At 63.7% G+C, this 57,079-nt stretch carries 50 protein-coding genes (1 of these 50 cut by a window edge); 19 read left to right on the forward strand and 31 right to left on the reverse strand.

Translation table 11 applies throughout. The annotated features are described in order from the left end of the window. Positions 1-130: 130 nt before the first annotated feature. Positions 131-1,033, reverse strand: coding sequence for an SDR family oxidoreductase (locus tag AC1RRJ_RS05700; protein WP_493120793.1), 903 nt, complete (start codon positions 1,031-1,033; stop codon positions 131-133). Between the two features lie 192 nt (positions 1,034-1,225). Here AC1RRJ_RS05700 and AC1RRJ_RS05705 point away from each other — a divergent pair, with 192 nt between their 5' ends. Continuing rightward, the gene (locus tag AC1RRJ_RS05705) at positions 1,226-2,590 is read left to right on the forward strand and encodes an OprO/OprP family phosphate-selective porin (RefSeq protein WP_493120794.1); all 1,365 of its coding nucleotides are present in this window, start codon (positions 1,226-1,228) and stop codon (positions 2,588-2,590) included. A 168-nt stretch (positions 2,591-2,758) separates the two neighbouring features. On the opposite strand, the gene map is transcribed toward AC1RRJ_RS05705, so the two are convergent. From map to AC1RRJ_RS05750, 9 genes are all read right to left on the reverse strand, one after another. Continuing rightward, on the reverse strand, positions 2,759-3,538 hold the full coding sequence (map, locus tag AC1RRJ_RS05710; protein WP_493120795.1) for a type I methionyl aminopeptidase: 780 nt from the start codon (positions 3,536-3,538) through the stop codon (positions 2,759-2,761). Between the two features lies 1 nt (position 3,539). Continuing rightward, positions 3,540-3,746 (reverse strand): ParD-like family protein, encoded by a 207-nt coding sequence (locus AC1RRJ_RS05715; protein ID WP_493120796.1) that lies wholly within the window; start codon positions 3,744-3,746, stop codon positions 3,540-3,542. A gap of 97 nt (positions 3,747-3,843) precedes the next feature. After that, positions 3,844-4,542, reverse strand: coding sequence for a phosphate regulon transcriptional regulator PhoB (gene phoB, locus AC1RRJ_RS05720; protein ID WP_493120797.1), 699 nt, complete (start codon positions 4,540-4,542; stop codon positions 3,844-3,846). Next, a complete protein-coding gene (gene phoU, locus AC1RRJ_RS05725; protein WP_493120798.1) occupies positions 4,542-5,261 on the reverse strand; it encodes a phosphate signaling complex protein PhoU in 720 nt (239 codons plus the stop codon). The genes phoB and phoU overlap by 1 nt, the downstream gene beginning before the upstream one ends. 25 nt (positions 5,262-5,286) lie before the next feature. Next, positions 5,287-6,069, reverse strand: coding sequence for a phosphate ABC transporter ATP-binding protein PstB (gene pstB / locus AC1RRJ_RS05730; RefSeq protein WP_493121776.1), 783 nt, complete (start codon positions 6,067-6,069; stop codon positions 5,287-5,289). A gap of 2 nt (positions 6,070-6,071) precedes the next feature. After that, positions 6,072-7,328, reverse strand: a complete 1,257-nt coding sequence (gene pstA, locus AC1RRJ_RS05735; protein WP_493120799.1) for a phosphate ABC transporter permease PstA — start codon at positions 7,326-7,328, stop codon at positions 6,072-6,074. Further along, on the reverse strand, positions 7,321-8,697 hold the full coding sequence (gene pstC / locus AC1RRJ_RS05740) for a phosphate ABC transporter permease subunit PstC (protein WP_493120800.1): 1,377 nt from the start codon (positions 8,695-8,697) through the stop codon (positions 7,321-7,323). The genes pstA and pstC overlap by 8 nt, the downstream gene beginning before the upstream one ends. A gap of 83 nt (positions 8,698-8,780) precedes the next feature. After that, complete coding sequence (locus tag AC1RRJ_RS05745; protein WP_493120801.1) at positions 8,781-9,842, reverse strand: substrate-binding domain-containing protein; 1,062 nt, start codon at positions 9,840-9,842, stop codon at positions 8,781-8,783. A 145-nt stretch (positions 9,843-9,987) separates the two neighbouring features. Further along, positions 9,988-11,364 (reverse strand): hypothetical protein, encoded by a 1,377-nt coding sequence (locus AC1RRJ_RS05750; RefSeq protein ID WP_493120802.1) that lies wholly within the window; start codon positions 11,362-11,364, stop codon positions 9,988-9,990. Between AC1RRJ_RS05750 and AC1RRJ_RS05755 the strand changes: the two genes are divergently transcribed. Further along, on the forward strand, positions 11,344-11,688 hold the full coding sequence (locus AC1RRJ_RS05755; RefSeq protein ID WP_493120803.1) for a putative quinol monooxygenase: 345 nt from the start codon (positions 11,344-11,346) through the stop codon (positions 11,686-11,688). The two genes, AC1RRJ_RS05750 and AC1RRJ_RS05755, sit on opposite strands and share 21 nt — an antisense overlap. Positions 11,689-11,839: 151 nt before the next feature. Here the strand turns inward: AC1RRJ_RS05755 and AC1RRJ_RS05760 are convergent, their stop codons facing one another. Together AC1RRJ_RS05760 and uvrA are read right to left on the reverse strand one after the other, a co-directional pair. After that, positions 11,840-12,523, reverse strand: a complete 684-nt coding sequence (locus AC1RRJ_RS05760) for a hypothetical protein (RefSeq protein ID WP_493120804.1) — start codon at positions 12,521-12,523, stop codon at positions 11,840-11,842. Positions 12,524-12,677: 154 nt separating this feature from the next. Beyond that, a complete protein-coding gene (gene uvrA, locus AC1RRJ_RS05765) occupies positions 12,678-15,572 on the reverse strand; it encodes an excinuclease ABC subunit UvrA (protein ID WP_493120805.1) in 2,895 nt (964 codons plus the stop codon). A gap of 134 nt (positions 15,573-15,706) precedes the next feature. On the opposite strand from uvrA, the gene AC1RRJ_RS05770 reads away from it, so the two are divergent. From AC1RRJ_RS05770 to AC1RRJ_RS05780, 3 genes are all read left to right on the forward strand, one after another. Next, complete coding sequence (locus AC1RRJ_RS05770) at positions 15,707-16,018, forward strand: hypothetical protein (protein ID WP_493120806.1); 312 nt, start codon at positions 15,707-15,709, stop codon at positions 16,016-16,018. Positions 16,019-16,035: 17 nt separating this feature from the next. Beyond that, a complete protein-coding gene (locus AC1RRJ_RS05775; protein WP_493120807.1) occupies positions 16,036-17,484 on the forward strand; it encodes a hypothetical protein in 1,449 nt (482 codons plus the stop codon). Between the two features lie 167 nt (positions 17,485-17,651). After that, complete coding sequence (locus tag AC1RRJ_RS05780; RefSeq protein WP_493120808.1) at positions 17,652-19,727, forward strand: M13 family metallopeptidase; 2,076 nt, start codon at positions 17,652-17,654, stop codon at positions 19,725-19,727. A 16-nt stretch (positions 19,728-19,743) separates the two neighbouring features. Here AC1RRJ_RS05780 and AC1RRJ_RS05785 read toward each other — a convergent pair whose 3' ends face one another. Then, on the reverse strand, positions 19,744-21,240 hold the full coding sequence (locus AC1RRJ_RS05785) for a BCCT family transporter (protein ID WP_493120809.1): 1,497 nt from the start codon (positions 21,238-21,240) through the stop codon (positions 19,744-19,746). Positions 21,241-21,409: 169 nt separating this feature from the next. Between AC1RRJ_RS05785 and AC1RRJ_RS05790 the strand changes: the two genes are divergently transcribed. Next, positions 21,410-21,847, forward strand: a complete 438-nt coding sequence (locus AC1RRJ_RS05790) for a hypothetical protein (protein WP_493120810.1) — start codon at positions 21,410-21,412, stop codon at positions 21,845-21,847. Positions 21,848-21,851: 4 nt separating this feature from the next. Here AC1RRJ_RS05790 and AC1RRJ_RS05795 read toward each other — a convergent pair whose 3' ends face one another. Beyond that, complete coding sequence (locus AC1RRJ_RS05795; RefSeq protein WP_493120811.1) at positions 21,852-22,301, reverse strand: hypothetical protein; 450 nt, start codon at positions 22,299-22,301, stop codon at positions 21,852-21,854. Between the two features lie 232 nt (positions 22,302-22,533). On the opposite strand from AC1RRJ_RS05795, the gene AC1RRJ_RS05800 reads away from it, so the two are divergent. Continuing rightward, positions 22,534-22,875: a UrcA family protein gene (locus tag AC1RRJ_RS05800; protein WP_493120812.1), complete on the forward strand. Its 342-nt coding sequence runs from the start codon at positions 22,534-22,536 to the stop codon at positions 22,873-22,875. Between the two features lie 31 nt (positions 22,876-22,906). Here the strand turns inward: AC1RRJ_RS05800 and AC1RRJ_RS05805 are convergent, their stop codons facing one another. The 5 genes from AC1RRJ_RS05805 to AC1RRJ_RS05825 all read right to left on the reverse strand — a co-directional run bounded on the left by AC1RRJ_RS05805 (position 22,907) and on the right by AC1RRJ_RS05825 (position 29,666). After that, on the reverse strand, positions 22,907-23,641 hold the full coding sequence (locus AC1RRJ_RS05805; protein WP_493120813.1) for a LytR/AlgR family response regulator transcription factor: 735 nt from the start codon (positions 23,639-23,641) through the stop codon (positions 22,907-22,909). A gap of 2 nt (positions 23,642-23,643) precedes the next feature. Then, on the reverse strand, positions 23,644-24,816 hold the full coding sequence (locus AC1RRJ_RS05810) for a sensor histidine kinase (protein ID WP_493120814.1): 1,173 nt from the start codon (positions 24,814-24,816) through the stop codon (positions 23,644-23,646). 92 nt (positions 24,817-24,908) lie between these two features. Then, on the reverse strand, positions 24,909-26,372 hold the full coding sequence (locus AC1RRJ_RS05815; protein ID WP_493120815.1) for an MATE family efflux transporter: 1,464 nt from the start codon (positions 26,370-26,372) through the stop codon (positions 24,909-24,911). 55 nt (positions 26,373-26,427) lie between these two features. After that, a complete protein-coding gene (locus AC1RRJ_RS05820; protein ID WP_493120816.1) occupies positions 26,428-26,877 on the reverse strand; it encodes a hypothetical protein in 450 nt (149 codons plus the stop codon). A gap of 35 nt (positions 26,878-26,912) precedes the next feature. After that, entirely contained in the window at positions 26,913-29,666 is a 2,754-nt protein-coding gene (locus AC1RRJ_RS05825) for a valine--tRNA ligase (RefSeq protein WP_493120817.1), read from the reverse strand. 172 nt (positions 29,667-29,838) lie between these two features. Between AC1RRJ_RS05825 and AC1RRJ_RS05830 the strand changes: the two genes are divergently transcribed. Next, positions 29,839-30,636, forward strand: coding sequence for a hypothetical protein (locus tag AC1RRJ_RS05830; RefSeq protein WP_493120818.1), 798 nt, complete (start codon positions 29,839-29,841; stop codon positions 30,634-30,636). Positions 30,637-30,696: 60 nt separating this feature from the next. Here AC1RRJ_RS05830 and AC1RRJ_RS05835 read toward each other — a convergent pair whose 3' ends face one another. The 3 genes from AC1RRJ_RS05835 to ypfJ all read right to left on the reverse strand — a co-directional run bounded on the left by AC1RRJ_RS05835 (position 30,697) and on the right by ypfJ (position 34,993). Further along, positions 30,697-32,766, reverse strand: coding sequence for a dipeptidyl-peptidase 5 (locus AC1RRJ_RS05835; RefSeq protein ID WP_493120819.1), 2,070 nt, complete (start codon positions 32,764-32,766; stop codon positions 30,697-30,699). 62 nt (positions 32,767-32,828) lie between these two features. After that, positions 32,829-34,112, reverse strand: coding sequence for a Xaa-Pro dipeptidase (locus AC1RRJ_RS05840; RefSeq protein ID WP_493120820.1), 1,284 nt, complete (start codon positions 34,110-34,112; stop codon positions 32,829-32,831). Next, positions 34,085-34,993: a KPN_02809 family neutral zinc metallopeptidase gene (ypfJ, locus tag AC1RRJ_RS05845; protein ID WP_493120821.1), complete on the reverse strand. Its 909-nt coding sequence runs from the start codon at positions 34,991-34,993 to the stop codon at positions 34,085-34,087. Before ypfJ ends, AC1RRJ_RS05840 begins: the two co-directional genes overlap by 28 nt. Positions 34,994-35,144: 151 nt before the next feature. On the opposite strand from ypfJ, the gene AC1RRJ_RS05850 reads away from it, so the two are divergent. The 4 genes from AC1RRJ_RS05850 to AC1RRJ_RS05865 all read left to right on the forward strand — a co-directional run bounded on the left by AC1RRJ_RS05850 (position 35,145) and on the right by AC1RRJ_RS05865 (position 39,189). Then, a complete protein-coding gene (locus AC1RRJ_RS05850; protein WP_493120822.1) occupies positions 35,145-36,299 on the forward strand; it encodes a patatin-like phospholipase family protein in 1,155 nt (384 codons plus the stop codon). A gap of 31 nt (positions 36,300-36,330) precedes the next feature. Then, positions 36,331-37,116 (forward strand): 3-hydroxybutyrate dehydrogenase, encoded by a 786-nt coding sequence (locus AC1RRJ_RS05855; RefSeq protein WP_493120823.1) that lies wholly within the window; start codon positions 36,331-36,333, stop codon positions 37,114-37,116. Between the two features lie 93 nt (positions 37,117-37,209). Further along, a complete protein-coding gene (locus AC1RRJ_RS05860; protein ID WP_493120824.1) occupies positions 37,210-37,857 on the forward strand; it encodes a DUF4893 domain-containing protein in 648 nt (215 codons plus the stop codon). Between the two features lie 21 nt (positions 37,858-37,878). Next, positions 37,879-39,189 (forward strand): amidohydrolase, encoded by a 1,311-nt coding sequence (locus tag AC1RRJ_RS05865; protein ID WP_493120825.1) that lies wholly within the window; start codon positions 37,879-37,881, stop codon positions 39,187-39,189. A 3-nt stretch (positions 39,190-39,192) separates the two neighbouring features. On the opposite strand, the gene AC1RRJ_RS05870 is transcribed toward AC1RRJ_RS05865, so the two are convergent. Further along, entirely contained in the window at positions 39,193-40,068 is an 876-nt protein-coding gene (locus AC1RRJ_RS05870) for an alpha/beta hydrolase family protein (RefSeq protein WP_493120826.1), read from the reverse strand. A 22-nt stretch (positions 40,069-40,090) separates the two neighbouring features. Beyond that, on the reverse strand, positions 40,091-40,855 hold the full coding sequence (locus tag AC1RRJ_RS05875; RefSeq protein ID WP_493120827.1) for a crotonase/enoyl-CoA hydratase family protein: 765 nt from the start codon (positions 40,853-40,855) through the stop codon (positions 40,091-40,093). Positions 40,856-41,121: 266 nt separating this feature from the next. On the opposite strand from AC1RRJ_RS05875, the gene AC1RRJ_RS05880 reads away from it, so the two are divergent. Both AC1RRJ_RS05880 and AC1RRJ_RS05885 read left to right on the forward strand, forming a co-directional pair. Then, positions 41,122-41,304 (forward strand): DUF465 domain-containing protein, encoded by a 183-nt coding sequence (locus AC1RRJ_RS05880; protein ID WP_493120828.1) that lies wholly within the window; start codon positions 41,122-41,124, stop codon positions 41,302-41,304. A gap of 73 nt (positions 41,305-41,377) precedes the next feature. Then, on the forward strand, positions 41,378-42,367 hold the full coding sequence (locus AC1RRJ_RS05885; protein ID WP_493120829.1) for a TerC family protein: 990 nt from the start codon (positions 41,378-41,380) through the stop codon (positions 42,365-42,367). A gap of 43 nt (positions 42,368-42,410) precedes the next feature. On the opposite strand, the gene AC1RRJ_RS05890 is transcribed toward AC1RRJ_RS05885, so the two are convergent. Continuing rightward, complete coding sequence (locus tag AC1RRJ_RS05890; protein WP_493120830.1) at positions 42,411-42,710, reverse strand: WYL domain-containing protein; 300 nt, start codon at positions 42,708-42,710, stop codon at positions 42,411-42,413. Between the two features lie 246 nt (positions 42,711-42,956). Further along, entirely contained in the window at positions 42,957-44,549 is a 1,593-nt protein-coding gene (locus AC1RRJ_RS05895; RefSeq protein WP_493120831.1) for an isocitrate lyase, read from the reverse strand. Between the two features lie 157 nt (positions 44,550-44,706). Here AC1RRJ_RS05895 and AC1RRJ_RS05900 point away from each other — a divergent pair, with 157 nt between their 5' ends. Beyond that, positions 44,707-46,098, forward strand: coding sequence for a helix-turn-helix domain-containing protein (locus AC1RRJ_RS05900; RefSeq protein WP_493120832.1), 1,392 nt, complete (start codon positions 44,707-44,709; stop codon positions 46,096-46,098). Between the two features lie 53 nt (positions 46,099-46,151). Here AC1RRJ_RS05900 and AC1RRJ_RS05905 read toward each other — a convergent pair whose 3' ends face one another. The 3 genes from AC1RRJ_RS05905 to AC1RRJ_RS05915 are packed head-to-tail and all read right to left on the reverse strand — an operon-like array spanning position 46,152 to position 49,776. Further along, the gene (locus tag AC1RRJ_RS05905) at positions 46,152-47,981 is read right to left on the reverse strand and encodes a DUF885 domain-containing protein (RefSeq protein ID WP_493120833.1); all 1,830 of its coding nucleotides are present in this window, start codon (positions 47,979-47,981) and stop codon (positions 46,152-46,154) included. Positions 47,982-48,026: 45 nt separating this feature from the next. Continuing rightward, the gene (locus tag AC1RRJ_RS05910; protein WP_493120834.1) at positions 48,027-48,734 is read right to left on the reverse strand and encodes a helix-turn-helix domain-containing protein; all 708 of its coding nucleotides are present in this window, start codon (positions 48,732-48,734) and stop codon (positions 48,027-48,029) included. 4 nt (positions 48,735-48,738) lie between these two features. After that, positions 48,739-49,776, reverse strand: a complete 1,038-nt coding sequence (locus tag AC1RRJ_RS05915) for a mannose-1-phosphate guanylyltransferase (RefSeq protein ID WP_493120835.1) — start codon at positions 49,774-49,776, stop codon at positions 48,739-48,741. 129 nt (positions 49,777-49,905) lie between these two features. Between AC1RRJ_RS05915 and AC1RRJ_RS05920 the strand changes: the two genes are divergently transcribed. From AC1RRJ_RS05920 to AC1RRJ_RS05935, 4 genes are read left to right on the forward strand one after another with little or no spacing between them, the layout of a single operon-like run. Beyond that, complete coding sequence (locus AC1RRJ_RS05920; protein ID WP_493120836.1) at positions 49,906-51,294, forward strand: TIGR03013 family XrtA/PEP-CTERM system glycosyltransferase; 1,389 nt, start codon at positions 49,906-49,908, stop codon at positions 51,292-51,294. A 3-nt stretch (positions 51,295-51,297) separates the two neighbouring features. After that, the gene (gene prsK / locus AC1RRJ_RS05925) at positions 51,298-53,415 is read left to right on the forward strand and encodes an XrtA/PEP-CTERM system histidine kinase PrsK (protein ID WP_493120837.1); all 2,118 of its coding nucleotides are present in this window, start codon (positions 51,298-51,300) and stop codon (positions 53,413-53,415) included. Beyond that, positions 53,412-54,788, forward strand: coding sequence for a PEP-CTERM-box response regulator transcription factor (gene prsR / locus AC1RRJ_RS05930; RefSeq protein ID WP_493120838.1), 1,377 nt, complete (start codon positions 53,412-53,414; stop codon positions 54,786-54,788). The genes prsK and prsR overlap by 4 nt, the downstream gene beginning before the upstream one ends. After that, complete coding sequence (locus tag AC1RRJ_RS05935) at positions 54,789-56,633, forward strand: tetratricopeptide repeat protein (protein WP_493120839.1); 1,845 nt, start codon at positions 54,789-54,791, stop codon at positions 56,631-56,633. A gap of 6 nt (positions 56,634-56,639) precedes the next feature. On the opposite strand, the gene AC1RRJ_RS05940 is transcribed toward AC1RRJ_RS05935, so the two are convergent. Together AC1RRJ_RS05940 and AC1RRJ_RS05945 are read right to left on the reverse strand one after the other, a co-directional pair. Next, positions 56,640-56,987: a GntR family transcriptional regulator gene (locus AC1RRJ_RS05940; RefSeq protein ID WP_493120840.1), complete on the reverse strand. Its 348-nt coding sequence runs from the start codon at positions 56,985-56,987 to the stop codon at positions 56,640-56,642. Positions 56,988-57,058: 71 nt separating this feature from the next. Next, positions 57,059-57,079, reverse strand: partial view of a nitroreductase family protein gene (locus AC1RRJ_RS05945; RefSeq protein ID WP_493120841.1) — the final stretch only. It continues 561 nt past the right edge of the window; only the last 21 of its 582 coding nucleotides appear in the window; the start codon falls outside the window, past its right edge; the stop codon is at positions 57,059-57,061.

Below are 57,079 nucleotides of genomic sequence, written 5' to 3' on the forward strand. Positions count from 1 at the left end.
GGGGGGGGGGGGGCCCCCCCGCCACAGTTCCCTCATTTCGTCATGCCGGGCCCGACCCGGCCCGCCTCTTCCTTCGGGAAAGGGCAGGTCCCGGATCAAGCCCGGGGTGACGTGGTAAGGGCGATAGCTGTCAACCCAGCGCCTGCAGCGCCTTCATCACGGCCATCGACTGCTCGCTGCCCGACTGGGGAACGGTTTCGCCCGCGCGGTCGATGATCTTGTCCCAAGCCGCCGCGACGCCTTCGGGGGTGCGCTCACCCTCGGGCAGCGCGACGCCGGGGGTCATGGTGACATAGGCGGCATGATAGGCGCCAGCGCCTGCACCGATGATCATGTTGGTCGGCGCATCTTCGCTGACCAGATAGAGCGCGGCGGGGACGACATTCTCCGGCGTGAATTTTTCGAACAGTTCGGCGGGGAAAATATCTTCGGTCATCCGGGTGCCTGCGACCGGGGCGATCGTGTTGCAGCGGATGTTATATTTCGCGCCTTCGAGGTGGAGCGTCTTGGTCAGCCCCGCGAGACCGAGCTTCGCCGCGCCATAATTGGCCTGGCCGAAATTGCCGTAGAGGCCGGTCGAGGATGCGGTCATCAGCAGGCGGCCATAAGCCTGCTCGCGCATCGTATCCCACACCGCCTTGGTGACGTTGGCGCTGCCACTGACATGCACCTTCAGCACCAGATCGAAATCCTCGGGCGTCATCTTGGCGAAGCTCTTGTCGCGGAGGATACCGGCGTTGTTGATGACGATATGGACGCCGCCCCATTCTTCCTTCGCCTTGGCGATCATTTCGACCATCTGGTCATATTCGGTGACGCTGCCGCCGTTCGACATCGCCGTGCCGCCGAAGGCCTTGATCTCTTCGACCACCTGAAGTGCGGCGTCCGAATGACCGGTGCCGTCGCGCGATCCGCCGAGGTCGTTGACGACCACCTTGGCGCCGCGTCGCGCCAGTTCGAGCGCATAGGCGCGGCCAAGGCCGCCGCCCGCGCCGGTGACAATAGCAACGCGTCCGTCAAATTTGATCGTCATGATGATCTCCTGAAAAGTCGTCAGAAAAAGTTGCTCAAAAAAACCGGATTGTCCTTAGCCGTTCGGGGGCGGCTGGCAAGCATCGAGTGAAAAGCGACGATGAAACAAAAATGTCATCCAATTGACGTGCATCTGTCATCCTTCGGTCATAACAGCGCCTCCAGATTGTCACCTTTCGCAACGGAGCAACCCATGCGTCCCTTTCTGATCGCCGCCCTGCTGGGCACCACGATGTTCAGCCTGCCGGGCACGGCACATGCGCAGGCGATGACCGCCGACGAAGCCGCCGCGCTGCGCGCCGAACTCGCGGCGTTGAAGGCGCAAGTGCAGACGCTCGAAACCCGGCTTGATGCAGCGACGCTGGCGCCGCCCGTGGCAGCCTCCGCACCGACGGCGCCCGCCGCGCCTCCGGTCACCGCAAAGCCGGCGACTGAAATCAGCTGGAAGGGCGCTCCCGAAATCAAGACCGCCGACGGCTGGAGCTTCAAGCCGCGTGGCCGGGTGCAGATCGATGTTGCCAGCGTCGATACCCCGCCCGGGGTAACCGGCGCGCGCGGCGGCATGAAGACAGAGTTCCGCCGCGTCTATCTGGGCGTTGACGGCAAGATCCCCGGCGGCGTCTCCTATCGCGTCGAGGCCGATATCGCGAACAGCTCGGTCGAACTGACCGACGTTTATTTCACCTATGGCACCGGGCCGCTGTCGGTCACCGTCGGCCACATCAAGCCTTTCTGGTCGCTCGACGAGATGACGAGCGACCTGTTCACCAGCTTCATGGAGCGCGCGGCCTTTGCCCAGGCGTTCGGTTTCGAGCGCAAGCTGGGCCTGTCGGCGCAATATAAGCGCGGCAATATGCTGGTGCAGGCGGGGGTGTTCGGTGACAATGCCAACGACCTGCTCGACGACAGCAACAACAGCATCGGCGCCGATGGTCGCATCGTTTGGATGCCGAAGCTCGGCAACACCCAGCTTCATCTTGGCGGCTCGGTCCACTGGCGCGATTTCAACGACCCCGCCGCGACGATCCGCTATCGCGCGCGGCCCTTCGCCCACACCACCGACGTCCGGCTGGTCGATACGCGGCTGCTCGACGCAAGCGGCGAGCGCGGCATGGGCGTCGAGGCTGCAATGATTTCGGGCCCGTTCCATGCGGCGGGCGAAGGTTTCTGGCAGACCGCGAAGCGCCCGGGGCTGGCCGATCCGACCTTCTTCGGCGGCTATGCCGAGGTCGGCATGGTGCTGACCCCCGGCGACGCGCGCGGATATAAGGATGGCGGTTTCGACCGGCTGAAGCCGTCGAACCCGATCACCGAAGGCGGGATTGGCGCGTTCGAGGTCAATGCACGTTACGACCATCTCGACCTCAACGATGCGGGCATTATCGGGGGGCGCCAGCGCACCATGCTGCTCGGGCTCGTCTGGGCGCCGATCGACTATATTCGCCTGACCGCCAATTACGGCCGGGTGAAGATCAACGACGCGGCGATCGCCAGCGCGACGGGAGACCGGGATTATTCGGCCGATACATTCGGGCTGCGCACGCAGATTGATTTCTGATTGCGGCGTGGCATCTAACCCTCGTCACCCCGGACTTGATCCGGGGTCCGGAAGGGCGAGGGCGGTCATGGATCCCCGATCAAGTCCGGGATGACGAAAGATGAGGTTGAGATCCTCCCCATCGCTTCGCGACAGGGAGGATCAAATCTCCGCAGCCGTCCGAAAATGCTATCCCGCACGCTCCAGCATCGGTGCTTCATCGCGGCGGAGGGTCAGGACTTCGACGCCATTTTCGGTGACCGCGACCGTATGTTCGAATTGGGCGGATAGTTTCCGGTCATTCGTCACGACCGTCCATCCGTCGCTTGCGGTTGACACCTTGCTGGTGCCCTGATTGACCATCGGTTCGATCGTAAAGACCATGCCTTCGCGCAGCTTCAGACCCGTCCCGCGCCGCCCGAAATTGAGCACTGACGGCTCCTCGTGCATCTCGCGGCCGATGCCGTGGCCGCAATATTCGCGCACGACCGAATAGCGGTTCTTTCTGGCATGCTGTTCGATCGCGAAGCCGATGTCGCCCAGATGGGCGCCGGGCCGCACCTGTCTGATGCCTTTCCAGATCGCCTCCTGGGCAACCTGTACCAGCCGGCGCGCGGCGGGTGCGACATTGCCGACCAGATAGGTCTTGCTCGAATCGGCGATGAAGCCATTTTTCTCGAGCGTGATGTCGAGGTTGATGATGTCGCCGTCGCGGACGATCTCGTCCGCATCGGGGACGCCGTGGCAAACGACATGGTTGATCGAGCAGTTCAGGACATATTTGAAGCCATATTGCCCCTTGCTCGCCGGGCGGGCGGCAAGATCCTTCGTGATGAAATGGTCGACCAGATCGTTGATCGCCAGCGTCGACATGCCGGCGAGTTGTTGCCCGTCGAGCATTTCGAACACCGACGCCAGCAGCTTGCCCGATATGCGCATGAGCGCGAGTTCGTCCGGGGTTTTGACCATATCAGGCGGCGGCCAGATCGACGAGGCTCACCCGCGCCGCGCCGAGCTGCATCTTCATGATATCGTTGAACGATAGCGTCGGATTGGCTTCGGCAAGCAGGCCGATCTTCATCCAGAATTCGGCCTGCGCGTTGATCGACCGGCACATCACCGTGCTGGCCCGGCGGGCCTCCTCATGCAGGTCGTCGTCAATTTTGATAAGGCCCACGGGTATTCCTTCGATGCCAGTGAATATACGAACCATATATGATCCGTATGCTCATTGGTCAATCGAGGGCGTCAACGACCGTGCGAAGCCTCAGGCTTTAGCCGTTTTTCCCCGAATCCAGCGCATAGCCTGCCGATCGCACGGTGCGGATGATGTCAGCCGTACCCGGCAGGTTGATCGCCTTGCGCAGGCGGCGGATATGGACGTCGACGGTGCGCAGCTCGATATCGCTGTCCTGCCCCCACACGCTGTCGAGCAATTGCCCGCGCGAGAAGACGCGGCCCGGATGCTCCATGAAGTGGCGCAGCAGGCGGAATTCGGTGGGGCCCATTGCGACGATCTGGCCGTTCCGCACGACCTTGTGCGCGACCGAATCGAGCTCGATATCGGCATAGCTCAGCATCTCGCCGGCGAGTGCGGGGCGGAGGCGGCGGAGGACCGCCTGAACGCGTGCAACCAGTTCGCGCGGGCTGAACGGCTTGGTGACATAATCGTCGGCGCCGGTCTCGAGGCCGCGGATGCGATCTTCTTCCTCGCCGCGCGCGGTGAGCATGATGATCGGGACATTCGCAGATTTCGGGTTGCGGCGGAGGCGCCGGCACACTTCGATGCCGGGCAGGCTTTCGATCATCCAGTCGAGCAGGACGATGTCGGGGACGCGTTCCTCGACGAGGACGAGGGCTTGTTCACCGTCGGGCGTTTGCCGGACCGAAAAGCCCTCGCGCGCGAAATGCCAGACGATGAGTTCGGCGATTGCCTCGTCATCCTCGATCAGCAGCAGGTCGGGCTGGGGCATCAGCCTTGCTCCTGTTCCGCGGCGCCATCTTCGGGCTGTTCGCCGCGCTCGCGTTCCTCCATCCGCTCGCCGGTCACGACATAATAGACCATCTCGGCGATGTTGGTCGCATGGTCGCCCATGCGCTCGAGGTTCTTGGCGACGAACAGCAGATGCGCGCTTTCCGAAATATATTTCGGATTTTCCATCATGAAGGTGACGAGGGTGCGAAAGATGCTGTTGTAGAAATCGTCGACATTCTTGTCGCGAACGGTCACCCGCACCGCGAGTTCGGCGTCGCGGGCCGCGAAGCTGTCGAGCGCGTCGTGGATCAGTTCCGCGACGATCGACGACATCGACATCAGGACCGGGATCGCTTCGATCGAACGCGTCTGGTCCATCAGCGCGACGCGCTTGGCGATATTTTTCGCATAGTCGCCGATGCGCTCGACAACCGAGACGATCTTGAGCGCCGCGATCATTTCGCGGAGGTCGTCGGCCATCGGGGCGCGGAGTGCGATCGTCTGGACCGCGAGCTGTTCGACCTCGGCCTCCAGCGCATCGATCTTTTTGTCGTCGCGCACGACCTGTGCCGCGAGGTCGAGGTCGCCCTTGTGAAGCGCGGTCATCGCCTGGAGCAGCGCCTGTTCGGCGCGGCCACCCATTTCGCTGATCAGTCCGCGCAGGCGGTTCAGATCCTCGTCGAAGGCCTTGACGGTATGATCGTTCGTTAGTGCCATCACTCTTGTCCTTTTGCGCCGCGGCTTAGCCGTAGCGGCCGGTGATATAGTCCTTGGTGCGTTCCTGCTTCGGGTTGGTGAAAATGTCGGTGGTCTTGCCATATTCGACCAGCGTCCCGAGGTGGAAAAAGGCGGTGCGCTGCGACACGCGGGCCGCCTGTTGCATATTGTGCGTGACGATCACGATCGCATATTTGCCGCGCAGTTCGTGGATCAGTTCCTCGATCTTTGCGGTCGCAATCGGGTCGAGCGCCGAGCAGGGCTCGTCCATCAGGATGACTTCGGGATCGACCGCGATGGCGCGCGCGATGCACAAGCGCTGCTGCTGGCCGCCCGACAGCGCGGTGCCGCTCTCGCCGAGCCGGTCCTTGACCTCGTCCCACAGGCCGGCGCGGACGAGCGCGCGTTCGACGACGACATCAAGGTCGGCCTTGCCCGGCGCGAGGCCGTGGATGCGCGGGCCATAACCGACATTGTCATAGATCGATTTGGGGAAGGGGTTCGGTTTCTGGAACACCATGCCGACGCGCGCGCGCAGCTGCACGACGTCCATCGACGGCGCATAGATATCTTCGCCGTCGAGTTCGATCCGGCCCGTCACTTTCGCGCTCGCAACGGTGTCGTTCATGCGGTTCAGCGAGCGCAGGAAGGTCGACTTGCCGCAGCCCGACGGGCCGATGAAGGCGGTGACGAGGTCGGTGCCGACGTCGATCGACACATTTTTGATCGCCTGTTTCTCGCCATAGAAAACGTCGACGCCGTGCGCCTTCATCTTGGGGTCGGCGATGGTCAAATCGTCTTGGGTCATGTTCACCAGCGTTGTTCGAATTTGTTGCGAAGATAGATCGCAAAGGCGTTCATCGACAGCAGTACGATAAGCAGCACGATGATCGCGGCGGAGGTTTTCTCGACAAAGCCCCGGTCGACTTCGTCCGACCAGAGGAAGATCTGCATCGGCAGCACCGTCGAGGGCGAGCAGATGCCGCCTGGAACGTCACCGATAAAGGCGCGCATCCCGACGAGCAGCAGCGGCGCGGTCTCGCCCAGCGCGCGCGCCATGCCGATGATGGTGCCGGTGAGGATGCCGGGCAGCGCGAGCGGCAGGACATGGTGGAACACCACCTGCACCGGGCTGGCGCCCACACCCAAAGCGGCATCGCGGATCGACGGCGGCACCGACTTGATCGCGTTGCGGCTGGCGATCACGATCACCGGCATCGTCATCAGCGCGAGCGTCAGCCCGCCGACGAGCGGGCTCGCCTGGCATATGCCGAACCAGTTGATGAACACCGCGAGCGCGAGCAGACCAAAGATGATCGACGGCACCGCCGCCAGATTGTTGATCGATACCTCGATCAGGTCGGTCCAGCGGTTCTTCGCCGCATATTCTTCCAGATAGAGCGCCGCGAGGACGCCGGTCGGAAAGGCGATGATGAAGGCGATGAAGATCGTCAGCACCGACCCCTTGAGCGCCCCCCATATGCCCGCGACCGCGGGATCGGTGGCGTCGGCGTTTTTGAAGAAGGGCCAGTGGATGCCCGTCGACAGCTTGCCGCTCTTCTCCAGCGCATCGACTTTCGCGCCGAGCGCGCCCTTGGCACCATCCTTGGCCGCGATATCGACTTCGGACGAGGCGGGCAGGTCGAATACCGTCTTGCCCTCGAGCAATTCGGGATCGTCGATGATCGCGCTGCGCACTTCCTTCCACGCATTTTCGCTGATCAGCGCCGATCCGCCGTCGCCCAGCGCCTCGTCGGCGGCAAAGGCGACGATGTCGGCGAGGCCGGCGTTCGCGATCATCTGGTTCGCGTCGGCATCGCCGAGCCGCGCCGTGTCGATCGTCAGCGGCATCGCCTTGAAATCGACCGGCACCGCGACATGGGTGTAGGTGAAGCCGCGCGCGCCGTTGCCGACCATCACGAACAGCAGGAAGGCGAGGAAAGCGCCCGAGAGCAGCACCGCGCCCAGCCCGAACAGCTTGAAGCGGCGTTCGGCGGCGTAGCGCTTCGCGATGCGGTTCTGCATCACGGAGCCTTTCCAGTCGGTCGGGGCGGTGGCTCTATTCATATGCTTCCCGATATTTTTTGACGATGCGCAGCGCGACGATGTTGAGCAGCAAGGTCACGATGAACAGCACGAGGCCGAGCGCGAAGGCGGCGAGCGTTTTCGCGCTGTCGAACTCCTGATCGCCGGTGAGCAGTTTCACGATCTGCGCGGTCACCGTGGTGACGCTGGCAAAGGGGTTGGCGGTCATGTTGGCGGAGAGACCCGCCGCCATGACCACGATCATCGTCTCGCCGATTGCACGGCTGACCGCGAGCAATATGCCGCCCATCACGCCCGGAAGCGCGGCGGGGATGAGCACCTGGCGGATCGTCTCGTTCGGCGTTGCGCCGAGTGCCAGCGACCCGTCGCGCATCGCCTGCGGCACCGCGTTGATGCTGTCGTCGGCCATCGAGGAGACGAAGGGAATGATCATCACCCCCATCACGATACCCGCGGCGAGCGCGCTTTCGGTCGAGGCGTTGGGAATGCCGAGCATCACCGCGAAATTGCGCAGGGCAGGAGCAACCGTCAGCGCGGCGAAATAGCCGTAAACCACCGTCGGTACGCCCGCGAGGATCTCGAGGATCGGCTTCACCCATTTGCGCACCGTCGGTGCGGCATATTGGGTGAGGTAGACTGCGGTCATCATCCCGATCGGGATGGCGACGATCATCGCGATGATCGCGCCGATCAGCACGGTACCCCAGAACAGCGGGATGCCGCCGAAGGTATCGTCCTGCGGCGCGCCGCTCGTCGGGGCCCAGTTGGTCCCGAACAGGAGCTCGGCGGGCGAGACGAGGCGGAAGAAGCGGATCGATTCAAACAGCAGCGACAGCACGATGCCGAATGTCGTCAGGATCGCGACGAGCGACGCCAGCAGCAACAGCAGCATGACGATCCGCTCGACCCGCGTCCGCGCGCGGAAATCGGGCCTGATCCGCGTGAAGGCGTACAGTCCGCCCGCAAGCCCCAGCGCGAGCATCGCGGCAATGCCGATCCACGCATATTTCTGGCTCGCGTCGGCATAGGGTTTCACCAGCGGCGCGGCGGCGGGCAGGCGCACGGCGGCCTGCTTGCCCTCGGCAACCCCGCGCGCGTCGGACAGGATCGCCCCGCGCTCGAAGCCGAAGGCGGGCAGGCTCTGCGCTGCCTCGCTTGCGAGCACCTGGTTGGTGACGAGCGCGGGCGATACGCTGGCCCATATGGCGAGGAACAGCGCGGCGGGGGCGAACAGCCACAGCGCGACATACCAGCCATGATATTGCGGGCGCGAATGCAGCTTGGTCCCCGACCGGCCCGCCAGCATCGCCGAGCGCGCACGCCCGGCCAGCCAGCCGATCAGCGCGAGGCCGGCGATCAAAAGCAACAGGGCGGCGGCGTTGAAGGTCACGTCGCGAATTCCATCCTGCACAAATCAGAAAAAATCGGCGGCCGGGCAGGGCGAACCTACCCAGCCGCCAGCGGGGGGTGGCGTTACTTCAGCACCGAACCATCGAGCGCGGTCATCGCCTTGCCGTTCGCCGCCGCGGTCGCGGCGATGTCCTTCGGCGACACGATCAGGCCCTTGGCGTTCAGATATCCGCCTTCGCCCGCGCCCTTCAGGAATTCGGCGACATATTCGGCGAGCCCGGGGATCACGCCGACATGGGCTTTCTTGATATAGATGAACAGCGGGCGCGAACCCGGATAGCTGCCGTCGGCGATCGCGGCATAGGTCGGCGCGACGCCCTGAACCGGCACCGCCTTGATCTTGTCCTTGTTCGCATCGAGGTACGAAAAGCCGAAGATGCCGAGGCTGGTCGGGTTCTTGTCGAGCTTCGAGATGATGAGGTTATCATTCTCGCCCTGCTCGACATAATAGGGCGCGCCGCGCAGCGTCGTGCAGGTCGCTTCGTGCTTTTCCTTGTCGCTGTCCTTCAGCGCCTTCATCTCGGGGTTGGCGTCGCAGCCCTTGCCGAGGATCAGTTCCTTGAACGCGTCATAGGTGCCGCTGGTCGACGGCGGACCGAAGACCGAGATCGCGACCGCGGGAAGCGCGGGGTTCACGTCCTTCCACGTCTTCGCGGCGTTGGGCTTGCCATAGGGGTTTGCCGCCAGCGCCTTGTAAACATCTTCTTCGCTGAGCTTGAAGCCCGGGCCGCGCGTCGCTTCGCCCAGCGCGATGCCGTCGATGCCGATCTGGATTTCGACGATGTCCTTCACGCCATTTTTGGCGCAGGTGTCGAATTCCTTCTTCTTGATGCGGCGCGATGCGTTCGCGATGTCGGGGGTGTCGCCGCCGACGCCGGCGCAGAAGCGTTCGAAACCGCCGCCGGTGCCCGTGCTGTCGATCTTGGGCGTCTTGTTGCCGGTCGCTTCGGCGAATTTCTCGCCGACCGTGGTTGCAAAGGGATAGACGGTCGAGGAGCCGACGGCGCTGATATAATCGCGCGCGGCGCCGCCCGAGGAGGCCTGATCCTGACAGGCGGAAAGCGCCAGCGCGCACACGGCGGCGCCGACGGTGCCAAGAAGCCGGGGGGCAAATTTCTGAGCCATGACAAATCCTGTAGAGGGGGTCGTTACCGATCCAAGCCGCCACCCCCGCGGCGACTCGCTGACTGCCCTCTGAGGGTTTTGTGTGACGAGTTTGTGACAGCGAGTGTCATGGAAGTGTAACTAAGCATCTCGCTTTGGGGGCTTGTTAAATAGCACTTATGAGCGCCGTGCGCGCTAGAGTGGCGCCCTCTTTGATAGTTAGCTCAATTTTGCGGGACGAGTATTTGTCCACCAAATCGCGGCGATTCCCGAGTTTCCTCTTTTCATCGGCCGCGCCCGCCAGCGATGCCATCGCTTCCAAAGAAGCTACATATGCCTGTTGAACATTCACCCGATCTTTGTCGACTAGATTGAGTTGGCGTTCAATTCGCTCAATGGTGCTTGGAGATGTCATAAACGAATCTAGGAAATCATTGAAGCCGCTAAAATCGGGTTGGTACTCTTTAGGGCCGAGTATGTCTTTTATATTTACAGATTCAATTTTTCCAATTTGACTAGAAATATTAAGAGACTTTATCTTATTTATAACAAAATTCAACCCTTCTATTCCAAAAATAAAGTATATGGAAGCAGACATGGCATCTGTTGTTTTGTTTCGATGCGAGCTTTCTGCAATGAAATTATGGGATATGATTCGTCGCTTTTTCTCTCTGGATTTTTTGAATGCGGATTCGATGGTGGATATGATAAATATGAATCCCGCCGCGAGAGAAAGACCCAGCAAAAAATATGAAATGGTTCTAGCGATTTGTACAAATCCCCCGCCGGCATATGTGCGCTCCACAAAGCTTTCGCGATTTGCAGAATCTCTCGTGTCGTCTACTTTTATCGACTTCAAGTCAGCTACTTTTCCGAGGGGCGATATTATTATTTTCGAGGATCTTGGTTTTTTCACCAGAACGTCAAATCTTAAGGTGTTGCCGGGATCGATTATAACCGTAGGGCTTATGACTACCCTGTTTCCAGATCGAAGAGGCTTCGCTAGCCTACGCAAATGATCTGTACTGGCATTAAACCCCGTTATTTCTACAATATCTCCGCCTTTAATTTGAAACCCTATGGGATCGGAAGGGGAGACATCGTTAGCCTTTATTCCGGTTTTTCCGTAGTTTCGCACTATGATTCTTGCCGCAACTAGGGATTCCCGAGAAGTGTTTAGGTCCGATCCATTAAAGGTAATTGAAAGGCCGTCCATAGGGCGGCGAATGTCCAGGACGGGGATTTCACTCGTAAATTCGATCGCGAGCTTTGGGGCTCGCTCGAAAATTTGATCTTGGACCGGAGGCAAGCTTATAACGGCCGCAGGAATTGCAATTAGAACAGAAGCGATGCCTAGTCTGCGGAACCATCTAGTTCCGTAAATTCCATCGGAAATTTGGTTTTCGTTTAGCAATCTTCGCTCCCCTTGGCCTTCCCACTCTTTTATCGTTTGCTCTAATCCATTAACAAGTGTTGATTGATCAAATGGCTGGAAATGCCCACGCACCATGGCGGCTACCACATGATCCTCATCACCGGCCACGTCATCCTGACCCCCGAGCATCGCGAGCGCATGATCGCGCTCGGCGCGGAGCATAGCGCGCGGTCGCGCGGCGAGGTGGGGTGCTTGGCGCATAATTGCCATGTTGATGTTGAGGACGACACGCGCCTCGTCTTTGTCGAGGAGTGGGCGGATATGGATGCGGTGCGCGCCCATTTTGCGGTGCCCGCGTCCGCAGCTTTCGTTGCCGAAATGCGCGCCCTCTCGCCGCAGCCGCCGGTGATCCGGATTTATGCCGCCGAGGATATCACCGCGACGCTGATGGGTCAGGCGCCCGGCCACCCATCTTCGTCACCCCGGACTTGATCCGGGGTCCCGCTCTGCGACGTGGAGAAGCGGGACCCCGGATCAAGTCCGGGGTGACGAACAGGGCTGGATTGCCATGTCATTGTGACCGCGCAGCAGAATGGCCCCGGACCGAAGTCCGGGGCGCGCATCTTCTTATCTTATCTGCGGCTCAGCCCTTGGTCGGCGTCGCGGTCGCGGCGGGTTCGGCCGCCGCAGGGGCAAGCGTCGCCGCCGGGCCCGCCGGGGCGAGCTCGGCGGTCGGGACGATGCGGGCGCCTGCCGGGATGGCATAGGGCAGCGGGTCGGCGGTGCGGGCGGTCAGATGCTGGCCGCTCGGAATGATCGCCGACTTGCCGGTGACGAAGGCACCGAACACGCCGACCGCGATCGCCGCGCCGACGGCGGCGCCGGTATTGCCCTGGCCTTCCTGCCGGTGCTTGCCCGACAGCGCGAGCCGGTGGCCGTTCGCCAGCGTCAGTTCGTTGAAAGTGATTTCCATCTTCGCCGACTTGCCGAACGCGCCCTTGCCGGTGCGCCAGGTGACGGTGCCGTGACCGCGCGTGCCCTTCGGGATCACGACGACGCCATTGTGCATCACGTCGAACAGCGTCCGCATCGGCACGACATGGCCCTCGCGCAATTTCTTGCTGTTCGCCTCGCTGTCGGGGGTCAGGACGATGTCGGTATAGGCCGGCAGCGCCAGTCCCGATCCCGGCGTGACGATGGCGAACGTCGGGGCGGGGGTGGCGGGCGTCATCACGACCGGCGCGGCGGTGGTTTCGGTGGTGGTGGCCGGTGCAGCGCTGCCCTGCGCATGAACCGGGCCCGCGAGCACAGCAAAAGAAACCGCCAAAGCGGTTGAAGCCTTTAACAAGGTCATTGATTTCCCCCCAACCGCAAGAGCGCGGCGGGCAACTCTTGCTAAGGCCGGGGTTCATTGTCAATCATGTAAGTAACGCCCGCTTTCGCGGGGCGTTACTGCATGAATTTGCGCGCTTTTTGTCGCTCTATTTTCCCAGCATCGGCGCCAGATACTGGCCGGTGAAGCTGCGGGGATTCTTCGCAACCTGCTCGGGTGTCCCCGCGGCGACAATCTCGCCGCCCTTGACCCCGCCTTCGGGGCCGAGGTCGAGGATATAGTCGGCGGTCTTGATGACATCGAGATTATGTTCGATGACGATCACACTATTGCCCTGTTCGACCAGCGCCTGCAGCACCTCAAGCAATTTGCGGACATCTTCAAAATGCAGCCCGGTGGTCGGCTCGTCGAGGATATAGAGCGTCTGCCCGGTCGAGCGGCGCGACAGTTCCTTGGCCAGCTTGACGCGCTGCGCCTCGCCGCCCGACAGGGTCGTCGCCTGTTGTCCGACCTTGACATAGCCGAGCCCGACGCGGACGAGCATCGCCATCTTCTCGCGGATCGAGGGCACTGCCTTGAAGAATTCCGCCGCATCCTCGACCGTCATGTCGAGCACATCGGCGATGCTGTGGCCCTTGAACTTCACCTCGAGCGTTTCGCGGTTGTAGCGTTTGCCGTGGCACGTCTCGCACGTCACATAGACGTCGGGCAGGAAGTGCATTTCAATCTTGATCAGCCCGTCGCCGGTGCAGGTCTCGCACCGCCCGCCCTTGACGTTGAAGCTGAAACGCCCGGGCTTATAGCCACGCGCCTGGCTTTCGGGCAGGCCGGCGAACCAGTCGCGGATGATCGTGAAGGCGCCCGTGTAGGTCGCGGGATTGCTGCGCGGGGTGCGGCCGATCGGCGACTGGTCGATGTCGATCACCTTGTCGCAATGCTCCAGCCCCTTCAGGCTGTCGTGCGGCCCCGCGACCATCCGCGCGCCGTTGAGGATGCGCGCCGCGCTGGCGTAAAGCGTGTCGATGATCAGGCTCGACTTGCCCGATCCCGACAGGCCGGTGACGCAGGTGAAGGTGCCGAGCGGGATTTTCGCGGTGACATTGTTGAGATTGTTCGCGCGCGCGCCCTTGAGCACGAGGTCGAAGCCATTGCCCTTGCGGCGGTGCGCCGGAATGTCGATCTTGCGGCTGCCGTTGAGATAGGCGGCGGTGAGGCTGGTCTCGCTTTTCAGCACCTCTTCCAGCGTCCCCTCGGCAACGATCTCGCCGCCATGGAGCCCCGCGCCGGGGCCCATGTCGACGACATAGTCGGCGTGGCGGATCGCATCCTCGTCATGCTCGACGACGATCACCGTATTGCCGAGGTCGCGGAGACGCTTGAGCGTCGCGAGCAGCCGGTCGTTGTCGCGCTGGTGGAGCCCGATGCTGGGCTCGTCGAGGACATAGAGCACCCCCGACAGGCCGCTGCCGATCTGCGAGGCGAGGCGGATGCGCTGGCTCTCGCCCCCGCTCAGCGTGCCCGACGTGCGGTTGAGGTTGAGGTAATCGAGCCCGACATTGTTGAGGAAGCCCAGCCGTTCGTTGATTTCCTTGAGGATCGCCTTCGCGATCTGGCGCTGGGTGTCGTTCAGCTTCTCGTCGAGCGTGCTGAACCAGTTCAGGGCGTCGGCCACCGACCGCTGCGCCGACATGCTGATATCCTCGCCCGCGATCTTCACCGCGAGCGGTTCGGGGCGCAGGCGCGCGCCGTGGCACGTCTCGCACGGCTGTGCGGTCTGATATTTGCTCAGCTCCTCGCGCATCCACGCGCTTTCGGTCTGGAGCAGGCGGCGGTTGAGGTTGCCGATCACGCCTTCGAACGCCTTGTGGGTCGAATAACTGCGCTTGCCGTCCTTGAAGATCAGCTCGACCGGTTTGCCGCCGGTGCCATAGAGGATGATCAGCTGGACCTCGCCCGGCAGATCCTGCCACGGCGTCGTGAGGTCGAAACCATAGGCTTTGCCGAGGCTCTCGAGCACCTGCATATAATAGGGCGAGGGCGGGTTGGATTTCGCCCACGGAACGACCGCGCCCTTTTTCAGGCTGAGCGCATGGTTGGGGACGACGAGGTCGGGGTCGAACTCCTGCCGCTCGCCGAGGCCGTCGCAGGCGGGGCAGGCGCCCTGCGGCGCGTTGAAGCTGAACAGGCGCGGTTCGATCTCGGCGATCGTGAAGCCCGAGACCGGGCAGGCGAATTTTTCGGAAAAGATGATGCGGTTCGCGGGGATTCCCGCGCCCTTCATCGCGCCGCCGGTATCCTCTTCCTCGCGCCCCGGGACCGGGCCGTCGGCGAGGTCGACATAGGTCAGCCCCTCGGCGAGCTTGAGGGCGGTCTCGAAGCTGTCGGCGAGCCGCGTTTCGAGGCCGTCGCGCACCGCGATACGGTCGACGACGACCTCGATGTCATGCTTGTATTTCTTGTCGAGGCTGGGCGCCTCGCCAATCTCGTAAAACTCGCCATCGATGCGGACGCGGGTGAAGCCGTCCTTCTGCCACTGCGCGAGTTCCTTTTTATACTCGCCCTTGCGCCCGCGCACGACCGGTGCGAGCAGATAGGCGCGCGTCCCCTCAGGCAATTGCATCACGCGATCGACCATGTCGGTGACCGTCTGCGCCGAGATCGGCTCGCCGGTGGTTGGCGAATAGGGGATGCCGACGCGCGCCCACAGCAAGCGCATATAGTCGTAGATTTCGGTCACCGTCGCGACGGTCGAGCGCGGGTTGCGCGACGTCGTCTTCTGTTCGATGCTGATCGCCGGCGACAGCCCGTCGATATGCTCGACATCGGGTTTTTGCATCATCTCGAGGAACTGGCGCGCGTAAGCGGAGAGCGACTCCACATAGCGCCGTTGCCCCTCGGCATAGATGGTGTCGAAGGCGAGGCTGGACTTGCCGCTGCCCGACAAGCCGGTGATGACGACCAGCGCATCGCGCGGCAGGTCGACGTTCACGCCCTTGAGATTATGCTCGCGCGCGCCGCGCACCGAAATATGGGTGAGACTCATAAGGGAGGTTTGTTCCAGATTTGTTCTTGATGCGCAAGGGGTGCGTCGATGGAAAGATAGGGACGCCGGACCGGCGCCGCAATGGACCTGATTTGGCGTTTTGATCCTATACGCGGTTCTGGCCATGCATAGTCTTGAGCGGTCTTGTCGCGTTTGGGGGAACAGCGATGCCATCACATACCGAGTGCGTAAACGGGGCGATCCGCGCCGCAATTTTGCGGCGACTGCCCCATTTCAAAGGCGCCTGGACCTTCAAGATACCGGAAAAGGAGCCGCTGTTGCTGGCGGACAATATGCCGTGGAAAGCCTTTTTGGGCGATGTTCTGCAGGGTACGCAAGACTGCATTGTGAACTGTCAGACCGCGGGCACGGACGATTTCGAGGGATATCGGTCGAAGCAGCTGTGGGAGCTGCAGAAAAAGATCGTCGAGACGATCACATGCTAGCGCTACGAAGCCGGAGCATGGCTCATCGCCCCCGCAGCCTGCTGCGCGGCGGGGCGTTCCTGTTTCTTGCCGGCGGGTTGCCGCTTTCCGCCATGGCGCAAGTTGATTCCGCGGAACTTGCGGCGCAGGCGTGCACGGCTGCAAAGTTCGAACGGACGTGGAACGGTATTGCTCCCATTGCCGATGCCAAGGATGACAAGAGCGAATGGGTCGCCATCGACCCGCAAGGGCTGTGGTTCTTTGCCGCGACGCGGGCAGGTGTTCAGGTGTCGCCAGACGGTGCGCGCCGCAGGATGACAGGGGCCTTCGACAATGTGAATGACGATCGCAAGCCAGCCGTAGCGAGCGAAATCGACTGGGCACTGTTTAACACCATGAAGGCGTTGCAGGACAATATCGCCGCCGACGCTGTCGCGTCGTTGAAGCTTTACGATGCTCAGAACAGGATTGTCGCGGATGCTCCAGTCGAATCCTCACGGTTTTGGCTCGCCGATCATCGCGGTATTGTTCGATGCAAAGTTGCGAAGAAGGCCGGGCCTGGTGATGGTGGTTCGGTCGCCGGTTCCGAGGGGGCGACGGATGAAAAGTCAAAGTTCGTCTTTGATTTCAACCTGAGAGAGAATCCCGAGGCCTTGTCTCTGACAGGTGAAAAACGCAAATCCGCGGGCGCGGCGCAGTTGGGATTAGAGCGCGTACGCAGTTTCCTTGATGACGGGACGCGCAAGCAGGTCACGACATTAACCGGAAAGGGCGTTCTGGGGTTGAAGATCGTGCCCCAAACGGACGACAGTTCGCTGTTCGCCTATGCCGGCTATGAACTGAGCAGATCGCGAACCAGGCCTGCGACACCGCCCACGCCGCCCGCGACACTTCGCGACGGGGATACCGAAATCATCAAGCTTGGCCTTGTCGGAAGTCAGTATTTTGATCTTGCTCCGGGGAGAAGAGCCGATCGCGCGCTGACGGTCAGCCTCGACGGTGCCTATCTGTTCGATCTTGTAAAGGATAGTGAGAGGCTGCGTACCAAAGTCACGCTTTCGCCATATAAATTCGTGGGGCCAGGGGGGCTGTGCGGCATTCGCGAATTTCATGAAACCTTCATCCCGGGAATTCGCGCGAGTTGCACACCGGACATCTTGTTTCAGTATGGCCACATCACGCGCGACGGCAAGTTGACTGCTGATGAAAAGAAGGATCATGTGATGATCGGCGGCCGGATCGGTTATGATTTGATGCTCGCTGGTGATCTTGAATCGGGTGTCTTCGCCGGTGGCAGTTTCGAGTATCAGAAACGACTGTCAGGCGGCGTGCCGAATATCCGGCGACACCGGCTCTATATCAAATATCGCTTGTGGGCTGGCAGTGATTTCGCGGTCGATATCGGTCCGGAGTTGGTGGACGGGATCAACCCGGACAGCTTTGCCGACGAGAACCAGTTGATCCTGAAAACGGGGCTGATCTTTTAGCGGGCGCGCGCGCACTGTCGTCTTCGGTTTCGCGCAATTTCCATCAACCTCCGGGAGGTTTCGACCAATGCCCGTCGGCCTGCTTGACGGTTTGGCGTCCCGAGCGGACAAGCGGATCATGCCTGCCGTCCCGTTCGGGACGGCGCGGGAATGCAAGGAGCCGGGGAATGACGAAATATTTTGGTGGGGCGGCGTACGCTGCGGTTGCCGCTGCGCTGGTTGCGGCGCCCGTGCTGGCGAATGACCCGACGCCGTTCGCGCAATTGATGGACGATGCTGGCGAAGCGCCGGTTGCGGACAAGGCATCGCTGACCGCGCTGACCTTCGGCACCTGGGGTGTCGACCTGAGCGCGCGCGACACGTCGGTGAAGCCCGGTGACGATTTCGACAAATATGCCAATGGCGGCTGGTTCGCGCGCACCGAAATCCCGGCCGATCAGGCTTCGGCGGGAGTCGATTATGACGTCTACAACCTGACCCAGCGCCAGCTGCGCGCCGTGGTGTCGGGCGCCCCGGCGACGAGCCAGGTCGGCGGCCTCTATCAAAGCTTTATGGACGAGGCGCGCGTCGATGCACTGGGCGCGAAGCCGCTGCTGGCCGACATTGCCGCGGTCGGAGCGATCAAGGATAAAAGCGCCATGGCACGCTTCATGGGGCAAACCCAGGGCGGTTTTGGTGTGTCGATTGTTGGCGGTGGCCCCTATGCCGACACCGACGATCCGACGATGAACGTGCTGTGGCTGGGGCAGGGCGGGATCGGGCTGCCCGAGCGCGAATATTATCTCGACGAGAAGTTCAAGCCGCAGCGCGACGCCTATCGGGCCTATATCGCGCGGACGCTGAAGATGATCGGCAACGCCGGCCCCGAAAAGGCAGCCGATGCGATCATGGCGTTCGAGACCGCGATTGCGAAAGCCAGCTGGGCGGTCGCCGACCGCCGCGACATCGGCAAGATCAACAACCCGATGTCGTCGGTTCAGCTCGCCGCCTATGCGCCGGGGCTCGATTGGGGTGCCTGGTTCGCCGGCGCAGGGATCGCACCGCAAAAGCGGATCATCGTCAACGAGAATACGGCGATCCGCGATATCGCCGCGCTTTATGCGAAGACGCCGCTCGATACGATCAAGCTGTGGCAGCAATTCCATGTCGCGAACAGCGCCGCACCCTATTTGTCGAAAGATTTCGTCGACAGCCGTTTTCAGTATACCAAAGTGTTGAGCGGCGTATCCGAACTGCGTCCGCGCTGGAATCGCGGGCTGGTGCTGGTCGGCGACAGTCTGGGTGAACTGGTCGGCGAAACCTATTCGAAGCAATATTTCCCGGCGAGCGCGAAGGCCAAGATGGAGATACTCGTCGCCAATCTGAAACTGGCGATGGGCGACCGCATAACGGGCAACAGCTGGATGGCGCCAGCGACCAAGCAGGCCGCGCAGGCGAAGCTCGCCAAGATGGACGTGATGGTCGGCTATCCCGACAAGTGGCGCGATTATTCGGGACTGAAGATCAATCCCGCCGACCTATACGGCAATGTGCAGCGCAGTACCGCGTTCGAATATGCCTATCAGCTCGGGGATCTGGGCAAACCGGTCGACCGCAAGAAATGGGCGATGAATCCGCAGGAGGTAAACGCCTATAATGGCGGGCTGGAGAACAAGATCGTGTTTCCCGCGGGCATATTGCAAGCCCCCTATTTCAGCGAAAGCGTCGACGATGCCGTCAATTACGGTGCGATCGGCGCGGTGATCGGGCATGAGATCACCCATGGCTTCGACGATCAGGGACGCAAGATCGACGCGAGCGGCGCGGTGCGCGATTGGTGGACGGCGGAAGATGCCGCGCGCTTCGAGGCGCAGGCCAAGGCCTTCGGCGCGCAATATGCGGGTTATGAGGCGGCGCCCGGGGCATTTATCAATCCTGATCTGACGATGGGGGAGAATATCGCCGATCTTGCCGGTCTGGAGGTGGCTTATGACGCCTATCACCGTTCGCTGGGCGGCAGGCCCGCACCGGTGATCGACGGGTTGACCGGCGACCAGCGCTTCTTTCTGGCATTCGCGCAGGCGTGGCGCGACAAGGCGCGCGAGGATGCGGTCAAGCAGCAGGTCGCGAGCGACCCGCACAGCCCGGCGCGCTGGCGGATCATCGGCCCGGTGCGCAATGTCGATGCCTGGTATAAAGCGTTCAATGTCGGCGCAGACGCCAAATATTGGCTGAAACCCGAGGATCGTACCAAAATCTGGTAAGGCCTGAGGCGGGGTCTCAGGATGTGGCGGGGGCGGCTTCTGGCTGTCCCCGCATCGCCATGACGGCCAGCGATAGCGCCGCGCCGATGATGACGAACAGCGCCGGGAAGCCACCGAGAACCGACATCATCCGGATGCCGTCGATGCCGCCCCCGGCGACCAGCAGCAGCGCAACGAGCCCGACCGTGATCCCCCACACCGTCTGGATGGCCAGCGGCGCCTCGGGGGTTTCAGGCGAAATGCCGTGGGTCGACAGCGCGCTCATTGCAGAGACATTGGCGTCCGCCCCGGCCACGTAGGAGAGGAAGATCGCGAACAGCACGATCGCGGCGACACCCGAGCCGCCGCCCAAAGCGCTGAACAGGCGGAACAGCACCGGGTCCGGGCCTTGCGCGGTCAATATGGCGTAGAGGCTGGCGCCGCTTTGCTGGTCGAGGGCGATCGTCGCGCCGGCAATCGCGGTCATCCATACCGCGCCGAACAGCGACGGCAGGATCAGATTGTACATGATAAAGGCGCGGACGCTGTATCCGACGGCAAGCCGGCCGAGGAACAATGCGGTCACTGGCGCCCAGGCGAACCAGTTCGCCCAGTTGAAGATCGTCCATTGCCGGTGCCAGCCGGTATCGACATCGAGGCCGAGGTTGCGGGGGACGAAGGTCCGGAAATAGTCCGCGCCGCCGCTCAGTGACAGTCCCAGCATCTCTGACGTCGGCCCGGCGATCAGGACGAAGGCGATGATCGCGAAGAACAGCCAAGTGTTGAGCACCGACAGCCCGGCGATACCTTTTTGCAGGCCGGTCGCCGCTGAAATCAGGAAACTGCCGACGATTGCAGCGGCGATCGCCCAGCGCAGCGGTGCGCCGCCGGCAAAACCGCCGATCCCCTCGATCCCGCCCGCGAGCGCGAGGATGCCAGCGCCCATCGACGCCGCCATTCCGGCGACCAGCGCATAGAGGCAGACGATGTCGATGCCGGTTCCGACCGGGCCATGCGCGCGCTGTCCGAGTAGAGGCACGAACAGTGACGACAGGCTGAAGGGCTCACGGCGGTTATAATAGACAAGGGCGAAGGCCAGCCCGGCGACGGTGTAGATTGCGTAGGGCGTCAGCGTCCAATGCAGAAACATCGTCGACATGGCGAAGGTCGCGGCGGCGTCGCTGCCTGGCTGAAGCCCCAGCATCGCGGGCGGATCGTTGAGGTGAAACAAGGGCTCGGCGGCGCCCCAGAACAATATGCCGGTGGCGATCGTGGTGCATAAAGTGACGGCAAACCAGCGCCAGCGGGTCAATATCGGCCGCGCCTGCGGTCCTCCGATGACCCGCCCGCCGAGCGGCGACAACGCGATGCCTGCCAGCAGCATGAGAAAACCGACCCCGGCCCAGGCGAACAGCGGTGAAAAATGGCGCAAGATCCAGTCGTTGATCGCCGTTTCGGTGGCGACGACAGCAGGCCCTTGCCACAGGCTGAGCAGGACCGCCGCCAAAAGGACGGCGAGGGGGATGAAAAACACCGGGCGGTTGACGGGATGCTTCGACGGGACTGGCAAAGGGTGGGCCGATCGGACATGGTGGGGGCAACCAGCATGACGGCCGATGGCTTTGCGGTCAAATCGCGCCGGGAACGCCGGACAGGCTAAAGCGTTAATCGCGCAGGACCGTTGGATTGAAGGAGACATTGCGATGACCAGGACGATTTGGGCTGCCGCTGCAGCCATCGCGTTGTTTGGTTCGGGACAGGCGGTCGCCTTCCAGGCACCGCATGGTACCGTCGCTGCCAAGAAGGTCGTTCCCGCGGCCAAGCTGACCCCGGCCGAAAACAAGGCGCCCCACGGGACCACGCCGGAAGAAATTTCCAACACCGCACGGTTGAACGCCGAGCAGGCGTCGCGCGCGCGCCAGGACAACGTCACTTACGAGCAGGAAGTGTCGGCGGCGCAGCAACAGATCGCACATGACCAGACGGTGTTCACCGAGGAAACCGCCGCCTATGAAGCCGAAAAGGCGCGCGTTGCTGCCCTGTCGGCCGAAGAACGGATGAAGTGGGAAGCCGACGCCGCGGCCTGCAAGGCCGGCGATCTCACCCGCTGTGCCAAGCCGGTACCGCCAAAACCCCAATAACGGATCAGGGCTGGGGACCGCTTGATAACGGGGCGGTCGTATCACGGGCGGGCATGTCGGCCGCTCCCGACACCGTATCCGGAAAGCGCCCGCCATAATGATATGCGTCGGCGGGATCGTTCACCGGCTGCGGGTCGGCATCCACAGCACCGAGTTCGCGGAAGGCATCGTCCATGCGCGGTTCGCGGGCGGCGCGCATTCGTACTGCGACGCCATAGCTGTCGGGACAATCGAGGCAGGCGTCCGGCGGCAAGGCAACAGGCATCGACGCTTCGGGATTGGCGCTGAACCCGGAGTAGGATGTGCTGGTACCGCCCGTCACACCGTGCAGATTCTCGGCCGCCATCTCTCCCAAAAGCAATCCGCCGCCGAGGCCGGCGATGACGAGCAGCAGCCATCGCAGCAGCTGGTGACCGCGATCGCGACTCGAAACGGCATGTTTGCGTCTCGCCATTGGCCGACAAGGCCATGGCGGCGGTCGTGTTGCAAGTCCGCGCCCGCCTGTCGGCCGTTCGTCGACGCCTCAACGCCCTTCGTCCTTCAATCGACGGTGACGCCTGTCCGGTCGAAGCGCAGATGCGCCGGCGCGCCATCAGGGGCATTGAAGGGGTGCGGGATACGGGGGCGCTGGTCACCCCGGTCTGGGTCCTCGTATCTCGCATCAACCAGAAGAGAGGACTCCCCCCATGGCGAAATTTACCAACCTTCTGCTGGCGGCTTCGGTTGCAGTCGCCGGCGTTGCGGCTCCTGTAGCGGCCAGCGAGAACGAACTGCCCCGCGCAGCCGTGCACTACGGCGATCTCGATTTGTCGAGTGTCTCCGGACGCGAGCAGCTTGCGATGCGGGTTTCGGGCGCAGTGAAACGCATGTGTGCAGTGGAAACGCGGGCTGATATCGGGCGAAAGGCTGCGTCCCGTGATTGCCGGGCTCAGGCAATGCGGAATGTCGACACCCAGCTTGCGGGCTTGCTCAACGGCAATGGCGCCCAGCTCGCCGACCGCGAGGGCAAGCTGTTCGCAGCCCCCTGACGGCCCCCGATGATCGAGCCGGCAAAGGCGGTCATGCCTGGTGCATGATCGCCTTTACGTCGTGGAGATAGGTGCGGCCGATGCGGTGCACGCCGCCTTCGCCCAGGTCGACACTCCACGCGCCATCGCCATGATGCTTCAACCCGACAATGCCGTCGCGCCGTACCATTTTCGATCGATGGATGCGCATGAACTGGTCGGGATTCATCCGCGCTTCGAGCGACTTGATCGTCTGGTGGATCAGCCAGCTTCGGCCGCCGACATGCAGGCGCATATAATCGCGCTCTGCCTCGACCAGATCGACCTGCGTTGCGTCCACACGCAGCATTTCGCCGCGGTTCTGAACCCAGAATTCGTTGATCCATTTGCTCTTTTGCGTGTGGCCACGGTCGGTCGCGCGCCATTCGCGCACACGCGCGATGGCGCGGCCCAGCCGGTCGGGCGACACGGGCTTCAGCAGATAGTCGACCGCGGCAACGTCGAAAGCGGCGACCGCATAGCGATCGAAGGCGGTGACGAACACGATCGCCGGCGGATTTTCGAACTGGTCGAGCGCGGCAGCGACCTGCAACCCGTCGAGATCGGGCATCGCGATGTCGCAGAGTATGAGGTCGGGCGACAGCGCATCGACCATGCGCAGCGCCGAGGCGCCATCGCTGGCGGTGCCGACAAGGGCGATGCCGTCCTGCTGGCCGGCGAGGATCTGAAGCCTTTCGATCGCCAGTGGCTCGTCGTCGACGATCAATGTTCGTATTGTCTGGATCATGGTCAGCACCTCTCCCGCGCCAGCGGCAACCAAAGCGACACGGCGAAGCCGCCGTCGTCCGACGGACCCCATTCACAGCCCGCCGTCGGACCATAGCGCGTCAGCAACCGCTCGCGCACATTGCCGAGGCCCAGCCCCGTTCCGCCATTGGGAACCGGCGCCTTGGGGTCGATGTCATTTTCGATCCGGAGCACAAGCAAGCCATATTCACTGCTGGCGGCCAGCCGGATCGCGATCTTCCCCTTGCTGGGGCCGACGCCATATTTGATCGCATTTTCGATGATGGGTTGCAGGATCAGCACCGGCAGGCAGGCGTTTTTCAACTCGTCGGGCACCGCGACTTCGACCTGCAACCGGTCGGGAAAGCGCGTCTGTTCGATGTCGAGATACAGCCGCTGGAGCGCGATTTCCTCGTCGAGGCTGACCAGCTGTTCGGGATCGATGGCGAGGCTCGATCGCAGGAACGAGGACAGATTCATAATCATCGATTCGGCTTCGCTTTTCGACCCGCGCATGACCAGCGTCGACAGCGAATTCAATGTGTTGAACAGGAAGTGCGGATTGACCTGATAATGGAGCGCGCGCAGCTGGGCATTTTTGGCCTCGAGCCGGAAATGGTTCGCGCGCCGTTCGACCGCGCGCATTTCATTGGCATAGCCCAGCGCGACATAGAGCGCGGCCCAGACGGCGAAAAAGAAATACCAGCGGATTGCACTGTCGAGGATCAGGACGATTTCCCACGAACCCGGGTGCTTCGACTGCATTTCGTTCATGATTTCTGCGGAATCGGAGATGGGAAACCAGTAATAGAAGACGAGCAGGTTGATGGTCGCATAGACGATGACCAACGGAATCGCGGCGCCCAGTGCAGAGGCGAGCCGCGCGGCAAAGCTTTGCGGCTGCGCGCGCTGAAGCAGCTGATAGAGGACGAAGGTGCACAATATTCCCGCCGTGACGACGATCGCGCGGCGGCCGGCATAGCTCCATTGATCGGAGGCGTCGGACATCAGGGCGAGGCCGGTGGTGGTCACGAAATAGATCAGCCACATCGCGATGATCGAGCCGATCGCAACGCGTGGATTGACGTGCGCGTCGGACGCGCGCCAATCGGGCGCCGCCGCCAGCATTTTCGCGCGCTGGTCGCGCAGTGCATCCTTGCCGATATTCATGTTCATTGCCGTGCTTCTAGCGCCAAAGCCCGATCGAAGGCCAGCCGGTGCAGGGGCGCCAGTCGAAGAAGCGGGCGCCTTGGTCGAAAGGACATCGGTTATCGCGCCAGCGCTTGTTGCACCGGGCGGCGCCATGTGCCGCGCGCATACCATGCCCAGGCCATCGCCAGCGACGTGAGCGAGGACAAGGGAAAGCTCCACCAGATCGCGTCGCCGCCGAGCGCGGGGTAAGCGAAATAATAGATGCCGAGGCGGATCGGGAACATCGACAGGAAAAGGATGATCAGCGGCGGGACCACCGAACCGTTCGCGCGGAGTGTGCTGATGAGGACGATCGTCGTGCCAAAGGGCAGGAAGGTCCAGGTCGCGATGAGCTGGATATGCCGCGCGACGTCTATCGCGGGGCTTTCGGTGCCAAGGAACAATCCGAGAGCCGGGCGATCGAACAGCAGCAACAGCATAATCAACGCCCCGGTCATGACGAGGTTGATCGCGATGCCGCTGTTGGTGGTCGCCGAGACGCGATCCCAGCGGTGTGCGCCGATATTCTGCGCTACCATCGCGCTGACTGCGGCGCCGACCGCCAGAGCGGGCATCTGGACGTAATTCCACAGTTGCAGCGTTGCGCCATAGGCGGCGGCGGTCACCAGCCCTTCGCGGTTGACCAGCCCGACCATGACAAGGCCTGCGCCCGAAAGCACCAGCATCTGCGCACCCATCGGCACGCCTTTGCCAAAGATGAAGCGTAGTTCCTGCCAGTTCGGATAAAGATAGGCGAGTTCACGGCCGCGCAGGCGCAGGACATGGTCCTTAGCATAGAACCAGCCAATCATCGCGACTAGGCTGATCGTTCCGGCGAGCGCCGTCGCCATCGCGCTGCCTGCGATGCCCATCTGCGGGAAGGGGCCCAAGCCCAGGATCAGCACGGGGTTGAAGACAATATCGAGCACGACCGACAGGATCATGAAGCGCAGCGGCGTCACCGCATCGCCCGCGCCGCGCGATGCCATCATCAGCGTCACCATCAACATGCTGGCGGGCACGGCGATGAAGGTGACGCGCAGATAGTCATGCGCCAGCGTGAACGCTTCAGCGGGGGTTTCGAGCCAGTGCAATATCGTGTCGGATGCGAACCAGCCGACGACGGCGATGGCCACGGAAAAGATGAGCGACAGGCCAATGACGCCGCCGCTTGCGCGCCGCGCCGCGTCGATGTCGCCGCGCCCGATGGCCTGACCGATCAGCACCGTGGCCGCCATGCCGAAGCCAAAGAAGGTCGCGAACATCAGGAACATGATGATGTTGGCATTGGCGGTCGCGGCAAGCGCGCTCTCGCCGAGAAACTGGCCGACCCAGATCGAGTTCACCGACCCCGACAGCGTTTGCAGGACGTTCGACGCGAGCGTTGGCAATGCGAAGATGATCAGCGTCTTGGCGATTGGTCCGCTGGTCAGGTCCATCTGCCCTCCGCCGCGCGCGGTCTGGCGCGGCGGAACGGGGCTAGCCGCGGGGTCGGCCGCCGTGGCGACCGGGGTCGGTGTGAAGGGCGCTTCCTCGCTCAACCGGGCGATGTCCGTGCGGAGGCTGGCAGTGATATTCCATGCAGCCGAAATGCGTTCATGCCGGACCGCCTTCGAGATCGCCGACGCATTGAAGATCGGGATCGCTCTTTGCCTTGCGTTCCAGCTCGCGGGTTTGTGAGGAGAGTCCCGGAACCAGCGCATCGGGCGCGACATGATAGGACCGGATCAGCTCCATTGCCCATCGATAATGCCGCGCGCCGGCGACGCAGCTGTCGCTGCCGCCATCGCCTTCGCCCCAGACCTCGCGCCAGCCCGCCGTCCCGTCGCGGGTCAGGATGATCCTGAAGCCGCCGATGACGCCATTGTCGCCTTCGGCATAGGCAATGGCGCGATTGCCATCGTTCCACACGCGCAGATGGCGGAAGGTGAAGCGCAAATCGGGGTGCGTACGCAGCGTCTGGATGATCGCGGTGCGTTCCGCGCTGCCCACCGCGGGCGTGTGCGGAGCCGCGCTTTTCGCCGCCAGCGGGGCGGCGAAAAGCAATGCACTAGCTACAGTCAGGGCTGCCGCACGCCGCATTACCCCAAACGGGCCAATGCGGCGGTCAGGCGATCGGCCTCGGCTTCCTTTGCGGCATGGTCGGCGCGGGCCTTCTCCACCGCTTCGGGCTTGGCGCGCTCGACGAACGACGGGTTGTTCAGACGTCCGGCGAGGCCGTCGCGTTCCTTCGCGGCGGCGGCGAGGGCTTTGGTCAGGCGGTCGCGTTCGGCGGCGATATCGATTACGCCTTCGAGCGGGACGGTGATCGTCTCGCCCTCGACCACCAGCTGCGCCGAGGCGCCGGCAGGCGCCGGATCGAAACGGATGGCTTCGAGGCGCGCGAGGCGGTCGAGCTGCGCCGCGAGCTTGTCGGTACGGCCCTTGAGCGATGCCGGGAAATGGGCGGTCAGGCGCGCGCCCGGCGGCAGGCCGAGTTCGGACTTCGCACCGCGAAGCTCGCTGACCAGCTTGATCAGCCAGTCGATGTCGGCGCTCGCCTCAGCATCGCGCGTCGGGGCCGGTTCGGGCCATTTCGCGGTGATCAGCGGATAGTCGGCACGGTCGCCAAGCCCTGTCCACAGCTCTTCGGTGATGAAGGGCATGAAGGGGTGAAGCATGACGAGAATCTGGTCGAGCACCCAGCCGGCGACGGCCTTGGTCTCGTCGTCGATCGCGCCCTTGATGAGCTCCAGATACCAGTCGCAGAAGCGGTCCCACGCAAAGCTGTAGATCGCGTTCGCCGCTTCGTCGAAACGATAGTCGGCGAGCGACTTGTCCATCGCGGCGACGGTCGCGGCGACTTCGCCGATGATCCAGCGGTTGACCGGCAGCGTCGCGGCGGGCGCGTCGATGCTGGTCGACGCCGAAATGCCGTTCGCTTCGCAGAAACGCGCGGCGTTCCACAGCTTGGTCGCGAAATTACGATAACCGGCGAGGCGCGCGTCATCCATCTTGATGTCGCGGCCCTGGCTTTCCATCGCCGACATGAAGAAGCGCAGCGCATCGGCGCCATACTGGTCTATCAGGCCGAGCGGGTCGACGACATTGCCCTTCGACTTCGACATCTTCGCGCCATCGGGCGCGCGGACGAGGCCGTGCAGATACAGCGTCTTCCACGGCACTTCGTTCATGAAGTGCATCCCCTGCATCGCCATGCGCGCATCCCAGAAGAACAGGATGTCGAAGCCCGAGATCAGGACGTCATTGGGGTAATGGCGCTTTACGAGGTCGGTGTCTTCGGGCCAGCCGAGCGTCGCGAAGGGCCAGAGGGCGGAAGAGAACCAGGTGTCGAGGACGTCTTCGTCACGCGTAAGGGTGACGCCTGCACCGGCTTCTACCTGCGCTTCCTCTTCGGTCTCGGCGACGAAAATCCGGCCATCCTCGGCATACCAAGCCGGGATCCGGTGACCCCACCACAGCTGGCGCGAGACGCACCACGGCTGGATATTCTCCATCCAGTTAAAGAAGGTCTTTTCCCAGGTCTTGGGGACGATGTTGATGCGGCCGTCGCGCACCGCCTGCATCGGCGGCTGCGCCAGTGTCTTGGCATCGACATACCATTGGTCGGTGAGCATCGGTTCGATCACGACGCCGCCGCGATCGCCGAACGGCTGCATGATCAGCTTGTCCTCGACCTTGACCATCAGGCCTTCGGCATCAATGTCGGCGACGACGCGCTTGCGTGCTTCGTACCGATCGAGCCCGCGATATTCCTCGGGCACGAGGTTGAGCGCGTCGATTTCGGCGGGGGTCGCAGTTGCGCCCTTGGCGATCTCGACCGCGCGCGCCGCGGCTTCGGCATAGGCCGGACCATCGGCGCGCATCGCTGCAACTTCGTCCATCAGGCGGTACATCGGAATGCCATTACGCTGCGCGACGCCATAGTCGTTTTCGTCGTGCGCGCCGGTGATCTTGACCGCGCCCGAGCCGAAATGGGGATCGGGATAATCGTCGGTGATGATCGGGATCAGGCGGCGATGTTCCTTGGGGCCGACCGGAATCTCGCAATATTTGCCGACGATCGGACGATAGCGCTCGTCGTCGGGATGCACCGCGACCGCGCCGTCGCCGAGCATCGTTTCGGGACGCGTCGTGGCGATCGCGATATAGTCGCGCTCTTCCTCCAGCACGACATTGCCGTCGACGTCGCGCTCGACATAGGTATAGGTCTCGCCGCCCGCGAGCGGATATTTGAAGTGCCACATATGGCCCGGCACTTCGTGCGATTCGACTTCGAGGTCCGAGATTGCGGTCTTGAGCGCAGGGTCCCAGTTCACCAGCCGCTTGTCGCGGTAAATCAGACCCTGTTTGTGCAGGTCGACGAATACCTTGACCACGGCCTCGGTGAAATGCGGGTCCATCGTGAACTGCTCGCGCGACCAGTCCATCGAACAACCGAGGCGGCGGAGCTGGCCGGTGATCTGTCCGCCGCTTTCCGCCTTCCATTCCCAGACCTTGTCGACAAAGGCTTCGCGGGTGAAATCGGTGCGCTTCTGCTGCTTTTCGTTGAGCTGGCGCTCGACGACCATCTGCGTCGCGATCCCGGCATGGTCCATGCCGACGACCCACAGCGCATCCTTGCCGCGCAGCCGCTCGTACCGGATGAGTACATCCTGCAACGTATTGTCGAGCGCATGGCCGATGTGCAGCGCGCCGGTGACGTTCGGCGGCGGGTTGACGATCGTATAGGGGACGGCATCGGGACGCTCGGGACGGAAGAGCCCGCGGCTCTCCCACTCATGGGCCCATTTCGCCTCAATCGCGGCGGGATCGAATGTTTTTTCCATCGGCATAATGGCCGCGCTTTGCCAGCCATGGTGCGGCGCGGCAAGGGGGTTAGCGCTTTCCTGTCGTATCGAAGCGCATCCGGCGGCGGCGCTTTGCAAAGCGTCGAACATGCCCTAGCGTATCCCCTTGTTAAAACTGTAATAACCCCGGGGAAGATTGCATATGCACATTGTCTCGATGAACGCATCACCATATCCGGCAACGAAGGCGCGCGCGATTGCCGGGCTATGGGTCCTTGCAGCGCTTTCGTTGAGCGGCTGCGACAAGGCGGAAACCAGTGGCGCGAACAACAATGCGGACGCCGGCATCATCGGCGCAGCAGAGCAGCAGGAGATTCCGGCGGCGTTCGATACCGTTGCGCGCGTCATTTCGGCGCAGGGCCATGAACTGGCGGGCTGCGTCGCGATCGCTGACGACCAGGCCAAGCTGGCCTGCTATGCCGCCCTCGGGTTCAAGGGCAAGGGCGATCTTGCCGGTCTTGCGGCGCTGGCCGGCGGCGGTGACATTATCGCGGGCAAGCGCTGGCAGATCACCGCACCGACCCCCGGCGGCGCTGACAGCTTTCAGGGTTCGGCGATGGTGACCTTCGCACAGCTTCCCAACGAAGGCCCGATGGCGTTCCGCAATTCGCGCGTGACGCTGCGTTGCCCCGCAAAATGGGGCGGGCCGAGCAACCAGCAATGGGGCGCATCGATCGATGTGCCGTTCGAGATGGCATATGATTCGAGCAACAAGCAACGCGGCACCATGGAAGTCCGCGTTGATGATACGCCGTTCAGTGCGATTCAATTCTCGCGCACCAGCTTCAACATCGCTCCCGATCAGGCGGTTGCATTTCGCGACGCCATCGTGAACGCCAAGGTTCTGACCGCGACGGTCAAGACGATCGACGGGAAAAGCGGAACGTTGAACGCGCCGCTTCCCGAATCGTCGACCGATGGCTTGAAGGCGTATTTCGCCAAATATTGCGCGTAATTTCCCGCCTGCCGGGCGGGAAATATTATTACGGAAATGTCAGCCGCCCCTCGCGGCCGGTCATTTCTTCAGATGCTTGCCCATCCAGTCGAACACCGTGCGGTGCCACTGGACGCTGTTCGCGCCCTTCAGCACCCAGTGGTTTTCGTCGGGGAAGACGAGCAGTTCGGATTCGACGCCGCGGCGCTGGAGCGCGGTGAAGGCGGCGAGGCCTTGGCTGTAAGGAATCCGGAAATCCTTTTCGCCGGTGATCACCAGCATCGGGGTCTTCCACTTGTCGACATGATTCACCGGGTTCCATTTTTCGGGATCGCTGCGTTCCCACCACGGGCCGCCATGTTCCCATTCGTCGAACCACAATTCCTCGGTCTCGAACGCCATCGCGCGCAGGTCGAACACGCCATCATGCTGGACGAGGCATTTGAAGCCGTCGGTCCACTGGCCCGCGATCCAGTTCATCATATAGCCGCCATAGGAGGCGCCGAGCGCGCAGGCATTGTTGATGTCGAGCTGCATGTCCTGCTTGCCCGCTGCAGCGAGACCCAGTTTGAGGTCTTCCAGCGGCTTGCCGCCCCAATTCTTGTTGATCGCATCGGTGAAGGCCTGACCATAGCCGGTCGAGCCGTGGAAATCGACGGTGACGACGCCATATCCCTGTTGCGCGAAGAGGCGGGGGTTCCAGCGCGTCGACCAGCTGTTGCCGAAACTGCCCTGCGGTCCGCCGTGAACGATGAAGGCCACCGGCAGCTTCTGGACGGGGCTGACGGGCTTGAGGATCATGCCCCAGACCTTGTCGTTGTTCGCGCCAGCGAATTGCAGCCGGTCGATCTCGACCTGGTCGAACTCGGCAAGCTGTGCCGCATTGACCCTGGTGAGCTGCGAAACCTTGCCCTTGGCGTCGCGGACATAGAGATCGGTCGGCATGAGCGCGCTGTTGCGCGAATAGAGCAGGGCGCCGCCGGGCAACGGGGTAACGTCGCCGATATTGCCGTCAAACTGTTCGGCCGAGGCCTTGACCTTCTCGACCTTGCTGCTTGCCGCATCGACGCGGAACACGGGATGATCGAGGACGTCATCGGCGGTAACATAGAGCGATTTGCCGTCGGGCGCCCATGCGATCGAGGCAACCGAACGGTCCCACGCATCGGTCAGCTTGCGCGTCTCGCCGGTCGAAAGGTCGCGCAGCATCAGCACCTGCCGGTCGGCCTCATAACCCGGCCGCGCCATCGCCGCATAGGCGAGCCATTTGCCGTCGGGCGAGGGGGTGGGGAGGGTGTCGGTCGCCTGATTGTCCGCGGTCAAATTCTGCGGCATCATCCGGCTGTCGACCAGCCAGCTGTAGATATCGAGATTGGTCGAGGTCGGCTCGTTCCGGTCGGCCTTGCGCAGCGTGAAAAAGACGGTGCGGCTGTCGCCGCCCCACGCGAGTTCCTCGCCGCCGCCGAACGGCTTCGACGGGCTGTCGCCGACAAGGCCGCCGTCAACCGGGCGCGCTGCGGTTGCCTTGCCGCCATCGAGGTTGAAGACGAAGGGGCGGCTGTAGGTGCCGGGGGTTTCCCAATGGTCCCAGTGGCGCACAAAGCCCGCGCCATCCTTGTACAGGCGCCCGGTTCCGGGGCCGACGAGCGCGCCCTTGTCCTTGGCGTCGCAGCCAAAGTCGGTGCATTCCTTGGCGATATCCCCCCAGGCAAGCAGGCGCTTGCCGTCGGGGGAGATTTTAAAGCCCTCGACGTCGGCCTTGGTGTCGCTGACCTGCGCGGCCGCCGCGCCTGTGGCTTTCAGATCGACGCGCCAGATCTGATTGGTACCCGATGCGTCGGAGAGGAAATAGAGCGAGCCGTCGGGGTGGAAGGCGGGACTGGTTTCATTCTTGCCCGCAGCATCGGCGATGGCAACGGGCTTGGCGTCCTTCGCCTTGCTGTCGACGAGCCACAGACCGGTCGAGCGCTTGTATGTCCCGGCTGCGGTCTCGGTCATCTGAAACACGACCCAGCGCCCGTCGGGCGACGCAGTCGGCGCGGCGACGCGCTTCAGCGTCGCGAGGTCGACCTCGGTCATCGGCCGGGCGGCAGCGGGGGTGGAAAGGGCGGCGGCGAGCGCGATGGCGCTGGGCAGGATCAGGTTACGCATGAAACGGCTTTAGCGATGCTGGGGGCAGTTTCAACTGTTCGTCGCCCCTGCGCGGGCGACGGTCACCGCACCAGCGCGCCGCCCTTCATCACATGGTCGATCTTTTCGAGTGCGCTGATGTCGGCGAGCGGGTCGGCTTTCACTGCGATCAGGTCGGCAAAGCGGCCGGGTACGACCGCACCGATGTCGTTGCGGCCCATTTCCTCGGCCGCACGGCCGGTCGCGGCGCGGATCGCCTGCATCGGGGTCATGCCATAGCGGACCATATAGGCGAACTGCCGTGCGTTCATTCCGTGCGGATAGACCCCCGCGTCGGTTGCGAAGCCGATGTTGACGCCCAGCTCGACCGCGCGCTTGAACGCTGCGCGCTGGGTGTCGGTCGTCTCGCGGTTCTTGCGCAGATATTCCTCGGGCCAGCCTTCCTTGGTGCCGATATCGTTGATGTAATCGCCGTTGAAAATATCCATCGCGAGCCATGTGCCATGCTTCTTCGCGAGCTGGAGCGTCGCCTCGTCGGCGAGGCTCGCATGTTCGATGCTGTCGACCCCGGCGTTGATCGCATTGCGGATGCCGATTGCGCCATGCGCGTGGGCGGTGACTTTCTTGCCGCGGGCATGCGCGACCTTCACCACCGCGCGCAATTGCTCTTCGGTGAGTTCGGGCGCGCCGGGTTCGGTGCCGATCGCCAGCACCGCGCCAGTCGCGATCGTCTTGATGAAATCGGCGCCATGGTCGAGCAGGAAGGTCGTCTTCGCTGCCGCTTCCCCGGGCGTCGCCGCGACGCCCAGTCGCATATCGGCGGGGAGCTGGTCGTTCGGAACAATCCCGTTCAATTCGCCGCCGCCGCCGGGGATGGTGATATAGGCGCCCGCGACCCACATGCGCGGCCCCGGCACGTCGCCGCGCTCGATCGCGTTGCGGAGTGTCACATCGGTCAGCCCGCGATAGGTGCCGACGTCGCGGACGCTGGTGAACCCCGCGTTCAACGTCACCCGCGCATTGCGCGCGCCGACGAGCACGGTTTCGGCGGGCGACGCCTTGATCGGTGCGGCCAGATCGGCGCTCTGGCCCAGGTCGGCGAGGTGGGTGTGGAGGTCGATCAGCCCGGGTAGCACGGTGAAACCCGACCAGTCGATCCGCGTCGCGCCCTCAGGCGTTTGGCCACAGGGGGCGACCGCCGCGATGCGTTCATCCTTGACCGTGATGCACTGACCGGTGCGCACCTGATCGGTCGTGCCATCGATCAGCCGCCCGGCTTCGACATAGAGTATCTGCGCCGATGCAGGCTGAGCGACGAGAAGCGCCGCCAGCGCCGCGATCAGATCGCGGTGGCGAACGCGTCGCACTGGCGCGGATCCCCCGATTGCAGGCCGCGCCGCAGCCAGGTCATGCGCTGTTCGCTGGTTCCGTGGGTGAAGCTTTCAGGAACCGGGCGCTGGCCCGCCGAACGCATCAGCGTGTCGTCGCCGATCGCATTGGCGGCGCGCATCGCTTCTTCCATATCGCCCGGCTCCAGCACGGGTTGGCCCGCGCTGTTTTTGGCGCGCGCGGCCCAGACCCCGGCGTAGCAATCGGCCTGCAACTCCATGCGGACCTGCAAGGCATTGCCCTCGGCTTGCGAGGCGCGTTGCTGCGCCTGACGGACCTGGTTGGAAATGCCGCTGATCGTCTGGATATGGTGGCCGACCTCGTGCGCGATGACATAGGCCTGCGCCGCGTCGCCTGCCGCGCCGAATTTGGTTTCGAGTTCGCGGAAGAAGCTCGTGTCGAGATAGACGCCCTGATCGGCGGGGCAATAAAAGGGCCCCATCGCCGATTGCGCCGCGCCGCAGCCCGACCGGTTGGATTCGGTGAAGAAATTGAGCGTCGGCTTTTTATACCCGCTGATCAGGCCTTCCCATACGGTGTGGGTCGAACCGAAGACGTTGCAGGCAAAGCGTTCGGATGCCGTATCGCAGGCGACATTGGCACCGCCACGGCTGTCGGCGGCCGGGTCGGCGGTGCCGCCGCCCATGCTCAACATATTGGCGCCGGGTCCGAGCAGGAAAAAAGCCGCTGCACCGAGAAGCAGGATCGTCCCGCAACCCATCTTGCGGCCGAGCAGCATCGGGAGGAGGCCGAGAAGCAGGCCGCCCATGCCGCCGCCGCCTCCACCGCCGCCAAAACCGCCACCCCCGCGCCCAAGATCGCGAATATCGTCGCCGGGATCATAATCGTCGAGGCGCATGGGGAGTCTCCCGGAGCTGAAAATCTGTACCGGCCCGGTTGTGACAGCAGCGCCGGACAATTGGAAGAGGCTTCGATGCAACGAGCCATTGCAATCGGGCGTGCTGCGGTGCACCAAACAGCCCCGCGCTGAAAGAGGAACACCCGAGTCCATGCCCCGTCGCGCCGCTTCCACCGCTTTGCCGCTACCCGACCTCGTCGTGCTGGTCCTGCAGGGCGGCGGCGCGCTCGGCGCGTTTCAGGCCGGCGTGTACGAAGCGCTGATCGAACTCGGCATCGAACTCGACTGGGTTGCGGGCATTTCGATCGGCGCGGTCAATGCCGCGATCATCGCCGGGAACGAGCGCGATCAGGCGGTCGGGAAAATGCGCGAATTCTGGGACGGCGTGTCGTCGGCGCTTCCGGCGCTGCCGATGGCCGACAATGATCTGCTGCGCGAATGGACGCATCTCGCGGCGGCGGGGCAAGTCGCGACCTTTGGCGTACCCGGTTTCTTCACCCCGCGCTTTCTGCCGCCCGCATTCGCCCCGCGCCAGACGCCCGAAGCCGTCAGTTTTTATGACACCGCGCCGCTGGTGAAGACGCTCGACCGGCTGGTCGACTGGGACCGGGTGAACAACGGCAAGGTCCGCCTGTCGGTCGGCGCCGTCGCGGTTGAGACCGGGAATTTCCGCTATTTCGATACGAAAATCGAAACGCTCGATGCGCGGCATATCCTTGCGTCGGGGGCGCTGCCGCCGGGGCTGCCGCCGGTCGAGATCGGCGGCATCTGGTATTGGGATGGCGGCCTCGTGTCGAACACCCCGCTCGAACATGTCGTCGAGGCGGCGCATGAGGATATGCTGGTGTTTCAGGTCGACCTGTTCCCGGCGCGCGGCGAGCGACCGCACGATATGGAAGAGGCCTGGTCGCGCGAGAAGGATATTCGCTATTCCAGCCGTACGCGGCGCATTTCCGACGGGCTGGTGCGGCGGCGCAAGGAGCATCGGCTGATCGACCGGATGCTGGACAAGCTGCCGCCCGAGTTCACCGACCTGCCCGAGGTCAAGGCGGTGCGCAAAATGGTCGATTGCAAGGCGCTGAACCTCGTCCAGCTGATCCACCAGCCGCCCAAATGGCAAACGGGGGCGCGTGATTTCGAGTTTTCGCGCGCGACGATGGAAACCAACTGGGCGCTGGGCCGCGCCGCGGTCGAGGCCGCGATGAAGGACGGCCACTTGCTCGCCGAAAGCATCGCCGAGGGGCGCTCGGGCAGCTTCGCCGTGCAATCGGAGGGGCTGCGGCCCAAGCCCGGCCTCGATATCTGATCTGACACTCTCCCACCGAAAGGAATATCATATGCAACTTCAAGGCAAGACCGCGCTCATCACCGGTTCCACCTCGGGCATCGGGCTCGGCTATGCGAAGGCGCTGGCAGAGGCCGGAGCGGCGGTGATGATCAACGGTTTCGGTGACGCCGCCGCGATCGCGGCGATGGTTGAAGACCTCGGCGCGCTCAACGGCGGCAAGGCCGCGCACAACGGCGCTGACATGAGCAAGCCCGAGGAGATCCGCGCGATGGTCGCGGCGTGCGGCGAGCAGTTGGGTGCGCCCGACATTTTGATCAACAATGCCGGCATCCAGCACGTCGCGCCCATCGACGAATTCCCCGACGACAAATGGGACGCAGTGCTGGCGATCATCCTGTCGAGCGCCTTTCACACGACCAAGGCGGCGCTGCCGGCGATGAAGGCAAAGGGCTGGGGCCGCATTATCAACACCGGGTCGATGCACAGCCTCGTCGCCAGCCCCTACAAGTCGGCCTATAACGCGGCCAAGCACGGGATCGCCGGGCTGACCAAGACCGTTGCGCTCGAGGTCGCGACGCAGGGCATTACCGTGAACAACATCTGCCCGGGCTATGTCTGGACGCCGCTGGTTGAAAACCAGATCCCTGACACGATGAAGGCGCGCGGCCTGACCTATGATCAGGTCGTCAATGACGTGCTGCTCGACAAGCAGCCGCAAAAGCAGTTCGTCCAGGTCGAGCAACTGGCTGCGCTGGCTCTGTTCCTGTGCGGCGATGCTGCGAGCGCGATTACCGGCACCAATCTGTCGGTTGATGGCGGCTGGACGGCGCAATAATCCCGCGGCTTGCGCTCCGCCTTGAGCCCCCGCCTTGAGCATTGTCGTTTGCGCTCCTAAGGTTACCGCCAGACCGGACAGGAGAGACGGACGATGTGGCGTCGCAAATCGATATTCCTTGCCGTGTTGACGGTGCCGGCGCTGGCGGGGTGCAAGACGGCGTCGTCACCGGTGCCGCCATCGGCGGTCGATGCACCGCCGGCCGAAGGGACGTGGCGGGGGACCGCGACCGAGCAGGACCGGTTGCGGATCCGTAACTGGTACAAAAGCTGGGAAGCCGCGCTCGCCGATGCGCGCGCCAAGGGGCATGGCGCCGAAATCGATCGCGAGGGCGCGCTGCTTCAGCCGCTCGCGGCGCTGCCCAATCCGCATATGCCGGCGGGCGATTATCGCTGCCGTACGATCAAGCTCGGGGCGCAGGGTAATGGTGTGCTGGCCTATGTCGCCTATGGCTGGTTCCAGTGCCGCGTGTCGGCCGAGCAGGGAATCTACAGCCTGACCAAGGTGACAGGGTCGCAACGCCCAATCGGGTTGATCTTTCCCGACGATCTGAAGCGGCAGATTTTTCTTGGCACGCTGGAACTGGGCGATGAGTCGATGCCGGTCAATTACGGCAGCGACCGGATGCGCGACATGGCGGGGTTGATCGAACGGATCGGCGACAACCGGTGGCGGCTGACGCTCCCCGCGCCTGCCTATGAATCCTTGCTCGACGTGATCGAATTGGTGCCGGCAAGCTGACCGGATAAAAGGGGGACGACTATGCGGCTTTTCTGGACGGGTGCGGCGATGCTGGCTTTTGCAGCACCTGTGGCGGCGCAGACGATCGGTGGCGAGGTCCAGAAGGACATGCCGTCGCTGATGAAAATCTATGATGATTTTCACGCCAACCCTGAACTCAGCTTCATGGAGATACGCTCGGCGGGCATTCTTGCCGCCGAAGCGCGCAGGCTGGGGTTTCAGGTGACCGAGAAAGTCGGCGGCACCGGGATCGTCGCAGTGATGAAGAACGGCCCCGGTCCCGTTGTCATGCTGCGCGCCGATATGGACGGCCTGCCGGTGACCGAGCAGACCGGGCTGGCTGGTGCGTCGAAAGTGCGCGTCACGACCAAGGAAGGTGTCGACACCGGCGTGATGCACGCTTGCGGCCATGACACGCATATGACCGCGTGGATTGGCGTCGCGCGGCGGATGGCGGCGAACAAGGATAAATGGTCGGGAACGCTGGTGATGATCGGCCAGCCCGCCGAAGAACGCGGCGCGGGTGCGCGCATGATGCTCGAGGACGGGCTCTACAAACGCTTTCCCAAGCCGCAATATGCGCTGGCGTTCCACGATGCGGCGCAATTTCCGGCGGGGCAGATCGGCTATACGCCGGGCTATGCGCTCGCCAATGTCGATAGCGTCGATGTTCTGGTGAAGGGCGTCGGCGGGCACGGTGCCTATCCGCAGGCAACGAAGGATCCGATCGTGCTCGCGAGCCGGATCGTCGGGGCGCTTCAGACTTTGGTGTCGCGCGAAATCAGCCCGCTCGACAGCGCGGTGGTCACCGTCGGCAGCTTCCACGCGGGGGCGAAGCACAACATCATTTCGGACGAGGCACGACTGCAACTGACCGTTCGCAGCTATACCGACGAGGTGCGCAATCATTTGCTCGACGGTATCGCGCGCATCGCGAGAGGCGAGGCGATTGCCGCCGGGATGCCCGAAGACCGGATGCCGGTGGTGAGCGTCCAGAAGGACGAATATACGCCCGCGACCTTCAACACCCCCGATTTCACTGAGGATATGGCGGGTCTCCTCAAAGGCCAGTTCGGCGACAAGCGCGTCGTCAAACTCCCGCCGGTGATGGGCGGCGAGGATTTCGGCCGCTTCGTGCGCGAGGATCCGAGCATCAAAAGCCTGATCATCTGGGTGGGCGGCGTTCCGCAGGCCGAATATGACGCGGCGCAGAAATCGGGCAAGACGCTCCCGAGCCTCCATTCGCCCTTCTGGGCGCCCGATGCCCCGGCAGTCATCTCGACTGCGACCGAGGCGCTGACCGTGATGACGATGAAGCTGATGCCGAAATAGGCGCTATTTCAGCGTCGCGAGCCAGCGCAATATTTCGCTTTGCAGGCGGATGCGCGCGTCGGACCAGCTATGGTCGGTCGCAACGTGGAGCGTCTTGAGCTTCGTGCCGCCGCCGGCCTTGATCGCCCCGCTCAGCGCGTCGCTCATTCCCGCGAACCCGTCGCCAGAGGTCAGGACGAAGAGGTTGGTCTGCAAAAGCTGCGGCGCAGCTTTTGCGAAATCGAAACGGTCCTTGTTGGCGATAATCTCGTCGGCCATGATCTCGGGCGTCGTTCCGGCGAGCGCCTCCATGCCATTGCCGCGAAGCAATCCGGCCGCCTGATCGCGCGGCAATGCGCCAATCATCCCCATATTCCCGGCCGAAATCATGGCAGCGCCCAGCAGGCTTTTGTCGTGCGCCGCCGTCAACGCGGTTACCCAGCCGCCCATGCTGTGGCCGATGACGACGAGCCGTTTCGGGTCGATCCGCAGCTTCGCCGCGTTGGCGGGGCTGCGGGCGAAGGCGAGCACTGCATCCGCATCCTCCAGATTCTGCGTGAAGCGATAGTCGCCGGGGCTGCCCCACGATCCACGATAGTTGAAGGTGATGACGGTCCAGCCCGCACGCCGCATCGCTTGGGCAAGATCGAGATTTTTTTCGAGGCCGGGAAGGCCGTGACACAATATGACTGTCGGATGCGGCCCGGAACCCTCGGCGACATAGACGACGCTGTTGATCTCGACCCCGCCGCTGGGGATGTGAACGACCTCCATCGCGGCCGGATGCGCCTTGTTCGCAGGCGGATCGGTATAGATGGCGGCCGGAATGTCGGGCGAAGCTGCCTGAGCCGCGATTGGCAAGGGCAGGGCGGCCAGCGTGGCGGCAAACAATATCTTCATCTTCGTCTCTCCCCCGAATGCTTCATTCCGTTGTGGTTGCGAAGCTCCCGCCGCGTCCCGCACCCCCGGTAAAGCGTTTTGCCCCCGCCGCGGCGCCTTCGCGCAATGGCGCGACCCCGGCGTGGGCTTCATATCCGAGCGCGCCTTCGATATCGAAATCCCATTGACGATAGGCGCTCAACCGGTCGCTGTTCATGCAAAGCTGAGGAAATGCCGCGATCTGCTTCGCCAGTTCGATCGCGGCGGTCAGCGTGCTGCCATCAGCCACGACGCGATCGGCCAGCCCGATGCGTTGGGCTTCGTCGGCCGCGACCGGTCGGCCGGTCAGGATCATGTCGAGCGCGCGGCTCTGGCCAACGATGCGCGGCAGGCGGACGGTGCCGCCGTCAATCAACGGTACGCCCCAGCGCCGGCAATAGACGCCGAATACTGCACTTTCGGCCGCGACACGCAGGTCGCACCAAAGCGCGAGTTCGAGACCGCCGGCGACGGCATGGCCCTCGACCGCGGCGATGACCGGTTTTTCGATCAGCATTCGCGACGGCCCCATCGGCCCGGGTCCGTCGGGATCATAGCGTCGTTCCCCGACCGCGCCGAGGTCGAACCCGGCGCAAAAATGGCCCGCGCTGCCCGTCAGGATCGCGACCCGGGCGGTTTCGTCAGCGGCAAAGGCGGTAAAGGCATCGCGCAGCGCGTCTGCGGTGACGGGATCGACGGCGTTACGCTTCGCGGGGCGGTCGATGGTGACAATGGTCACCGGGCCATCATGGTCGATCAGGACGGACATCTGTTTTCCTTCGCGGCAGGCGGCAGGGCGATTGTATGACAGGCTAGCATGAGAATCTTTGTTTCGGCAAAGGCTTGAAACCCGACAGGCCGCATCCTAAATCCTTTTTATGCGGGCCGGGCCCCTCTGGCGTCGGCGGGATATTTCCCGCCACGTGATGTCGGACCGCATCGGGTGACACCGATGCTCTGCGGCCCATCTCCCCCCTGTTTCAGGGTCACGGCATCGGCGTCACCTGCTTGATTCTTTCAATCAGGAGGCCCTTTATGACTCTCAATTCCCGCCTTTACCGGCTGACCGTCCTGCATCATCAGATCGACGATGCGTTGCGCCGCGAGATGCGTCGGCGCGGTACCGATCCGTTCCGCCTGCTGCGGCTCAAGGCGCTGAAGCGCATGGTCAAGGAGCGGCTTATGAAGCCGGTTCTGCGCCCGGCGTTCGCCCGCTAAATTCAATATAGTCGACGATCGGGACGCTGCCCTGCAAGGGGCGGCGCTCTCGGCGCATGTCAGGGATAATTTTATGGAATTTTTGTTTGCCGACTGGCTGGGAACGCCAGCCTGGTTCTGGCTGGCCTTCATCGGGCTGGTCGTCGCGCTCACCGCTTTTGACCTTGGTATATTAAACAAGGAAAACAAGGAAATGGGGATCAAGGAGAGCCTGAAGCTCTCCACGCTCTATATCAGTATCGCACTCGCTTTCGGGGCCTGGATCTGGGTGGCCAAGGGCGGCGAAGCGGGTCTGCAATATTACACCGGCTTCTTCATCGAGAAGGCGCTGTCGATCGACAATATCTTCGTCATTTCGCTGATCTTCGCGACCTTTGCCATCCCCCCGCGCTATCAGTATCGCGCGCTGCTGTGGGGCATTGTCGCAGTGATCGTGCTGCGCGGCATCATGATTGCAGGCGGCGCGGCGCTGGTCACCGAATATGGCTGGCTGCTCTATATCTTCGCGGCTTTCCTCGTTTTCACCGGCATCAAGATGCTGTTCGCGAGCGACAAGCCGATGGACGTCGCCGGCAATCCGGTGGTCAAATTTCTGTCGCGCCACATTCCGATCACGCAGGATCTGCATGGCGAGAAATTCTTTGTGCGCGTTGAAGACAGGAAGACGGGGAAGCTCGCGCTCGCGGCGACGCCACTGTTCCTCGCGCTGGTCGTCATCAACCTCGCCGACCTGGTGTTCGCGGTCGACAGCGTGCCCGCGATCTTCGCGATCACGACCGACACCTTCATCGTCTATACGTCGAACATCATGGCGATCCTCGGCCTGCGCGCGCTTTACTTTGCGCTCGCCGCGATGGTGCACCGTTTCCATTATCTGAAATATGCGCTCGCGCTGGTGCTGGTCTTCATCGGGTCGAAGATTTTCGTCGCCGACTTCATCCTGGGCGGCGACAAATTTCCGCCGCTGATCAGCCTGGGCGTAACCGTTGGCTTGATCGCGGGCGGCGTTATCTGGTCGCTGGTCAGCACGCGCGACGAGGCTTCTGCGGCGGCGCACGACTGACGACAGGCGCCCGCATCTCTTCGAGGTGCGGGCGTTTGGTCGTTCAGATGGCGAGAAGCAGCGTGTCTTCTTCGTGCGGCGCTGCGGGTTCGAACGAGGGCAGCGGGTCGAAGGTGTCTTCCTTCAACTCCGTCGCGGCGAGGCCGTCGAGCTTGAAATGTCCGAGCTTCCGTTCGTCCGGCGACCGCCAGTTCTTGTTCAGATTCAAGGCGCTGATGAACAGGTCACCGCGGCGTTCGAACATCTGATGCGGTGCAAGTTCCATGACATTGCCGTTATATTGCGCGGTGACAGTGCGTCGGCGCGCGATGGCTTCCATCAGTTTCAGGCGGGTATCGCTCATGATGTGATCGCCCCGGGGGAGAGGGTGAATAGGTTGTGCATTGCAACATAATGCCCGCGTCGCGCGCTATGGGCAAGCGCAGATTTGACAATCCGGTTTACGAACTGGTCTGAACTGGACCGGGAAACGCCAAAAAAATGTCCGCCGAAAGCCGTGAGGCTTCCGACGGACAGGCTTTCCTCCCCAGGAAAGCTCGGGAGGTGCCGGGCTAGCAAGGCCCCCTGCACCGATCTCTTCAGTCAGCCATCAGGCCGCAAACTGGTTCATCGTATTGTCCTTGCCGGACGCCTTCAGCGCAGCTTCACCGGCGAAATATTCCTTGTGATCGTCACCAATGTCGCTGCCCGACATATTCTGGTGCTTCACACAGGCGATGCCCTGGCGGATTTCGGCGCGCTGGACGCCCTTGACGTAACCCAGCATCGCTTCGTCGCCGAAATATTCCTTGGCGAGATTGTCGGTCGACAGCGCCGCAGTGTGATAGGTCGGCAGGGTGATGAGGTGGTGGAAAATCCCCGCCCGCTTCGCCGAATCACGCTGGAAGGTGCGGATGCGGTTGTCGGCTTCGTCGCTGAGCGCGGTGCCGTCATAATCGACGCTCATCAGTTTTGCGCGATCATAGGCACTGACGTCCTGGCCTTCCTTCTCCCACGCATCAAAGACTTGCTGGCGGAAATTCAGCGTCCAGTTGAAGCTCGGCGAGTTGTTGTACGCGAGCTTCGCATTGGGGACGACTTCGCGGATGCGATCGACCATGCCGGCAATCTGTTCGATGTGCGGCTTTTCGGTTTCGATCCACAGCAGGTCGGCGCCGTTCTGAAGGCTGGCGATGCAATCCATGACGCAGCGGTCCTCGCCGGTCCCCGAACGGAACTGATAGAGGTTCGAGGGCAGGCGCTTCGGGCGCATCAGCTTGCCGTCGCGGTTGATCAGGACGTCGCCGGGATTGCCTGCGCCTTCGACCTCTTCGCAATCGAGATAGCTGTTATACTGGTCGCCCAGGTCGCCGGCTTCCTTGGTGAAGGCAATCTGCTTGGTCAGGCCGGCGCCAAGGCTGTCGGTGCGGGTGACGATGATGCCATCTTCGACGCCCAGTTCCATGAAGGCATAGCGGCAGGCGCGGATTTTCGCGATGAAATCCTCGTGCGGCACGGTGACCTTGCCGTCCTGATGGCCGCACTGCTTTTCGTCCGAGACCTGATTTTCGATCTGGAGCGCGCAGGCGCCGGCTTCGATCATCTTCTTGGCGAGCAGATAGGTCGCCTCGGCGTTGCCGAAGCCTGCGTCGATGTCGGCGATGATCGGCACAACGTGCGTTTCATAATTGTCGATGCTCGCCTGAACCTGCTTCGCCTTGAGTTCGTCGCCCTCGGCGCGTGCGGCGTCGAGTTCGCGGAACAGACCGCCGAGTTCGCGGGCATCGGCCTGACGCAGGAAGGTGTAGATTTCCTCGATCAGCGCCGGAACGCTGGTCTTTTCGTGCATCGACTGGTCGGGAAGCGGGCCGAATTCGCTGCGCAGCGCCGCGATCATCCAGCCCGAGAGATAGATATAGCGGCCCTTGACGGTCCCGAAATGCTTCTTGATCGAGATCATCTTCTGCTGCGCGATGAAGCCGTGCCAGCAACCGAGCGACTGGGTGTAGTTCGCGGGGTCGGCGTCATAAGCGGCCATGTCGGCGCGCATGATGCGGGCGGTGTAACGTGCAACGTCGAGGCCGGTGCGGAACTTGTTCTGGGCGCGCATGCGGGCGATGCTTTCGGCGCTGATGCCGTCCCACGTGCCGTCATAGTCGCGGATCAGGCGGCCCGATTGCGCCATGTCTTCTTGGTAGCCCATCGTCTTGTCCCTTGGCTGCGCCCCGTGGGGCGTTGGAGGTGATGGACATGATTTGCCGCTCATCGCGCCAAAAGTGAAAAGCTTTGTCAATTATTCTTGTGAAATATGGCGTATAAGTGCAAAATGGCGTGTAAATTAGTAAAGAAAGTTACAAATCATGGCGGAGCGACGGGTGTTTGCCGGACCGGCGGTGCGCAAGGTGCGGCGCGAGGCGGGGTTGACGCAGGCGGCGATGGCCGATGCGCTCGACATTTCGCCCAGCTACCTCAACCTGATCGAGCACAGCCAGCGCCCGCTCAGCGCCACGGTGATTGTGCGGCTGGCCGAACGTTTCGGCTTCGACGCGGCGAAGCTCGGCGCCGACGAGGTGCCCGGGGGGCTCGCGGGGCTGCGTCGGCGGCTCGCCGACCCGCGCTTCGCCGACCTCGGGATCGGGGCGCAGGAGGTTGAGGAGTGGCTACAGACCGCGCCCGCGACTGCGGCTGCATTCGCACGCCTGTTTGATCGCGCAGGCGATGCCGCGACGACACCGGCAATCGCCGAAGCACCGGAGGTCGATGCGGTGCGCCGCGCGATCGAGAAATGGCGCAACCATTTTGCCGATCTCGACGCGCGCGCCGAGGAACTGGCCGACGAGCTGCGGCTCGCGGGCGGTGACCTTTACGGCACGATCGCCGAACGGCTGCGCTCGCGCCACCAGCTCGGTATCCGCATCCTGCCCAGCGACGTGATGCCCGACCGGCTGCGCTGGCTGGACTGGCACGCGCGGCAATTGATGCTCAACGAACTGCTTCGCCCCGCGTCGCGCACCTTTCAGGCCGCGGCAACGCTGGCGCAGATCGAGGCAAAGGCCGAGATTGACGCGCTGGTCGCGGGCGCCGAATTTGCCGAGGCCGCCGCCGCGCGCCTGTTCGAGCGCCACCTGATCCATTATTTCGCCGCCGCGCTAATGATGCCGTACAGCCGCTTCCTGCGCGCGTGCGACGCCACGGGCTACGACCTGCTGTTGCTCCAGCGGCGGTTTGGTGCGGGCTTCGAGCAAGTCGCGCACCGGCTGACGACACTTCAGCGCGTCGGCGCGCGCGGACAGCCCTTCTTCATGCTCCGGATCGACCGCGCGGGGCAGGGCAGCAAACGCTATGCCGGGGCGAGTCAGTCGCCGCTCGTCGATGGCGATGCGCGCTGCCCGCTATGGGGCGTTCACGAGGCGTTCGCCCGCCCCGGCGAGGTGGTCGCCGATCTCGTCGAACTCGAAGACGGATCGCGCTGGTTCACCCAGTCGCGCTCGGTCGCCGCCCCCGGCGCGACCGGCAGCGGTACGCCGGCGCGCTTCGCCGTGTGCGTCGGAGTCGATGCCAAGATCGCCGCGCCACTGATCGCTGCGCGCGGGATCGACCTGATGCGCAGCCCCGCGACACCGATCGGGCTCGGCTGTCGCCGCTGCACGCGAACCGGATGCGTCCAGCGCTCGATGCCGCCGCTCGGCCGCCCGCTGCGGTTCCGCGAGGGCGAACGCGGGGTGAGCGCGTTCGACTTTGCGGGGGATTGAGGCCGGTCAGCGGTTCCCGGGGTGATCAAAGCGGCGTGTGCTATGCCGTTCAATCAGGCCTTTTGCGCCATAACCCAGCGGTCGATGACCGATTCGAGCACCGAGATTGGCATCGCGCCCGCCGACAGCGCGGTGTCGTGGAAGGCGCGGAGGTCGAATTTGGTGCCGAGCGCGGCTTTTGCCTTCTCGCGGATTGCGACCCAGCGCGTCTGGCCGACCATATAGCTCGTCGCCTGGCCCGGCCACACGCAATAGCGCTCGATCTCGGTGACGTTCGACGGTTCGGGGGTGCCGAGCGTGTCGTTATAATAGGCGATAGCCTTCTCTCGCGTCCATTTAAAGTGGTGGAGTCCGGTATCGGCCACGAGGCGCGCGGCGCGGAACATATAGGACTGAAGGTAGCCGAGACGGCCCCACGGGTCGTTTTCATAGACCCCCATTTCGTCGGCGAGCTGCTCGGCGTAGAGACCCCAGCCCTCGGTATAGACCGAGTAAGCAGGGAGGCGGCGGAGGCGCGGAATGCCCTCGGCCTCCTGCGCGAGCGCGATCTGGTGATGATGGCCCGGCGACGCCTCGTGATAGGTGAGCGTCGGCAGCGTCCAGCTGGGGTTTTCCGCGGTGTCGCGAAGGTTGATATAATAGGCGCCGGGGCGTGAGCCATCGAGCGCGGGTATCTGATAATAGCCGCCGGTCGCTCCGTCCTCAATATCTGCGGGGACGCGGCGGATCTCGACCTTCGCCTTGGGCAGGCGGCCGAAAGCCTCGGGCAGCCGCGCCTGGATCGCCTGCATCTGGTTGTTGAGCTCGGCGATCAGCTTCGCCTTGCCCTCGTCGGTGTTGGGATAGAGGAAGCGCGGGTCCTTACCGAGTGCGCGCATGCGTTCGGCGACGCTGCCCTTCGTCATCCCCTGCGCCTTGAAGATCGCGTCGGCCTGCGCGCTCAGATCGGCGACGCGATCGAGCCCGAGCTTGTGCACTTCCTCGGCCGACATGCCCGTCGTCGTCGCGTAGCGTAGCGCATAGGCGTAATATTGGTCGCCTTTGGGCAGGCGCCACACGCCGGCGTCGTGCGTCGCTCGCGGGCGCGCCGCGCGCAGTTCTCCGGCCTGCCGGCGCATCGCCGGGTAGATTTTGCCTTCGACGATGGCGGCGCAGCGCCTGGCCCAGTCGCCGGGGATGCCTTTCGTCTTCGCGGCGAGGTTCTTCGTCAGCCCGTTGGCGTCGGGGGCGGGGGCCCAGATGCGATCGAACTGGCCGAGCGTGCGGTCGATGACGAAATCGGGCGGGATGATGCCGTTGGCATGATCGGCCTTGATGCGGCCCGTTTCATTGTCGAGCTGCGCCGCGAAATCGGCGCAGCGCGCGAGATAGGCTTCGGCATCGGCGGCGTTCGCGATGCCGTGCTGGTTGATGAGAAAGTCGGGGGTCGAACGATAGGTGCCTGACAGCTGGGTTACCGGATGGGGCTCGGGCCAGCTGTGGAGGCCATAGTCGAAGGTGTCGTACGCCTTGACGAAATATTCCCACGGACCGCGGAAGGTTTCGTAATTGACGAGGTCCATCCCGGAAAGCTTTGACGCATCAATCTTTTTCAGCTCGGCAAGGCCGTCGCGATAGAGCTGATGGCCGCGCTTGATTCCTGCGGGCGAACGGTCGTCGAGCCGGGCTTTGAGTGGCAGGCGGGCGCCTTTGTCGAGCCCGAGCGCGGTCGCAAATTCGGGGCTTTCGTCGATCATCCGGTCATAGAAGCGCTCGTAGATGGCGGTGAGTCGCGTACCTTCGCTGTTCGCCGCCTCGCCGGTCAGTGCAGCCGCGGGGTTGCGAATGCCCGCGAGGGCGGAGGTCGCGGCGAGGGTGGCGATGAGGGTGCGGCGGTCGAGCATGATCGTCTCCGATAAAGTGTGTTGTCCGAATGCTACGCGGTGGCGTCAGCCGAGTCTTGTATCGATTTGACCCCGGCGCCATGCGCCCGGGGGTGCCCCGCTGAGCCGTGCCACCGCATGGGTCATATGGGCCTGATCGGTGAAATGAAGGCCGTGCGCTATGTCGGCGAGCGCCTCGGCGCCCGAGCGGATCGCTGCGAGCGCGGCGCGGGCGCGGACGTCGGCGCGATAGGCCTTGGGGGTGCAGCCATAGGCGGCGCGGAAGCCGCGGCTCAGCGTTTCGGCGCGCACGCCCGCGCGCTCGGCCCATTCGCCGAGCTGGATCGGCTCGCCGCCGCGCAGGTCGTGCGCAAGCAGGTCGGGCCAGTCCTGCGCCCGGTCGGGAAGTGCGACGAATTGTTCGGCGAAGGCCGCGGCGGCACTGCGCGGGTCGCATGCGGCGAGGCGGACGAGCGTGTCGGGATCGTCGACGCGTCCGCGCACTTGCGGGTTTGCTGCAAGTTCGGCGGGCAGATCGAGCACAAGCACGCGCGCACCCCTTGCCGCGACACGATCGAGGTGGGATTCGAAGGGATGGTGGATCAGCGCGTCGCCGGGACGGACGTCGAAGCGGCCCTCATCGCCGGCTTCCTGATAGCCGCCCTCCAGCACGATCGCGACAAACGCGTCGTCGTGGCAATGACGCGCGCGCAGTTCGTGCGGGTGATGATCGAGCAGCCCGAGCGGGGCATCGGCGAACCGGTGCGACGCCACAGGCTTATTCGCGCGCCTTGGCTGCCGCGCGGACATCTTGCGACCGGGCAAGCGGTATCACCAGTATATCGTCGCCATCGACGATGACCGCGATATCCTCCATCCCGACCAGCGACACGCGCTTGCCGGGTGCGCGGACCAGATTGCCGCGGCTTTCATGCAGGAACACGTCGCCGACCGCGACATTGCCGTCGGCGTCCTTGCCCGCTGCGAGCGTGTGGACGGTTTGCCAGCTGCCAAGGTCGGACCAGCCCATCTGAACGGGGACGACGGCCACGCGATCGTCCTTTTCCATCACCGCATAGTCGATCGAATCAGATGGTGCCTTTTCGAACGCGATGGCGTCGGCGTAAAAGGCGTCGCCATCGTGCCTACCCGCCGCGACAGCCTGATCGGCGGCCTCGAAGATCGCGCGGCAATGGGTGAGCATCGCATCGCGCATCCGGCCCGCGCGAAACAGGAAGATACCGGCGTTCCAGCTATAGCCGCCCGCCGCCAGCATCGCCTCTGCGTCGGCGAGCGGGGGTTTTTCGATGAAGCGGCTGACCGCGAAACCTTTGTCGTCCAGCGGTGCGCCGCCGGCGATATAGCCAAAGCCGGTGTCGGGACGGTCGGGGGTGATGCCGAAAGTGACGAGCCAATCCTGCTGCGCGAGGAAGGCGCCCTGGGCGATGGCGGCATGAAAGGCGGCGACGTCGGTGATGACATGATCGCTGGGCATGACGAGCAGCAGCGTGTCGGCGTCGGATCGCGCGACGGCCAGCGCGATCGCCGCGGCGGTGCTGCGCGGCATCGGCTCGACCAGCAGCGAAGCTTCGGCTTGTCCCATTTGTTCGCGGACATAGGGAACATGCGCGTCGCCGCACAGGATGACCGGCGCGTGAAAAGTCGCACCCGCCGGTACGCGGGCGACGGTCTGCTCGAACAGGCTGGTGCTGCCGGTCAGCGGCAGAAATTGCTTGGCGCGCGTACCGCGCGATTCGGGCCAAAGCCGGGTTCCGGCGCCGCCGCACAGGATGACGGGTAATATTGTTGCGGTCATGGCGTTGGGTCGATCCTCTTGCGGCGTCGGGCCTCCCTCCGGGCGAGCGAGATACAGGAAGTGTAAAATTAACCGACACTTCACCCCTGTAACCTACTATGGCTGCCCGAAAGGGCGCAACGCTTTCCGATGATCAGACTATTCAAACATTATGTCCCGCGTGCAGTCGTCTGGCTGGCGCTGATCGAATTTCTCGCGCTGCTCGGCTCGGCCGAAGTAGCGTGGCACCTCTATGCCTATCAGGCCGGTTTCGACGCCGGGCGGCTCGCCGATCGCGGTCTGCTGCTCGCGACTTTTGCCGTCGCCAATTCGCTCGCGATGATGGCGATCGGTCTCTATGGCGGCGAGGCGCTGCGCTCGATGGGCTTTGCGACGGCACGGTTGCTCGCTGCGGTGTCGCTGGGCGTGATCTTTCTGTCGGTCGTCGGCTTTCTGTTTCCCACCGCGACCTTGTGGCGCGCGAACAGCTTTTACGCGATGGGGCTGGCGATCGCGGCGTTGTTCCTGATCCGGCTCATACTGACCCAAACGGCGGGCGCCGCAGCATTCCGGCGGCGCATTCTCGTGCTGGGCGCCGGGCCGCGCGCGGCGCGACTGGCAAAGCTGGCGAACGAGCCGGGCAGCGGGCTGGTCATGGCGGGCTTTGTCGCCATGTCGTCGACGGAAAAAACATTGAAAAACGCGGTGCCGCGCGGTGCAATCGACAGCCTGTCCGACCATGTCGTGGAACTGGGCGTTAGCGAGGTCGTGCTGGCGGTCGAGGAACGACGCGGCGCGCTGCCGCTGACCGACCTGTTGCGCGTCAAGACGACGGGCGTCCATGTCAACGACATCGCAAGCTTTATCGAGCGCGAAACGGGCCGTGTCGACCTGGCGACCACCAACCCGAGCGCGCTGATCTTTTCTGACGGATTCTCGGCGGAGCAGCGGATTTCCAAGGTCGTCAAACGCCTGTGCGACATTGTCGCGAGCCTCGCCGTACTGGTGATCGGCCTGCCGTTGATCCTTGTCGCCGGGATCGCGGTCAAGCTCGATAGCAAGGGTCCGATATTCTATCGCCAGTCGCGCGTCGGCCTGTTTGGCGAGCCCTACAGCATCATCAAAATCCGTTCGATGCGGACCGATGCCGAGGCCGCCGGGCAGGCGGTGTGGGCGAGCGAAAATGATCCGCGCATCACGCGCGTCGGGAGGATCATCCGCCAGCTGCGCATCGACGAACTGCCGCAGATATGGTGCGTGCTGAAGGGCGATATGAGCCTTGTCGGGCCGCGCCCCGAACGCCCGGCCTTCGTCGAGGAACTGGAGCGCGAACTGGCCTATTATGCCGAACGCCATATGGTGAAGCCCGGCCTGACCGGCTGGGCGCAGATCAATTACCCCTATGGTGCCTCGGTCGAGGATGCGCGGGTGAAGCTGGAATATGATCTGTACTACGCGAAAAATTATTCGCCCTTCCTCGACCTGTTGATCCTGCTTCAGACGGTCCGCGTTGTGCTGTGGCCAGAGGGCGCGCGGTAAACGATGATGGCGCTCGCGGGCCTGTCGCATCTCCTGTCCGGCCTGGCGCTGGTGGGTTTTGCCGGCGCCACCCTGTGGCTGTTGACGCGGGTTCGCGGCCGGATGGCGGCGTTGATGCCGGTGCCCGGCCGTCTCGTCGGAGCCGCCGCTGCGACGGCGCTGTGGTGCGCCGCGCTCTATGTCTTTTCGCCGGGATCGTCGCAGGCGCTAGTGGCACAGGCGCTCCGCGACCTCGCGATGCTGGTCTGGATCAGCGGCACTTTCTGGTCGCCCCAGGCGCCGATGTCGCGGTCGTTGCTTCTGATCCTGCGTCTCCTTGCGACGACGTGCCTGATCACATTGTCGCTGGGCACCGCCGCCCATTGGGGTGTCGGCGGCGGGGGCGGCGCCTGGCTGGGAGCGGGGCTGACGAATGTGGCGATGATCGTCGCGGTGGGCGGGCTGCTGGTGGTCGATATCGGCGTGCGGCGTGGCGGTTCGGGCTTGCGCACTCCGGTTCTGGCCGTCGCAGGCGGCTTTGCGATGCTCTGGGCCTATGAACTCAACGCCCAGTTGATCGGCGCGCTGACGGGCAAGCCCGCCTTGACGCTGATCCTGTTGCAACCTGCCGTCGCGCTGCTGATCCTGCCGATCTTCGTCGTCGCCGCAATGGATATCGGCCGGGAGCGGATGCGCCTCTCGCGCCCGGCAGCGATGCGGACGATCATCCTGCTGGCCGCCGCGGTCTATATGATCCTGATCGGTCTGGCCGGCGCAGTCGCGCGGTTGATCGGCGGTGACTATGGCAATCTGGCGCAGGGGCTCTTCCTGATCGTCGCGCTGGGATCGGGAGGGTTGCTGTTCCTGTCGGCGCGCGCACGCGCATGGCTGTCGGTGATGATCACCAAGCATTTCTTCGAGCATCGCTATGACTATCGCGCCGAATGGATGCGCTTCACGGCAACGCTGGCGCGCGAGGGCGGCGGCGATGACGACCTGGGCCTCCATCGGCGGGTGGCCAAGGCGCTGGCCGAACTGACCGGCAGTCCCGGTGCGCTCCTGATGCTGCCCGATGCGCTGGGCGGTTTTCGCGTTGCCGACCAGTGGCATTGGCCGGCCGCATCCGGGGAGGGGGCGGCGCTGTCGCTGCGTTCTGCCTTCATGCTCCAGGAAACGCGCCACATTGTCGACCTCGACGCGCAGCGCCGCGGCCAGAATAGCGCGGCAGAGGATCTGGCGATCCCCGACTGGCTGCTCGCCGACTTGCGCGCCTGGGTTGTCGTTCCGGTGCTGCATTTCCAGCGCATGATCGCGGTCGTGGTGCTCCACCGCCCGGCAGTGTCGCGCGCGCTCGACTGGGAAGATCTGGACGTGCTGCGCATCGCTGGGCAGCAGGCGGCAAGCTATCTTGCGGAATCGCAAAGCCAGCAGGCCCTGTCCGAAGCCCGGCGCTTCGATGAATTCAATCGCCGCTTTGCCTTCATCATGCACGACATCAAGAATCTGGCGAGCCAGCTTTCGTTGCTCGCGCGCAATGCCGAGCGCCACGCCGACAATCCCGCGTTTCGGGCCGACATGGTCCAGACGCTGAAAATTTCCGCCGCACGGCTCAGTGACCTGCTCCAGCGCCTGTCGCCACGCGAGCGCGCACGTGCGGCTTCGGTCGCACGAACATTGATCGAGCCCTTGCTGAATGCCGTTGCGGCGGAGGCGCAGCCGCGCCGGGCGCTGTTCGCGGGTTGTCAGGCGGGGCTCGCCGCGTGGGGCGATGCGGCATCGATCCAGCAGATCGTCCAGCATCTGGTCGCCAATGCAATCGACGCTTCGGCGCCCGACACGCCGGTGCAGGTGATCGCCGTCGCCGAACAGGAACGGGTGCGCATCGATGTGATCGATCAGGGCAAGGGCATGACCCGTGCCTTCATCCGCGACGAGCTGTTCAAGCCCTTCGTCTCGACCAAGGAGGCGGGTTTCGGCCTTGGCGCCTTCGAGGCGCTGGGACTGGCGCAGGCGATGGGCGGCACGATCGAGGTGGCGAGCGAGCCCGGGCGGGGCAGCAACTTCACCCTGTGGCTGCCGCTGGCCGAGGCGCACAGCGATGCGCCGCCCGCCGGACATATGAGGAAGGTGGGGTCAAAATGAGCGGGAGCGGCCCGAATCTGCGAAAATTGCTGGTGATCGAGGATGACCCGGGGCTGCAGGCGCAGCTCAAATGGGCTTATGATGGCTATCAGGTGCTGATCGCCGGCGATCATGACAGTGCGATCAATCTGCTGCGCGCCGAAGAGCCGGAGGTCGTGACGCTCGACCTTGGCTTGCCGCCGGATCCCGACGGAACGCGCGAAGGGTTCCGGACGCTGCAGACAATCCTCGAGCTCAAGCCCGATACGAAAATCATCGTCGTGTCGGGTCATGGCGAACGCGCGAGCGCACTGGCGGCGATCGCGAACGGCGCTTGGGACTTTTATCAAAAGCCGATCGATATCGACGAGCTGGGGCTGATCGTCCGCCGCGCTTTCCATGTCCGCGACCTTGAGGTCGAGAACGCCAGGCTTGCCGACCAGGGGGCAGGTGACAATCGCGTACTCGGCGGGATGATCACCGGCGCGCCCGAAATGGCAAAGGTCGCGCGGATGATCGAGCGGGTCGCGAACCTCGGTGTTTCGGTGATGCTGCTCGGCGCGAGCGGCACCGGCAAGGAATTGCTCGCGCGCGGGCTGCACGAGGCGAGCGGGCGCCGCGACGGGGCGTTTGTTGCGATCAACTGCGCCGCCATCCCCGAAAATCTTCTCGAAAGCGAGCTGTTCGGGCATGAGAAGGGGGCATTCACCGGCGCGGTGAAGACCACCGAAGGCAAGATCGAGCTTGCCCATGGCGGCACCCTGTTCCTCGACGAAGTCGGCGACATCCCGCTGCCGCTTCAGGTCAAACTGCTGCGCTTTTTGCAGGAGCGCACGATCGAGCGCATCGGCGGGCGCAAGGCGATTGCGGTCGATACAAGGATTGTGTGCGCAACGCACCGCGATCTCGACGCGATGATCGCCGAGGGGAGCTTCCGCGACGACCTCTATTATCGGCTGGCAGAGATGGTGGTGAAAATCCCCTCGCTGACCGATCGGCCGGGTGACGCCGTGCTGCTTGCGCGCCATTTTCTCCATCACTATGCGCCGGAAATGAACCCCGCAGTGCGCGGTTTTGCGCCCGATGCGCTGCAGGCGATCGACGAAGCGCGCTGGCCGGGCAATGTCCGCGAGCTTGAAAACCGCATCAAGCGCGCCGTGATCATGGCCGATGGCAAGCTGGTGATGCGCGAGGATCTCGACATGGCGGGTTTCGATGGTGAAGGCGAGGAAGCGTGGCTTAACCTGCGCAGCGCGCGCGAGGCGGCCGACCGCGTCGCGATCCGCCGTGCGATGATGCAGAGCGAGGGCAATATCTCGCTTGCGGCGAAGCTGCTCGGGATCAGCCGGCCGACACTCTATGACTTGCTCAAGCAATACCGGATGCATGCCTGAATGATCGGGCGGCGCTTGTGGATGGGCGTGCTGCCGCTCGCGGTAATGCTGACCGCGTGCGATGGTCCGCGCCCGGCCGCGCCGCGCCAGATGCTCGAAGAGCGGCGCGTTGCGCTGCGCGATGCCATCGCCGACAATCCGCAGGCGATAGCCGAGCGCATCCAGCTGGCGCGCGTTGCTTTTGGGCTCGGCGACGGCGTAGCGGCCGAAGCGGCGGTGAAGGGCGCGATCAATGCGGGCGGCAAGGAAGCCGCGCTGCGTCCGTTGCTCGCACGCGCCTATGCGATGCAGGGCGACGGCAGCCGAGCGCTCCAGACGCTCGATGCCGGGCCGATCATCCCCGAAATGATCGGCGAAGCCGCGTGGGTCGCGGGCAATGTCCATCTCGCCAATGGCGACCTCGGCGCCGCGCGCGAAGCCTATGACCGTGCGGTAAACGAACTGCCGCGCGACGCCGCCTTGTGGGTCGATGTCGCGCGCTTTCGCGATGCCAATGCCGATACGCTCGGCGCGCGCGATGCGATCGACTATGCGATCGAACTCGACAAGAACAACAGCGCGGCGCTGGCCTACAAGGCGAGTCTGATCCGCACCGAGCAAGGTTTGAATGCCGCGCTCCCATGGTATGACGCGGCGCTGGCCGCCGATCCCGACAATGCCGGAGCGCTGATCGATCAGGCGGCGGTGCTGGGCGATCTCGGCCGCTATCGCGACATGCTCGGCGCGTTGCGCCATGCCGCGACGCTCGTCCCCGGAGAGCCGCGCATCTATTATTTGCAGGCGGTGCTGGCCGCGCGCGCCGACGACTACCGGTTGGCGCGCAGTCTGTTGCAGCGAACGCGCGGCGCGATGGACGACGTGCCGGGCTTCATGCTGCTGAGCGCAGTCGTTGAGCTGGAATTGGGCGGCGAGGCGGTGGCGGCGACCTGGGCCGAGCGCCTGTTGGCCGAACAGCCGGACAATATGACCGCGCGGCGAATTCTCGCGGTCGCCGATTGGGCCGATGGCGATGCCGTCGCCGCCGCCGACGCGCTGGCTCCGATTGTCGATCGGGCCGATGCCGACAGCTGGTCGCTGCTGCTCGCGGCGCGCGTCGCGGCGGAACTGGGGCGACAGGGAGAAGCGTCCGGCTATCTGGAGCGCGCGGCGACGCTGGCGCGCGGTGACGCGGCGCCGTTCGCGGTCGATGAGGATTACGGGTTGCTCACGGCGCTCGCTGACGCCGAACCGTTGAACCCGGCGCATGCCATCCCGGCGATTTCGGCCGACATCGCGGCGGGCAACGCCGCCCGCGCGATCGAACGCGCGACGCAGCTACGCGATGCCAACCGCGGCGTCGCCGACGCGCATATCCTGCTGGGCGACGCGGCGTTGGCGGGCGGGCGTTTTGGCCTGGCGGTCGAGGCGTTTCGCGCCGCACGTGCTCTCGACGCCAGTGAGCGCACGACCCTGCGCCTTGCCAATGCGCTCTATCGCGCGGGAGATCCCGCGGGGTCGGGCGCCGCGATTCTTGCGCTGCGGGCCAGCCAGCCGTCGAGCATCGCCGCCGACCGGCTGGCGGGCCATCTGGCGATGGACATCAAGCATTGGGATCAGGCGATCGATCATTTCGAGCGCGTCCGCCGTCGTATCGGCAACCGCGATGTCGTGATTCTGCGCGAACTCGCGCGGGCCTGGGCGGCAAAGGGCAATCGCGACCGCGCGCTGCCGCTGATCGCACGTGCCTATCGGCTCCAGCCGCTGAATAGGGAAATCATGAATTTCTATGCCGACTTGCTGGCGCAAGGCGGCGATGCCCACGCTGCGGCGGATCTGCGCGACAAGGCGGCGCAGATCGGGCGCTGACCCGGGTCAGGCGTCGGCGTTGTCGAGCAAAGTCCGCGCGTCGAGGCCGATGCGGCGCATCTGCTCGGCGACCGGCGGCCACACATTGGCGAGGAAATCTTCGCGCATCAGGCTGCGCAGCCGGTCGGTCGCGCCCGCCGCCACGAACATGCCGACCCCGCGCTTCACGATCACCAGCCCTTCGTCCTGAAAGGTCTGATAGGCCTTGGCGACGGTCAGCGGATTGGCGCCCTGCTCGGCCGCGAGCGAGCGCACCGAGGGGAGTATGTCGCCGTCGCGGAACTGGCCATCGAGAATCGCGTTGGCGATCACGTCGCGCAAGCGTTGATACACGGGTTTGGACTGATCGAGCATGCCGCCTTAATGCCATAAGACAGCAGCACAGTCAAACGCGGGTCGTTACAAATCCGGGGTTTCGGTTGAAACTATATTTCCCAGGATCGGAC

This window comes from Sphingopyxis sp. GW821-FHT12C06 (assembly GCF_058807415.1).

Excerpts from the sequence above, each read along its gene's own strand:
- AC1RRJ_RS05700 (WP_493120793.1), bottom strand. The coding sequence starts at position 1,033 with ATGACGATCAAATTTGACGGACGCGTTGCTATTGTCACCGGCGCGGGC.
- AC1RRJ_RS05705 (WP_493120794.1), top strand. The coding sequence starts at position 1,226 with ATGCGTCCCTTTCTGATCGCCGCCCTGCTGGGCACCACGATGTTCAGC.
- map (WP_493120795.1), bottom strand. The coding sequence starts at position 3,538 with ATGGTCAAAACCCCGGACGAACTCGCGCTCATGCGCATATCGGGCAAG.
- phoB (WP_493120797.1), bottom strand. The coding sequence starts at position 4,542 with ATGCCCCAGCCCGACCTGCTGCTGATCGAGGATGACGAGGCAATCGCC.
- phoU (WP_493120798.1), bottom strand. The coding sequence starts at position 5,261 with ATGGCACTAACGAACGATCATACCGTCAAGGCCTTCGACGAGGATCTG.
- pstB (WP_493121776.1), bottom strand. The coding sequence starts at position 6,069 with ATGACCCAAGACGATTTGACCATCGCCGACCCCAAGATGAAGGCGCAC.
- pstA (WP_493120799.1), bottom strand. The coding sequence starts at position 7,328 with ATGAATAGAGCCACCGCCCCGACCGACTGGAAAGGCTCCGTGATGCAG.
- AC1RRJ_RS05745 (WP_493120801.1), bottom strand. The coding sequence starts at position 9,842 with ATGGCTCAGAAATTTGCCCCCCGGCTTCTTGGCACCGTCGGCGCCGCC.
- AC1RRJ_RS05755 (WP_493120803.1), top strand. The coding sequence starts at position 11,344 with ATGATCCTCATCACCGGCCACGTCATCCTGACCCCCGAGCATCGCGAG.
- uvrA (WP_493120805.1), bottom strand. The coding sequence starts at position 15,572 with ATGAGTCTCACCCATATTTCGGTGCGCGGCGCGCGCGAGCATAATCTC.
- AC1RRJ_RS05775 (WP_493120807.1), top strand. The coding sequence starts at position 16,036 with ATGGCTCATCGCCCCCGCAGCCTGCTGCGCGGCGGGGCGTTCCTGTTT.
- AC1RRJ_RS05780 (WP_493120808.1), top strand. The coding sequence starts at position 17,652 with ATGACGAAATATTTTGGTGGGGCGGCGTACGCTGCGGTTGCCGCTGCG.
- AC1RRJ_RS05790 (WP_493120810.1), top strand. The coding sequence starts at position 21,410 with ATGACCAGGACGATTTGGGCTGCCGCTGCAGCCATCGCGTTGTTTGGT.
- AC1RRJ_RS05795 (WP_493120811.1), bottom strand. The coding sequence starts at position 22,301 with ATGGCGAGACGCAAACATGCCGTTTCGAGTCGCGATCGCGGTCACCAG.
- AC1RRJ_RS05800 (WP_493120812.1), top strand. The coding sequence starts at position 22,534 with ATGGCGAAATTTACCAACCTTCTGCTGGCGGCTTCGGTTGCAGTCGCC.
- AC1RRJ_RS05805 (WP_493120813.1), bottom strand. The coding sequence starts at position 23,641 with ATGATCCAGACAATACGAACATTGATCGTCGACGACGAGCCACTGGCG.
- AC1RRJ_RS05810 (WP_493120814.1), bottom strand. The coding sequence starts at position 24,816 with ATGAACATGAATATCGGCAAGGATGCACTGCGCGACCAGCGCGCGAAA.
- AC1RRJ_RS05825 (WP_493120817.1), bottom strand. The coding sequence starts at position 29,666 with ATGCCGATGGAAAAAACATTCGATCCCGCCGCGATTGAGGCGAAATGG.
- AC1RRJ_RS05830 (WP_493120818.1), top strand. The coding sequence starts at position 29,839 with ATGAACGCATCACCATATCCGGCAACGAAGGCGCGCGCGATTGCCGGG.
- AC1RRJ_RS05835 (WP_493120819.1), bottom strand. The coding sequence starts at position 32,766 with ATGCGTAACCTGATCCTGCCCAGCGCCATCGCGCTCGCCGCCGCCCTT.
- ypfJ (WP_493120821.1), bottom strand. The coding sequence starts at position 34,993 with ATGCGCCTCGACGATTATGATCCCGGCGACGATATTCGCGATCTTGGG.
- AC1RRJ_RS05850 (WP_493120822.1), top strand. The coding sequence starts at position 35,145 with ATGCCCCGTCGCGCCGCTTCCACCGCTTTGCCGCTACCCGACCTCGTC.
- AC1RRJ_RS05855 (WP_493120823.1), top strand. The coding sequence starts at position 36,331 with ATGCAACTTCAAGGCAAGACCGCGCTCATCACCGGTTCCACCTCGGGC.
- AC1RRJ_RS05860 (WP_493120824.1), top strand. The coding sequence starts at position 37,210 with ATGTGGCGTCGCAAATCGATATTCCTTGCCGTGTTGACGGTGCCGGCG.
- AC1RRJ_RS05865 (WP_493120825.1), top strand. The coding sequence starts at position 37,879 with ATGCGGCTTTTCTGGACGGGTGCGGCGATGCTGGCTTTTGCAGCACCT.
- AC1RRJ_RS05870 (WP_493120826.1), bottom strand. The coding sequence starts at position 40,068 with ATGAAGATATTGTTTGCCGCCACGCTGGCCGCCCTGCCCTTGCCAATC.
- AC1RRJ_RS05875 (WP_493120827.1), bottom strand. The coding sequence starts at position 40,855 with ATGTCCGTCCTGATCGACCATGATGGCCCGGTGACCATTGTCACCATC.
- AC1RRJ_RS05880 (WP_493120828.1), top strand. The coding sequence starts at position 41,122 with ATGACTCTCAATTCCCGCCTTTACCGGCTGACCGTCCTGCATCATCAG.
- AC1RRJ_RS05885 (WP_493120829.1), top strand. The coding sequence starts at position 41,378 with ATGGAATTTTTGTTTGCCGACTGGCTGGGAACGCCAGCCTGGTTCTGG.
- AC1RRJ_RS05890 (WP_493120830.1), bottom strand. The coding sequence starts at position 42,710 with ATGAGCGATACCCGCCTGAAACTGATGGAAGCCATCGCGCGCCGACGC.
- AC1RRJ_RS05895 (WP_493120831.1), bottom strand. The coding sequence starts at position 44,549 with ATGGGCTACCAAGAAGACATGGCGCAATCGGGCCGCCTGATCCGCGAC.
- AC1RRJ_RS05900 (WP_493120832.1), top strand. The coding sequence starts at position 44,707 with ATGGCGGAGCGACGGGTGTTTGCCGGACCGGCGGTGCGCAAGGTGCGG.
- AC1RRJ_RS05905 (WP_493120833.1), bottom strand. The coding sequence starts at position 47,981 with ATGCTCGACCGCCGCACCCTCATCGCCACCCTCGCCGCGACCTCCGCC.
- AC1RRJ_RS05915 (WP_493120835.1), bottom strand. The coding sequence starts at position 49,776 with ATGACCGCAACAATATTACCCGTCATCCTGTGCGGCGGCGCCGGAACC.
- AC1RRJ_RS05920 (WP_493120836.1), top strand. The coding sequence starts at position 49,906 with ATGATCAGACTATTCAAACATTATGTCCCGCGTGCAGTCGTCTGGCTG.
- prsK (WP_493120837.1), top strand. The coding sequence starts at position 51,298 with ATGATGGCGCTCGCGGGCCTGTCGCATCTCCTGTCCGGCCTGGCGCTG.
- prsR (WP_493120838.1), top strand. The coding sequence starts at position 53,412 with ATGAGCGGGAGCGGCCCGAATCTGCGAAAATTGCTGGTGATCGAGGAT.
- AC1RRJ_RS05935 (WP_493120839.1), top strand. The coding sequence starts at position 54,789 with ATGATCGGGCGGCGCTTGTGGATGGGCGTGCTGCCGCTCGCGGTAATG.
- AC1RRJ_RS05940 (WP_493120840.1), bottom strand. The coding sequence starts at position 56,987 with ATGCTCGATCAGTCCAAACCCGTGTATCAACGCTTGCGCGACGTGATC.